The following is a 54,817-nucleotide window of genomic DNA, read 5'->3' as shown; positions in this document are numbered from 1 at the left end:
GAAGCCGGGCCAGTAGACGTCGCAGAAGTGCAGCTCCGAGTAGGCGGCCTGCCACAGCAGGAAACCGGACAGGCGCTGCTCGCCACTGGTGCGGATGACCAGGTCGGGGTCGGGCTGACCCCGGGTGTAGAGGTGCTCGGCGATCAGGTCGGCGGTCAGCCGCTGGGCGATGTCGCCGACCGTGTGGCCGGCCGCCGTCTCGGACTCCAGCAGCGAACGGACCGCGTTCACGATCTCGTCACGGCCGTCGTAGCCGATCGCGATCGTGACGTGGAACCCGGCGCCGGAATCGCGGGTCGCCTCCTCGGCCAGCTTCAACGCGTGCCGGGTCGAGTCCGGGAGCACGTCGAGGCGACCGGCGACATGCACCTGCCAGCGCCCGTCCGGACGGCTCAGGCGGGCGGCGACCACCTCCTCGATCATCCGCATCAGGTTGCCGACCTCGACGGCGTCACGCTTGGTCATGTTGTCGACCGAGGCGACGAAGACCGTCACGTGCGGGATCCCGATCTCCAGACACCAGCTCAGCACCTCGTCAAGGTGCTCCGCGCCGTAGCGGTGACCGATCCGCGGGTCGTCGAAACCCCGCTGCCGCGCCCACCGGCGATTACCGTCCATCACCATCGCTACGTGGCGTGGCAGCGTCGCGCCGGCGAGCCGGGTACGGAGCCGGCGGGCATAAAGGGCGTAGGCGGCGGCTCTGACAGTCCTCATCATGGCCGGATCCCATCATCGGGAACGCGGTGCGACGCCCGGGTGCACGGAATCTCCACGAAGGCGGCACAGGAGATTCACACGGCAACCGCTGATCGTCCTCTGACCCGGACGGCGGGGGCCCGGTGCTGAGATCGGTGACTCAGAGCGTGCCCCGGCGGGCGGTCCACATGGCACGAGTCATCTCGTACTCCACCTCGCCGGCCTCGGCGCCCGGCAGCGGGTCGTCCCAGAGGGGGTGGAAAGTCCGGACATAACGCATGCCGATGCTCTCCATGACGCCGCGCGAACCGGTGTTGACCGCCATGGTCTGCGCGAACACCCGGCTCTGCCCCACCGTCTCGAACGCGTGCCGCAACAGCGCCCGGGATGCCTCGGTGGCCAGGCCCTGCCGCCAGTAACGCCGGGCCAGGCGGTAGCCGAGCTCGGCGACGGTCGGGTCGTCCGGCTGGTCGTCGCCGTGCGCCGGGGGCAGCATCATCAGGCCGACGAACTCGGCGCCGGCCTCGGTCTCCGGGGCGGACGACCCGCGGCGGCCGCCGTCGGTGCCGAACGCCATCCAGTAGCCGAGGCCGTCGACCTTGCCGCCGAGCGCCATCCGCTCGGCGTGAGAGCCGACGACCTCGTCGCGGGTGCGAGCCCGGCCCCAGAGATGGCGGAGCACCTCCGGGTCGGCGTCCAGCTCCACCTCCAGGTCGAAGTGGTGGTCCTGGAGGGGGACCAGGAGCAGGCGTTCGGTGCGCAACGTCGGTTGACCCATCCGGTCACCCAAACACACGATCGCCCCGGGAGCGATCACATTTGCCGCCGCGAGGGCCGACCGGAGCGATCACATTCGCTGCCGTGACGGCCGACCGGGAGGGATCACATTTGCTGCCGTGAGGTCTTGCGGGTTCGGGGCAATCGTGGGCGCCGGGCGGGAGCAGTGAGGAAGTGGGCGCGGCGCGAGGAGGGCGCGGCGGCTGGAGGTGAGGAAGCCGGGTGTAGGGCGACGGGGACTCGTGGGCCGGGGAGAGCGTCGATGCGGTGGGAGGACGACACAGTGGGATGAGGCGAGGGGTGGGCGCGGCGCTATGAGGACGGGGTGGGAGGGGTGAGGGGGTGGGCGCGGGGCTAGGAGGGCGCGGTGGGGGCGGTTAGGCTGTCGGCATGGAACAGGACACCAGTTCGAAGCTGAGCGTCGAGGACATCCACGCGCGGATGGGGCTGGCGGTCACCGACGAGGGCAAGGCGCGGGCCCGGCAGCGGCGGCGGCGGGCCGAGCGGGCCCGGGACGCCGACGGGCGCGCGGCGTTCCTCGCCGGGCTGCGGTCGCGACCCGCGTGACGCAGGGGCGCGACGCGAAGCTGGTCCTCGACACGTCGGCGATCACCGCGTGGCTGCGCGGTTCGGTCGCGGTCGGGGAGACCCTGGCCGAGGTGAACGACGAGGGCGGCGCGGTGATCATCCCGCTGTGGTGCCTGGTCGAGGCCGGCCACGACACCGCGATGATCGAGCGCGAGCGGCTGGACCTGCTGATCGCGCACCCGGCGACGTTGCTGATCACCGACGACGCCGACGACTGGGACGCGCTGGTGGCGTTGCGGTCGCTGACCGGGCGGCCGGACTGTGCCTCGGCGGCGATGCTGGCCCTGGACCTCGGGGTGGACGTGATGACGGCCGACGCCCGGTGGTACAAGGGTGTGGCCGACGGGCGCATCGTCCTGCAGATCGAGGAGTAGGACGGCGTTCGGCCCAGCGGCGCGCGAGGCGCGGCTCCGGCGCAGGCGACCCGTCCGGTGGATGGACCGGACGGGTCGGGCTGATCGGCTGGGTCCCGGCGGACTCGACGGGTCAGGCGGGCCCGGGTGGGTGGAACGGGTCAGGCGGGCCGGCGGGTGGAACGGGTCAGGACGGCCAGGCGACGCTCAGGTAGTGGGTTTCCTGGAACTCGCGGAGGCCGTCGCGGGCGCCCTCGCGGCCCAGCCCGCTCTGTTTGACGCCGCCGAACGGGGCGGACGGGTCCGAGACCAGGCCGCGGTTCACGCCGACCATGCCGGCCTCGATCGACTCGCCGAGGCGGATCGCACGGGCCAGATCACCCGAGAAGACGTACGCGGCCAGGCCGTATTCGGTGGCGTTGACCTGGGCCAGCATGGTGTCCTCGTCGGTCCAGGAGACGATCGGCGCGACCGGGCCGAAGATCTCGTCCTGCAGGATCGCGGCGTCCGGGGCCACGTCGGCCAGCACCGTCGGCGGGTAGAAGTGGCCGGGCAGCGACGGCGCCTGCGCCTGGTGGGCGATGCGGGCGCCGGCCGCGACCGCCTCGTCGACGGCCCGGGTCACTCGGCGCAGCGCCGGGGCGCTGATCAGCGGGCCGATGTCGGCACCGTCGGTGGCGGCACCGACGGAAAGTTTCTCCACCGCGGCGCCGAAGCGGGCGACGAAGTCCTCCGTCACCGCGGCGTGGACGTAGAACCGGTTCGCCGCGGTGCAGGCCTGACCACCGTTGCGGAACTTGGCGATCATCGCGCCGGCGACCGCGGCGTCCAGGTCGGCGTCGTCGGTGACGATGAACGGCGCGTTGCCGCCCAGCTCCATCGACGAGTTCACCACCCGGTCGGCGGCGTGCCGCAGCAGGACCCGGCCGACCGCGGTCGAGCCGGTGAAAGAGATCTTCCGTACGCGCTGGTCGTCGAGCCAGGCGCCGACGACTGCGGAGGCGTCCGTCGTGGTGACGACGGTGACGACATTCTCCGGCAGGCCGGCCTCGGTGAGCAGGCGGGTGATCGCCAGCGCGGTCAGCGGGGTCTCGGCGGCCGGTTTCACCACGACGGTGCAGCCGGCGGCCAGGGCCGGGCCGATCTTGCGGGTGATCATCGCGGCCGGGAAGTTCCACGGCGTGATCAGCGCGGCCACGCCGACCGGGCGGTGCGAGACGAGGGTGCGGGCGCCACCGGCCGGTGCCTCGCCGTATTCGCCGCCGGGACGGACGGCTTCCTCGGCGAACCAGCGGAAGAACTCTGCCGCGTAGGTCACCTCCGAGACCGCGTCCGCGAGGGACTTTCCGTTCTCCTGGGCGATCAGAGCGGAAAGTGGCGTCCGGTCGCGGAGCATCAGCTCGAACGCGCGGTGCAGGATCTCCGAGCGGCGGCGCGGGACGGTGCGGGACCACGCCGGGAACGCCTGGTGCGCGGCGTCCACCGCGGCCCGGGCCGCGGCGACGTCCTGGTCCGGCACCTCGCCGACCGGGGTCAGCGACGCGGGGTCGACCACCACGATGGTGCTCATCGAATCCCCTGAGTGGAAGCCGTGTCCGCGGGCGCGAAGCGGTGGCCGGCGTTGCTGGGAGAAGCGGCGGCGGGGACGTCGCCCGCGTCGTCCAGAAGGTCGGAGACGGTCAGGGGCGGCAGGAGACGAAGGGCATCGGGCAGCTCGGTGTCCAGTCGGCGTTTCTGTTCGAGGCTCACGCCGAGGAGTGTGTTCACCTGCGACTATGCTCGTCCAGTTCCTGTTGGGCTGAACTGGCATGCCGGGGAGGCATACGTGGAGTTGCGGCTCCTGCGGTACTTCGTCGCTGTCGCGGAAACCGGCACGGTCAGCGCCGCCGCGGCCGCGCTGCACCTGACCCAGCCGTCGCTGTCCCGTCAGATCCGGCAGTTCGAGCGGTCCCTCGGCGTGGCGCTCTTCGACCGCACCGGCGGCCGGCTGGAACTTTCGACCGTCGGGCGGTCGCTGCTGCCATCGGCCCGGGACGTGCTCGGCCGCGTCGACGCGCTGCGGGTGGCGGCGATGGTGGCCGCGTCCGGCCGGCTGGAGCGGCTGACGATCGGGGCACCGACGGTGACGCTGACCGACGTGGTGTCGCCGTTCATCGCCACTCTCGCGCCGGAGGACCCGACCGCCGACGTGCTCGGCGCCGACGGGCGGTCACCGGTGGAGACGTTGCGGCTCGGGGCCGACCTGGCGATCGGAACCGTCCGGGCGCCTGATCCGTTCCGGTCACAGGCCCTCGCCGTGCTGCCGGTCTGGGCCTACCTGAACGCCGAGCACCCGTGGGCCGGGCGGGGGTCGGTGCCGCTGGCCGAACTCCTGACCGAGACTCTGATCGTGCAGCCGGTGGCGTTCACCGCGCGGCAGTCCCTGGAGGCGGCGGTGACGGCGGCGGGGGCGACGTACTCGTCGGCGATCGAGGCGGCCAACGGGACGGTCGCCCAGGCTCTGGCCGCCGCGGGCCGGGGGATCGCGGTCGCGTCCGACGACCCGCGGTTCGGCCTGGTGCCGCTGGGTGTCGACGTGGGTGGGCGCCGGCTCAGCATCCGCCTCGTGGCGGTCTGGGACTCCGGGCACGCCGCCGCGCCGACCCTGGAAAGCTTCGCCGAGCGGTTGGGTGCTTTCGTCCGGGACCGCTATCAGGCCCCGGCCGACTGATCTACGACGGCCTTCTCAGCCGGCGAGCGCGGAGATCAGGTCGGCCGGTGGGGTGCTCGACGGGCGGTCGCTGACCTGGCCGTCGCCGATCTCGACGAGGCGCCAGCGGCCGTCGGAGTGCCGGGCCAGGTCGGCGGTGATGAACGGCAGGCCCAGCGACGTGATCACCGGCGTCAGGAAACCCGGGTCGAGGCCGGCCGGCGGCAGGTCGGCGGGCGTGTCGGGGTGCGCGGTGATCAGGCGGCACTCGCCGCCGATCCACCAGGTGCGCGCCTCGGCGCCGGTGAGCGGCTCGAACCGGCGCAGCACGAACCCGCCGGTGAACTCGTCGTCGCGCAGTTCGCGGAAGCGGCTCGCGACCTTCCAGGCCGCGTCGGGATCGGACACCGAGGGGATGTACGCCGCCTCGTGCCAGTAGTGCTTCATCGACTTCGTGTAGTCGCGCAGCACCGCCGGGCCGTCGCCGAGCGAGGCGCACGCCGCCGCGAAGTCCGCCGCCGAGTCCCCGGCGGTCCAGACCGTCGGTGGGGTGTGCGGGACCGCGGCCGCATACCACCCCGGCAGCTCGTGGGCCTGGCGGTAGGCGCCGGCGCCGGTGCGCAGCGTGACGTCGCGCCCGGCGAGGGCGGCGGCCAGCGCCGCGTACTGCGAAGCGCGCAGCATCCACCCGCGGTAGACGGCGTCGGAGCCGGCCGGCACCCGGGCGACGGCTGCCTCCGCCGAACCGCCGCCGGTCAGCGCGTCGTGATCGATCACCGCGACGCCGGCACCCACCGCACGGGCGGCCTCGGCCTCGGCGGCGAAGTGCTCGTCGGGCCGTCGCGGCCGCAGCACGTCCCCGGGAACCAGCAGCAACATGCCGAGAATGCTAGGCGGCACCGGCCGATCGCGGCGCAACCAGGCGCCGGCCCGATCCCGGCCGAGGTCCGCCGCGGTCGAGCGGCGGCCTGACAGCGACCGAGGTCCGCCGCGGTCGGCCGGCCGGGGACCGTCTACGGCCCGGCGACCACCCGGTTGCGCCCGGCCCGTTTCGCCTCGTACAGCGCCTCGTCGGCCAGTTTCGTCAACTGCTCCGGCGACGCCGCCCCGGCCGGGTTCGCCGAGGTCACCCCGATGCTCACGGTCACGATCCCGTCGTCGGCGAGTTCGTGCGGCTCCCGCAGGCGGGACACTGCCCGGCACGCCCGTTCGGCCACCATCATGGCGTTCTCCTCGTTGGCGCCGGGCATGACGATGCAGAACTCCTCACCGCCGTACCGCGCGACGAGGTCGGTGACCCGGACGCTGTCGCGCAGCGCCTCGGCGACCAGTCGCAGGCAGTTGTCGCCGCCCTGGTGACCGTAGTGGTCGTTGTACTTCTTGAACTGGTCGATGTCGACCATGGCGACACCGATCGGCTCCCGCGAGCGCATCGACCGCAGCCACTCGGCGTCGAGGAACGTGGTGAGTTTGCGCCGGTTCGGCAGCCCGGTCAGCGGGTCGGTGACGGTGAGCAGTTCGAGGCGCCGGTTCGCCTCGGCCAGGGCCTCGGTGCGTTCGGCCACCTTGCGCTCCAGCGACGCGTACACCTGCGCGTTCTCGAGGGAGACGGTGAGCTGCCCGGCGATGAGCTGGACGGCGTCGAGGCGCCCGGCCGAGAACGCGCGCCGGTTGAGCCGGTTCTCCAGCACCAGCATCGCCCGCGGCCGGCCCTGGCTGATCACCGGCACGACCAGCAGCGAGCAGTGGTCGAGCCCGGCCAGGTACGGGTCCCGCGACACCCGCGCGTCCAGGGTCACGTCGTCGACGAGCAGCGGTTCGCGGGTGCGTTCGGCGTACCGGACGGCGGTCAGCGGCACCCCGTCCTCGCCGTCGAAGACCCACCCGTCGACGGCCGGGTCCCAGAGCACCACCTGCACGTCGGTCGCCCCGGTCATCGCCTTGAGCACGTGCTGCACCCGCAGCCGCAGGCTCGGCAGGTCGGTCTCGGAGCTGAGCACCCGGGCCGCTTCGAGGACCGCCATCAGGTCGATCACCTCGGTGGACAGGTTGACGCTGTGCCGGCTGTCGAGGGTCGCGGCCCGGGGCGTGGCGGCACCGGCCAGTCCGGAGCCGAGCGACGGGTAGGCGCGTTTGAGCTCGTGCACCTTGCCGGTCGCGCCCCACCGGGCGTAGCCCTGGAGGGCTTCGGCGAGGAGCCGGTCGCCGACGTGTTCCAGGCCGCCGGCCAGGTAGAACAGCGCGGCCCGTTCGGCGATCAGCGGTGCGTGCCAGGACCCGCGGGTGACCGACGCGTCCTGCAGCGCGCTGTCGTAGGCGACCGCGGCGGCCCGGAAGTCGCCGAGCACCACGGCGCGGGTCGCCTCGGCGAACCGGTGCAGGTGCCGGAAGTTGCCCGGCTGGTCGAGGGCGCGGGCGGCCAGGAAGTCCCGGCTCTGATCCAGTTCGGTCAGCGCGGCCTCCCGCTCGGCGCCCTCGGAGCGCCGCGCCCGCACCGCCGCGCCGAGCACCGCCAACATGTGCGCCGGCGCGTGGAGGTACGCGCCGGGGATCGTCGGCAGCAGCGCGACCGCGGCTGCACTGTGCCGGTCCAGGGCGTCGTCATCGCCGGAGATCGCCGCCGCAAGAGCCTGGGCCGTCGCGAAGAACGTGCTGGCCGCGTCGTCACCGGCCAGATCCGGCTGCTCGCCGATCGAGTCGTCCTCACCGCGCAGCAGCCGCACCAGGCGCTGAGCGGCGACGAACGTCGAGGTCTCGTACTGCGCGCCGATCCGCTGCCCGAACGCCTCACCGGCCTCGGCCTCGCGGGCGAACGCGTCCAGGTGCGCCGCGCTGCCCAGCGTCTGCGGCACCGACACGAAGTACGTGTAGAACGCGCTGCGCAGGTCACCGCCGCGCAGCAGCCCGTCCCGCGCCTGGTGCGCGAGCCGCACGCCGTTCTCCAGGGGCTCGAACCACGGCACCCCGGCGAGCGCGTGCAGGAACTTGACCTGCGACACCTCCGGCTCGTAGCCGTGCTTCTCGCCGGCCGTGATGATCACCCGCAGCGCGTCGTAGGCGGCCCGGTACTCACCCCCGCTGGCGATGGTGATGATGCCGAGGTTGCCGATCGTGCCGGCCAGCGCCGCGCTGATGCCGTGCCCGGCCCAGATCCGGGCGCCCTGCGCGACCAGCCACGCCATCATCTGCTGGTCGGCGAAGAACGCCGCCGGAATCATCCGGTTGAGCAGATGGGCGACGGCGAGAAGCCGTTCGTCGGCCAGTTCCGGATGATTCTCGTCGTCGCCGTGATGGGCCAGCCAGGCGTAGAAGGCCGCCAATCCGCTGCCGATTTCCGGCCCCATTCTCTCCGGCTCGGGAAGGTCGATCCCGAGCGCGCCGAGAAGGTCGATCCCGAGCGCCAGGGCCTCGGCGAGCAGGTGCCGGTTGGTGAGCGCGCCGACCTGCTCGGCGACCGGTCCGGCGAACCAGATCGGGTCGTGGTCACCCTGGCTCAGCTCGGCGAACTCACGGTCGGCGGCCTCGAACCGGCCCAGGGCGCAGAGCGCCGAGTGCCATTCCGCGCGCGTGTCGTCGTACGCCGCGTCGGTCTTCGACAAAAGGCGGAGCGAGGCCGCGAGATAGAGCTCGGCCCCCGCATGGTTGGCGACGAGCCGCGCGGCATTCGCGGCTCGCCGCATCAGGGCCGTCGCGGTCCGCTCCTCGCCTTCGAGAACGATTTCCGGTACGGCCATGGCCGCGCTCGCCGCGAGATATTGCGGCGCCGCCGCGAGCGCGTGCGCCGGATCCGCCGCGAGGCGCCGCGCCAGCGTGAGGCTGAGCCGGGCCCGCTCGTCCGCGGCGAGACGCCCGAAGGCGGCCTGGTGGACCCGGTCGTGCCGGATCCGCACCACGTCCGGGCCGATCGTGACCAGCCCGTCGTCGGCGGCCGGGCGCAGCGCGGCGAGGATCTCCTCGGCGTCGCGCGCGGACGCCACCCGCAGCTGGTCGAGGTCGACCTCGCCGCCGAGCCCGGCCATCACGTCGAGCATCTCGCGGGCCTCGGCCGGCAGCGCCGCGATCCGCGCGCCGAGCAGGGCGAGGACGTCACCGTGGCCGACGAACCGGCGTACCGTCGCCTCGTCCCACTGCCATCCGGAACCCTCCGGGACCAGGGCGCCCTCCCGGCGCAGCGCGTTGATCAGCTCGACCGTGTCGAACGGGTTGCCGCCGGTCCGCTCGGCCAGCACCGCGGCCAGTGGCGCCGCCTCGGTGACCGGCAGCCGCAGCATCTGCGCGACCAGCTGCGGCAGTTCGTCGCGGCCGAGGTTGGCCAGGCGGATCTCGCGGGCCTCGCCGCGGTCGCGGTGCAGCCGGTCGAGCAGCGCGGTCAGCGGGTGCGTCTCGTCGACCTCCTCCTCGCGGTAGGCGCCGAGCACCAGCAGCCCAGGCAGGTCGGGCTGGTCGAGCACGTCGTCGAGGAACTGGAACGCCGCCCCGGCCGCCCACTGCAGGTCGTCGATGAAGAAGACCACCGGGCTGGTGCCGCTCACGACCGTCCGCAGCAGTGCCTGCACCGCCAGCCGCAGCCGGGCGAACAGCGCCCGCGGATCCTCGGTCAGCGGCTCCTCCCCGGCCTCGCCGAGCAGCGCGCGAAAGGGCGTGTTCATGGTCGCGACCAGGGCGGTGTTGGGCCCGAGGGCCGCGCGCAGCCGGGTGCGCAGCTCCGCCACCACCTCATCGGGTTCGGCGAGCAGCTGAGAACCGAGAAGATCGAAGGCCTGCCGTACGGCGTCGCCGCCCACGTCGCGCCGGAACTGGTCGAACTTCCCGGAGACGAACCGTCCGCCGGCCGCCTCCACGGCCGGCCGCAACCGGTCGACCAGCGACGTCTTGCCGACCCCGGCGGGACCGGTGATCAGGGCGAGGACGCTGTGCCCGGCGGTTGCCTCGCCGAGCAGCCGGTGCAGCGCCGCGAGGGGCTCGTCACGGCCGATCAGGGTGGCCGGCGGGGCCAGCCGCAGCGGGAAGTCACGGCTGCCCAGCGTCGTCAGGCTGCCCAGCCGCAGCAGCGTCAGGTCGTGCGCGAGCCCTTCGGCGCTCTGGTACCGCCGGTCCGGTTCCTTCTCCAGCAGCCGCATGACGATCCGCGACAGCAGGGCCGGGACCTGCGGGTTCACGTCCGCCGGCGGCGTCGGCACGGTGGCCATGTGGTCGTGGACCAGGCTCAGCGGGTCCCGGTCCCGGCCGAACGGCGGCGCCCCGGTGGCCAGTTCGTAGAGGGTCGCGCCGAGCGCGTACAGGTCGGCGCGGTGGTCTACCGGCCGGCCGGTGCGCCCGGTCTGCTCCGGCGCCAGGTAGGGCAGGGTGCCGGCGAGCCCGTCCTCGGGCACCTGCGAGTGGTGATCCTGAACGGTCAGCGCGGCCAGCTCGAAGTCGATCAGCGTGGGCTCGCCGGACTCGGTGACCAGGATGTTCGCCGGGCTGACGTCCCGGTGGATCACCCCGTGCCGGTGCACGGCGGCGAGCACCACGGCCAGCCGGTGCGCGAGGTCCACCAGCCGGTCCGCGGGCCATGGGCCGGGCCGGCCGGCGAGGGTCCGGGCGGGCGCGTCGTGCAGCAGCAGCACCCCGTCGCCGTCCCCGGCCAGCTGCGGTGTGCCCGGCACCCCGGCCAGGCGCCGCAGCGCGGTGAGTTCGTCGCGCAGTCGTTCCGGCGCGCCCGGCCCGAGCGGCTGTTTGCTGACGGTCCAGCTGCCGTCGGCCGCGCGGACCCGGGTCACCCGGGTGCGCTCGCTGTCGTAGAGCAGCTCTTCCAGGCGGTCTGACGTCACGTTCTCAACGATCGGCAGCCGCGTGGGATTCGTTACACCGAATCCGGAATCCTCAGATCTTCCCGGAACGTCCCGCCCCGGCCCGCGAGGGGTGACAGGCCGGTTGCATCCGTCCGGTACCCTTCGCCGCGCTGCTGAACGCATCGACGACGGGGGATTCGGGTGGTTGCACGCAGGCAAGCCCTGCTGGGTCTGGTGGTGGTGCTCTCGGCCGGCGGCTGCTCGTCGTCCGACGACACCGTCACGACGCCGGGCCTGGCCGACCGCGACACGGTGCTCACCACCGTCAAACCGGCCCGGCAGGACCTGAGCAACACCATCAGCCTGAACGGCAAGGTGGCGATCAACCCGGTCTTCGGGATCGTCGCGCCGGCCGACGGCGAGCTGCGCTGGGTCAGCCGCACCCTGCCCAAGGAGGCCGACGACACCCCGGTCTGGGTGGCCAGCGTCTGGCACGACGGAATTCCGCGGCGTGTGGAGATCCCGGCCGGATCGATCTTCGCCGGGCGGCTCATGGCGGACCACGCCACGGTCACCAAGGGGATGCCGATCGTCTCGGCGACCCATGCGGGGTACGGGATCACGGCCGACGTCGACAGCGCCCAGGCGTACCGGATCTCGGGGGCCGTGCAGCAGGTGAAGGCGCAGATCAAGAACGGTCCCGGGCCGTTCAGGTGCACCGCCCTGGGCACGATCGCCGCCCTGCCCGCCGGGACGGTCCCCGTGCCGGTCACCACGACGCCCCCGACCCCGGCCGCCTCCGGTGCGCCACAGCCGGTCGAGACCGGCGACCCCGGTGCGGGCTCGTCCGGCTCCGAGCCGACCGGCCTGCGCCTGGTCTGCGTGCCCCCGGCCGGTGTCAAGCTGATCAACGGCGCCGACGTGACGATCGAACTGGTCACCGACAAGGCCACCGGCGTCCTGGTGCTGCCGGTCGAGGCGGTCGCCGGCTCGCAGGGCAAGGGCAAGGTCGACCTGGTCGTCGGCGACGATCAGACCCGCAAGACGATCGACGTGACCCTCGGCATCTCCGACGGCAAGGTCATCGAGATCAAGAAGGGGCTCAAGGGCGACGAGACGATCGCCGTCCCCGGCCCGAACCTGCCGGCCCCGGAATCGACGCAGTGACCGAGCTGATCGGCCTCACCGGGATCACCAAGGTCCTCAAGGGGCAGAAGGAGCCGCGCACCATCCTCGACGGGGTCGGCCTGACCGTCCGGGCCGGGGAGAGCGTGGCGATCGTCGGACGCTCCGGCTCCGGCAAGAGCACCCTGCTCAGCGTGCTCGGGCTCTTCGACCGGCCGGACTCCGGGACCTACCTGCTGGACGGCCGCGACATCAGCCGGCTCCCCGAGCGGCACGCGGCGAAACTGCGCAGCTCGCACTTCGGTTTCGTGTTCCAGCGGTTCTTCCTGCTCAAACACCTCACCGCCGCGCAGAACGTGGCGATGGCGCTGATCAACGGACAGGGCTGGCAGCCCCGCCGGGAACGCCGGGCCCGGGTGATGCAGGCCCTCGAACAGGTCGGCATCGCACACCTGGCGAAGAACCGGCCGACGAAGATGTCCGGCGGCGAGCAGCAGCGCGTGGCCATCGCCCGCGCGCTGGTGCGCGACCCGCGGATCCTGCTGGCCGACGAGCCGACCGGCGCCCTCGACACCGAGACCGGCTCGATCGTCATCGACGCGCTGCAGTCGGCGACCACCCGCGGGTGCGCGCTGGTGCTGGTCACTCACGACCGGGACCACGCCGCGCGGATGGGCCGGATCCTCGACCTGCAGGCCGGGGTGCTCTCCGAACGGGCGTCGGCGCTGTCCCTGGGCGGCCCCACGGCCCCGCTCCCGCACCTCGGAGGGCCGGCGGCGTGATGCGACTCTCCGGGCGGCTGCGCTCCGCCATGATCATCGGCGGTCAGGGCATCCGCGCCCGCAAACTGCGCACCCTGCTCTCCATGGTGAGCCTCTTCCTCGGCGTGCTCGCCGTGGTCGTCGTCCAGGCCGGTGCCGGCATCGCCGAGCGGCTGCAACTCTCCGACCTGGAACTGCAGGCCGGCAAGGACGGCACCAAAGCCCTCTACCTGCCCCCGGTCGCCGGGGCCGGTCAGGCCGTCGTCGACGTCATGAAGGGCCGCGGCGACGCGGTCGGCATGTTCGGGACCAACGCGGTCATCGGCGAGCCCGGCGTGCGCGCGGTCAACGAGGGCGGCTCGCCCTTCGACCAGGACTGGGGCGGCTCGGCGCAGATCTGCGACAACTCGGGTAAGTGCCACGACCCGAACGCCGGCAAACCGCAGGGGCAGGCCATCGAACTGCGGCTCACGGCACTCACCGGGGACGTGCGCGCGTTCCGGCCGTACCAGCAGAAATCGGGTTCGTGGCTGGACTTCGGCACGACGCCGATGCTCGCGCCCCGGATCGTCCTCAACGAGGAGGCGGCCAAGGGTTTCGAGCGCTATCACGTGCCCGCCGAGATGCGCGTGAACGGGTCCACCGCCGACCTGACGCCCCAGATCGTGGGGGTGGTCAAGGACGGAAATTCCCAACCCCAGGCCTACGTACGTCTCGACGAGCTCACCAACTGGATCCCGCTGAGCAAGCTGACCGACCCGAACAGCGGTTTCTCCGACACGCAGGTGCTGATGGCGGGAGTCACCCCGGTCGAGCCGGTGCTGATCGCCAAGCTCAAAGGGCTCGGGGCCGCCGACGTCACCGTGGAGACGATCAACTCCCGCAAGGAGATGAAGGACGAGCTCAACCTGCTCCGGATGATCTTCCTCGCGATGGCCGGGCTGGTCCTCGTGATCGGCGCGGCCGGCGTCCTCAACGTCGGCCTGGCCACGGTCGGCGAACGGGTCGAGGAGTTCGCGCTGCGGCGGGCGGTCGGCACGCCCCGGGCCGTGCTGGCCGGCATCGTGCTGGCCGAGACGCTGCTGACCGGACTGTTCACCGCCGCGGCGGCGATCGGGGTGAGCGTGGCCGCGCTCAAGGCGGCGACGATCTTCCTCGGGCCGTCCCAGCCGTTCCTGCAGGGGGTGGAGTTCCCCTGGTCGGCCGGGGTCTCCGGGGTGATCGCGGGGCTGGTGGCGGGAATCCTCGGCGGGTTCATCCCGGCGATCCGGGCCGCCGGGATCCCGATCGCCACCGTGATGCGCGCCTGATCACCCGGTCGTCCGCGGGGCCACCCGGCGCCCGCGGACGATGACGGCCCGCGGCTTGTCCAACTGGCCGAGGTCGGTGCGCGGGTCCGCCCCGAACACGACCGCGTCGGCCGGGGCGCCGTCCACCAGACCGGGCAGGCCCAGGTAGGACCGGGCCGCCCAGGACGCGGCGGCGATCGCCCGATGCGGGGACACGCCGGCAGCGACCATCGCGCGGACCTCGTTCGCGATCCCGCCGAGTGGCCGGGTGTCGGTTCCGGCCAGGACCGTCACCCCGGCCTCGACCGCGGCGGCGGTGAGGCGGCCGTGCGCGCTCGCCCCCGGAACCTGCCAATGGGTCCGCGCACGCTCCGGATCGGCCAGGATCGTCGCCAGATGACCCGTGATCGCGGACAGGGTCGGGGTCAGCGCGGTGCCCTGCTCGGCCATCCGGGCCAGCAACTCCGGGTCCAGCCCCATGCCGTGCTCGATCGAGTCGACCCCGGCCTCGACCGCGACCCGGCCACCCTCGGCGTGCTGCGAGTGGACCGCGAGGCGCCCGCCGGCCGCGTGCACCCGGGCGACCGCCTCCCGCAGCACCTCCACCGGCACCACCTGGTCGCCGGGTTTCCAGTCGACGACGATCTTCGCCCAGCCCGTACGGGCGGCCTGCTCGGCCGCGACCGCGGGCAGCTCGGCCGGGTCGGGGCGGCGTCCCCAGCCCGGCATGAACTGACCCTGCTGGGCGAGCCACGGGCCGGCGTGGACCGCGCGCGGGCTCTCCGCCGACGTGCCGAACCAGTCCGGCGGGTCACCCGCGAGGCCCGGCGCGCGGATCAGCGTCACGCCCGACTCCAGGTGCAGCCGCAGGTCGTCCCGGAGCACGCCCTCGTCCAGGGGACGGCCCGGCTCCTCGGCGCCCGGGTGGGTGTGCGCGTCGACCAGCCCGGGCAGGATCCAGCCCTCGGCGACGAGTTCGGCCCCGGCCACCGGGTCCGTGGTCCAGCGGTCGCCGTCGGCGTAGAGATCGACGGGCTCGCCGTCCGGAAGAGCGACACCTCGGACCCTCAGCACAGCCATCCGGTGAGACTAGGCGATGACCTTCGCCCAGCGTTGCACCGTGTGGAAGCCCTCGGCCGGGCCGGCCCAGAAATAGCCGTAGACGGGCGTGTCACCCAGGACCGGGCCGACCTCGGTGAGCAGCGCCCGGGCGGTCTCGCGGTCCTGGTCGGACAGGTACGCGGCCAGCGCCAGCCAGTGCCGGGCGGTGACTCCCCGACCGGTCAGGCGGTGGTGCTGACCGGCGCGCCACTTCGCCGCACAGCAGGTGATCTCGGCGGCGACCTCCGGGCGACGGAAGTACGCCTTGGCCGCGGGCAGGGCCGGGAACTCCCGCAGAGCGAACTCGAAATGCGCCAGCAGCGGCAGCAGCACCGTCGGCGAGCCGGTCGGAGCAGCGGCCGCGGCACCGCGGGCGGCGGTGAACATCTCGTCGTGGGTGCCGTACCACTTCGCGCACGCGAAACTCACCGCGGCCAGATGCGCCTCGAAGTGGTGCGGATCCCGGCGCAACGCCTCCCGCAGCGACCGGGCGAAGTCGCCGGCCTGGCGGTACCCGTCCGCGAACATCGCGTTCATGCTGTTCACCAGCGGGTGGGCGTCGTCCGGGTTGAGGTCGGCGGCCCGCCGGGACGCGTGGACGGCCAACCCGGCGTCCTGATCCAGCAGGGTGCGGGCGCGCAGGATCGCCACCGCCGGGTCGTCCGGCACCGCGGCCTCCCAGGCGAGCAGCCAGCGCGGATCCTGCGCGGCGGCCGCGGCCAGCACCGACAGGCGGCGGGCGCGGACCTCCCAGTCCCGGCCGGTGGCCGCGATCAGGCGGTGGACCGCGGTCCAGTCACCGGCCAGCGCCCGGTCGCGGGCGGCCCGCAACTCCAGGTCGGCCTCGGCGGGGTCGGTGTCCGGGGCGTTGGCCTTGCGGAAGAGTCCGAGCATCGTCGCTCCTATGCGGTCAGAGGCAGGTCGCCGCCGGTGTCGGCGCCGCCCGGAACCAGGGTCAGGTGAAAGCTGCTCGCGACGGCCGTGGCGTCCACGGCGAACACGATCCGCCGCTCGCCCCGGGCACCCGGCGCGACCGTGCTGACCACCCAGCCGGTGCCGGCGACGGAGTACGTGCGGGTCGCGGCGGCGGGGCCGGTGCGGGTGCCGGGGGAGGGGTCGGTGCGGGCCGCCCATACGCCGATGCCGGCGTCGGCCGTCGAGACGCCGGCGACGGCGACGACAGTCGTCCAGCGGCGGCGGGGCGGGGCGTTCATGGCCGGGACCATCGGCACCGGCACCGCTGACCTGAGACCGAACGGCAACCGGAGGCATACCGGGAATCACGGCCGGGGCGCTTCACCCATGCGATTGCTCAGGTCATCCGGATGATTGTTCGCGACGGTGCCACAACGAGGAACTGGACACCCGGAGCCGGAGTCCTGGCCGGTTCCGCTCCCTGCGGCGACGTCGTCACCGCCGGCCGGGCAGCGTGAAAATGGTCTCGCCGGCCGGGAAACGAATCGTCAGACGACGGGCCTCCGGCGGCGGAACGGGCCGGAAATCCCAGTGCATCCGCCACGGGGTCTCGGGGCCGCCCCCGCTGCCGCCGGTCCTCCGGTACTCGGTGCCGGCATCGTCGGTGACCGTGATCGGGACGTGAGGGAAGGTTGTCGCCCCCGGTGACGTCGGCGGCTGCCGATCCGGTCCGGTGCTTTCCGCCCAGGCCGTCACAGCGGCGCGATAGCCCTCGGTGGTCGCCCTGGTCCGGGGCGTGTCCTCGGCGTCGAGCGTGACCTCGACGTGGTTGGCGATGCTGACCCGGACCAGCAGCGCCCGCACGCCGCCGATCTCGGCGGCCACGACCGGCGCCGGCAGCGGCAGCCGGACGCGTGGCACCCGCTCGACGGTGATCAGGTAAACATGGTCCGGGTCGTCCTCGTGGAAGTCGACGTGCAAGGCGGCGGACCCGTCCACCAGCCGATCGTGGTCGAGGCGGGTCATGCTGCGGTGCGCGACCGTGCGGCGCCGCGGCCGCTCGAACAGCGCGTCGAGCGCCTCCTGGAAGTTCATCCCGTCCTCCACGATCCGGTCGGCTCCGCCGCGAGCACCGTATCGCGCCCCTTCCGGACATCGGCCGCTGTCCATAGATTCGGGGAATGAACCCGCTCGAGGTGCTGACGCTGGACGACCTGCGCCGGCGGACCAGCCTGAAATGGAACTCACACCCCGGGGACGTCCTGCCGCTCTGGGTGGCGGAGATGGACGTACCGCTCGCCCCGGCGGTCCGCGACGTGCTGCACCGGGCGGTCGCGGCCGGCGACACCGGCTATCCCTGCGGTCACGGGTACGCCGAAGCCCTGTCCCGCTTCGCCCGGCAACGCTGGAACTGGCCCGGCCCGGCAACCGGCCGGACCGCCGTGGTGTCCGACGTCATGACAGGCATCGTCGAAGCGTTACGCCTGGTCACCGAGCCGGGCAGCACCGTGGTCGTCTGCTCCCCGGTCTACCCGCCGTTCTACGCGTTCGTCACGCACGCCGGGCGCCGCGTGATCGAGGCCCGGCTCGGCGCCGACGGGCGGCTCGACCTGGACACCCTGGAAGCGGCGCTGCGGACGCGTCCGCAGGCGCTGCTGCTGTGCAACCCGCACAACCCGACCGGTGCCGTGCACACCCGCGACGAACTCACCGCGGTCGCCGCGCTCGCCCGGCGGCACGGGGTGCGGGTCATCTCGGACGAGATCCACGCGCCGCTGGTGCTGCCCGGGGCGGTCTTCACGCCGTACCTCGGCATCCCCGGGTCGGAGGACGCTTTCGCGATCTTCTCCGCGTCGAAGGGCTGGAACCTCGCCGGGCTCAAAGCCGCGGTGCTGGTGGCCGGGCCGGACGCCGCCGCTGACCTGGCGCGGTTGCCGGAGGAGGTCGGTCACGGGCCGAGCCATCTCGGGGTGCTCGCGCACACGGCCGCGCTCGCCGGCGGCGGCGCCTGGCTCGACGACCTGATCGCCGGCCTGGACCGCAACCGTGACCTGCTCACGGCCCTGGTCGCCGAACACCTGCCCGGGCTCCCGCTGATCCGGCCGGAGGCCACCTACCTGGCCTGGCTGGACTGCCGGCCGCTGGGCATCCCGGTCGCTGACGGCCCGGGCGTGGTGTCCGAGCTGGACGGTCCGGCCCGGATGTTCCTGGAACGCGCGCGGGTCGCACTCAGCTCGGGCCACGTGTTCGGGACGGGCGGCGCGGGCTTCGTCCGCCTGAACTTCGCGACGTCCTCCACGATCCTGCGCGAGGCCGTCCGGCGCATGGCCGCCGCGATTTGATCCCGATCGGCGTCGAGGAGCGACAACCCGAGCAGCAGCCCGGCGTCGACGTCGGAACCGACCCCGGCGCCCGCGATCAGAATCCGCCGTGCGTCGCTCAGGGCCTCGAAGAACGGCAGCCGCCACCGGAGGTCCTGAGCGCGGTGACCGCCGTCGCCGCATCCGGTCGACCGGCCTGCCCGGTGGTGGCGTGAGCGGAAGGAACCGGCCTGCGCGCCGGCCGCCGTCATCGATCGACTACATTTTCCCGTACGACGTGAGGGTGCGCACCGCCTGCAGCGTCACGATGCCGCGCCACTCCAGCAGCGACGCCTGGCTCGGCGGCTCCCACGGGACCGGCCAGCCGCCGTCCTCCTGCTGGTCGGCGGCGAGCTGCTCCAGGTGGGCGTCGAGCTGAGCTTCGTCGAGAAGGTTCCGCCACGGCGAGTCGGCCAGGGGTGCCACGGTGAGCGGGGTCAGGCCGTACTCCCCGGGTTTGGGCATCGTCTGGAACAGCGGGGACGTGGTGATCCGGGCGAGGACCGCCGGGGCGGCCCGGGACGCGCGGTCGCGGTCCGGGACGTACGCGAGGAAGGTCAGCACCTCGTTGAGCCCGTGCGTCTCGTCGGAGAGTTTCCCCGACTCGATCGTCTCCCACAGGTACTCGGTGGCGGCGTCCCGCCACGGGTGCGGAAAGTCCAGCCGGTGCAGCAGCCCGGCCAGCCCGGCGGTCGGGTTCACCCCGGGTTCGTAGGTCCAGCCGGTCCAGTGCGCCGCCCGCGGATACCCCTCGATCACCGGGAACGCCAGCGGCACCGCGCCGCCCGTGCTGACCCCGGTCAGGTAATCGCAGGCCGGCCCGAGCAGCTCCCGCGAACCGATCGCGGCCAGGGCCTGGAACGCGACCTCGACGTCGACGGGCAGGCTCGCCGGGCAGCGTTTGTCCGGTTCCAGACCGTGCCCGAAGCCGCCGTCGGCGTTCCGGTAGCCCCGCAGCACGTCGACCACCCCCTGCGGCGGTCCGTCGCGGAAGAGCACCTCGAACAGGCGGCGCTCCAGCAGCCGGCCTTCGGCCTGAAGAAACTTCTCTGCGGTACGGAGGTCAGCGCTCATGCCCCGATGCTATTGGCGCTTTCCGTCGTACATCTTGTAAGAATCGGCCATGGGATACGTCGAGTCGGCACCGCCGGACGGCTTGCGCGACGCCGTCGCCTGCCTCTGGCGCAGCACCGTCACCGGCGAGCGCACCGGCGATGCCATGCCGATCCTGCCCGACGGTTGCGTGGACCTGATCTGGCAGAGCGGGCGCGGCGCGTTCCTGGCCGGCCCGGACACCGGCCCGGTGGCGGACACCGGTCCGGTGACGAACGCCGGCCCCGGTGGGCGGCACGTCGTCGTCGGGGTGCGGTTGCGAGCCGGCGCCGGTGGGACCGTGCTCGGGATGCCGCTGACCCCGCTGCAGAACCTGCGCCCCGACCTGGCCGACCTGGGTCTTCGCGCGGAGCTGCCGGGTGAGCTGGCGCCGGGGGAGGCGCTGCGCCGACTGGTGACACTGACCGGGCGGCTCGTCGAGGAGCGGCCCGCGGATCAGGTCATGCTGGCCGCCGCGCGGCTCCTGCGGGATCCCGGGCTGCGCGTTCCCGAGCTCGGTGACCGGCTCGGGGTCAGCGACCGGCAGTTGCGGCGGCGGTTCGGTGCGGCGGTCGGGTACGGGCCGAAGACGCTGCAGCGGGTCTACCGGTTCCGCCGGTTCCTGAGCATGGCGGGGCAGGGGAGCCTGGCCGAGTTGGCGGTGCGGGCCGGGTACACCGACCAGGCGCACCTGACCCGGGAGACCGCCGAGTTCGCCGGGATGACCCCCGGCGAACTCGTCCGGCGCAGAAGACCCGGGCGTGAGCCCGCTGCACCGCCCGGCCCCGGCTGAGTCGTGGATCAGCAGTAGCCGGAAGGGCACTCGCCGCTGGCGAGCAACTCGTACTGCTTGCAGGCCGGGCAGATCGGCTGGTCCGGTCGCGGCGCCGGACGGGTCGACCTGGTCGTCGCCTTGGCTGCCTTCGGGGCGGCCGGCGCACGGGTCGCGGCGGTGCGCGGCGTCTTCGGCGGGCCGGACTTGCGCAGCTCGACTGCCTGGACCGCGGCGGCCAGGATCGCGTCGTAGTTCGTGTCGATCAGGCCGGCGTCGACCGACACGAACGGCACCGGATCGTCCGGGTCGATCACCGTCGCGCCGTAGATCGTGCCCGCCACCTCGTCGGCCTGGTTCCGCGCGACCGCGATGTCGACACCACCGGGGTGGATGTTGACCGCGATGTTGCGCGCGCCCTGCGGCCGGATCTGGATGCTGCGGCCTGCCGGTTTCACGTCGACGCTGGTGTTCGCCCGCAGCTCCAGGAGCAGCCGCGCCACCGAGGGCGCCGCTCCGACGCCGTCGTCGTCGGAACCGGTGTCGTGCACGTCCATCTCGAAGCCCTTCCGCTGTCCACGGCGACCGGGTGACCAGCGATCCCCGCCGCCCGTGAGCCGTCGAGGCACGAGCCTACCCGGCGGGGTGATCGCCGTTTGATCCTCCCGGACCGCGGCGCCCTCCGGGCCGGATCACTCCGACAGGACCCCGCGCACGCAGGGCCGGCCGGCGCGACCGGGCACCCCAGGTCAGCCGGGCCGGCCCCGCCCACGTGCGTCACGCCGGCGTCGCCCGCCCTGACCTGCGCCGATGTCGCCCGCCCTGAGCTGCGCCGGCGTCGCCCGCCCTGAGCTGCGCCGGCGATCCCGGCATGCGGACCGCGTCCACGCCGCCGGTCCCTGTCCTGCGCGCCGGGCAGCGCGTCCGGTCCCGGTCATCCGGCTGGATCGCGGCCGGGACCCGTGGACGTGCCGGCCGAGCGGCCCCGGCCGGGCGCCGGCGGTGTTTCGTGCCGTTTGTTGCACCCCTGATCGCCGGCCGAGCAGCGCGGGCCGACCGCCGGCGGTGTTTCGTGTTGTTATTGCGCATCGACGAGCATTGTTGCTGGGAGCGCTCCCATGTAACGATGTCGTGAACTGCCTTCCGTTCTCGAAGGAGCGCTCCCCCATGCATGTCCGTAAATGGCTGGCCGGCGCCGTGGCGCTCGCCGCCGCGGCGGCCACGGCCGCAGTCCTCACCACGCAACCCGCGAACGCCGCCGCCGGCGGGACCGGGACCGGTTACCTGCACACCAACGGCAACAAGATCGTCGACAGCACGGGCGCCACCGTCCGGCTGACCGGCATCAACTGGTTCGGCATGGAGACCGACAACAAGACGTTCCACGGGCTGTGGTCCAGCAACCCGTGGAAGAGCCAGCTCGACACGATGGCCTCGCTCGGCTACAATACGCTGCGGGTGCCGTTCTCCGACGACGCGCTCAAGGCCGGGGCGACCGCGACCGGCATCAACGACTTCGTCAACCCGGACCTGGTCGGGCTGTCGCCGCTGGCGATCCTGGACAAGGTCGTCGCCTACGCCGGCACCAAGGGGATGCGGATCATCCTCGACCGGCACCGGCCGACTGCCGCCGGTCAGACGGCCCTGTGGTACACCACCGCCGTACCGGAAAGCACGTGGATCTCCGATTGGAAGATGCTGGCCCAGCACTATGCCGGCAACAGCACCGTCATCGGCGCCGACCTGCACAACGAACCGCACGCCGAGGGCACCAACCCGGCCGCGACGGGGGCGTGCTGGGGCTGTGGTGACACCACCCGCGACTGGCGGCTCGCGGCGGAACGGGCCGGGAACGCGATCCTCGCCGTACAGCCGAATTGGTTGATCTTCGTCGAGGGTGTCAGCTGCCCGAGCGGTGGCCTGTCCAACGTCTGGGACGGCGACACCAGCAACGACGAGGACTGCGGCTGGTGGGGCGGCAACCTTTCCAAGGCCGGAGATTTCCCGGTACGCCTCGACGTGGCCAACCGCGTGGTCTACTCGCCCCACGAGTACGCGACGTCGGTCTACCACCAGGCGTGGTTCGACGACCCGTCCTACCCGGCGAACATGCCGGCCATCTGGGACCACTACTTCGGCTACCTGTACAAGCAGAACATCGCGCCGATCATGATGGGCGAGTTCGGCACGACGCTCGCCAGCAACGTCGACAAGGTGTGGCTGCAGGAGCTGATGAAATACACTGGCACCGGCGTGAACGGGATGTCGTTCACCTACTGGTCGTGGAACCCGAACTCCGGGGACACCGGCGGCATCGCCAACGACGACTGGACCACGATCAACCAGGCGAAGCAGGCCATCCTGCAGCCGTACCTGATCCCGCCCGTCGGCGGCGGCACCACCGGCCCGTCCCCGTCCACCTCGGCCAGTTCGTCCAGCGGTCCCGCGCCGACCGGCGCCTGCAAGATCACCTACACGCAGGACAACGCGTGGCAGGGCGGCTTCCAGGGTCAGGTCAAGATCCAGAACACCGGTGGCGCCGCGGTCAACCCGTGGCAGATCACCTGGACCTGGCCGTCCGGCGTGACGCTGGTCAACGGCTGGAACGCGACGGTCACCCAATCCGGTACGACGGTCACCGCGGCGGCGCCGAGCTACTCCTCGGCACTCGCGGCGGGGGCTTCGGTCACGGTCGGATTCACCGCCAACGGTACGGCCTCGGCCCCGGCCGCCGTGAAACTCAGCGGCGTGGCGTGCTCATGAGACGCCTCCTGCCCGTCCTCACCGCGGTGGCCGTGGCCGGCGCCGCCGTGAGCATCGCCGGTCTCGGGCCGGCGCACGCCGCGGCGGCCACCTGCGCCGTCGCGTGGACCGCGAACAGCTGGAACACCGGATTCACCGCCGACGTCAAGGTCACCAACCTCGGTACGGCGGTGACCTCCTGGACCCTGGGCTGGACGTTCCCCGGGAATCAACGGGTGACGTCGGCCTGGAACGCGACGGTCACCCAGTCCGGGGCGGCGGCCACCGCCACCAGCGTCGGCTGGAACGGTCCCCTGGCGACGGGCGCGTCGGCGAGTTTCGGCTTCCAGGGCACCTACTCGGGGACGAACGCCGCGCCGACCGCCTTCACCTTCAACGGGGTGTCCTGTGGCGGTGACGTGACGCCGTCCCCGTCGGGCAGCGCCTCGACGTCGCCGTCCCCGTCGGTGTCGGCATCGGCATCGGCATCACCGTCGGCATCGGCGTCGACGCCGCCCGCACCTCAAGGCGGGGACGGATTCGAGTCGCAGACCGGCACCGTCCCCACCGGATCGTGGACGGTGACCAGCCCGGACTGCTCCGGCGCCGGCACCGCCACCATCGACCGGACGGTCGCACACACCGGCACCACGTCGCTGCGGATCAACGGTGCGGCGGGCTACTGCAACCATGTCTTCGCCCGCAACACCGCCCTGGTCAGCGCCGTCAGCGGCACCTGGTACGTCCGCTACTGGGTCCGGCACACCACCGCCCTCCCGGCCGCGCACGTGGCCGCCGTCGCCATGACGGACGCCAACGACGGCGGAAAGGATCTGCGTTTCGGCGGCCAGAACGGTGCCCTGCAGTTCAACCGGGCCTCCGACGACGCCACCCTGCCCGAGCAGAGCCCGGCCGGCGTGGCGCTGTCGAAGCCGCTGCCGGTCGACACCTGGAACTGCGTCGAGTTCAAGGTCGACGGCACCGGCGGCACGATCGAGACCTGGCTCAACGGCACCTCGGTGCCCGGCCTGATCGAGGACGGCACCCCGACGCACGACATCGACAGCCAGTGGCTCAACCGCACGTGGCGCCCGGCCCTGACCGACCTGAAGCTGGGCTGGGAGAGCTACGGCGACGGCGCCGACACCCTCTGGTACGACGACGTCGCGGTCAGCAACACCCGCAACGGCTGCTAGGAACCCGCGCGCCGGCTCGACGTGGCTGTCGAGCCGGCGCGTAGGCCGTTCAGCGCTGTGACGACGGCCTCCGCCGCGCCCAACGGCACGAGATGATCGACGCCGAGAAGACGCAGGAGACGGCAGCCGGGGGATCCGCCGCGCCGCCTCGACACAGGCCGGGCCGACCGGCGGCCGATCCTGATCCCCGACCGGCAGCACCGACGGCACGGCGACCTCCTCCCGCCGTGACCACGCGTCGCCGCCCCTCCGCAGCCGGCCTTGTTCTGATCCTCGCGTCGGAGCACGCAGCGGCAGCGCGCTGTGCGGCCGTGCCAGGCCGGTGCCAGGGCCGTGCCAGGGCGCGGCGCCAGTCTCGTCCCATGAACGTCACCATCATCGGTGCCGGCCTCGCCGGTCTCACCCTGGCTCGCGTCCTGCACCTCCACGGCATCGCGTCCGTCGTCCACGAGGCCGAACCGTCCCCGGCGGCCCGCGGGCAGGGCGGCATGCTCGACATCCACGACTACAACGGGCAGCTCGCGGTCGCCGCGGCCGACCTGATGGACGAGTTCCGCGCGCTGGCGATCGAGGGTCGTCAGGCGTTCCGGCTGGCCGCTCCGGACGGGACGGTCCTGTTCGACAAGGCCGACGACGGCACGGGAGGCCGGCCCGAGGTGCAGCGCGGCGAGCTGCGGCAGATGCTGCTGGACTCGCTGCCGCCGGGCACGGTCCGGTGGGGCCGCAAGGTGACCGGCGCCCGGTCGCTGGGCGACGGACGCCACGAGGTCACGTTCGCCGACGGCTCGGCCGAGGTCACCGATCTGCTGGTCGGGGCGGACGGCGCCTGGTCGCGGGTCCGGCCGCTGCTGTCGGCCGCGACACCGGAGTACACCGGCGAGTCGTTCGTGGAGACCTACCTGTACGACGCCGACGAGCGTCACCCGGCCGCCGCGGCGATCGTCGGCGGCGGGACCCTGGCCGCGGCCGAGGGGGACCGGGCCGTCAACGCGCACCGGGAGCGCGGGTCGACCCTGCACACGTACGTGGTCCTGCCCCGCCCGCTGGACTGGTTCGCGGCGATCGACTTCACCGACTTCGACGAGGTCACGTCCCGGATCGCGGCGGAGTTCGAGGGCTGGGCGCCGGCGCTGACCTCGCTGATCACGGCCAGTGACACCCAGCCGGTGCTGCGCCCCATCTTCGCGCTGCCGGCCGGGCACCGCTGGGAGCGTACGCCCGGGGTGACGCTGATCGGTGACGCCGCGCACCTGGCCGCCCCGGACGGTGAGGGCGCCAACAACGCGATGCTCGACGGCGCCGATCTCGGGGAGGCCCTGGCCGCGCACCTGGGTGACGTGGAGGCGGCGCTGACCGATTTCGAGGAGCTGATGTTCGAGCGGGCCGCGACGCCGTCGGACGGCGCCGAGTTCTTGGAGCAGATCTTCGGCCCGGACGGTCCGCCCGAGCACCTGGCGGAGATCTTCGAGCCGTGAGTCGTGGGGCCGGGCGGGTGCCCGGCCCCGACTTCGGCCGATCAGACGGCGGTGCAGCTCACCGCCGGGACCGGGTTGCTGCCGGTCCACGAGCCGAGGAAGCCGAACGACGTGCTGGCGGACGCGGCGAGACTGCCGTTGTAGCCCACGTTCTCCGCCGTGACGTTCGCGCCGCTGCTGGTCACGGTGGCGCTCCAGGCGTTGCTGACAACCTGACCATTGGCGTACGCCCAGGTCACCGTCCACCCGGAGATCGCCGCGCTACCGGCGGTCACCTTGACCTCGCCCTGGAATCCGCCCGGCCACTGACCGGTGACCGTGTACGCCGCCGAGCAGCCCTTGCTGCCGGTCGACGGTGACGACGACGGCGACGCGGACGAGGGCCCGGCCGACGAGGGCGCCGGACCGGACGGCGACGACGTTCCGGTGCCGAAGATCGTCGCCTGCTTCGACGTGGCGGTGATGCCGTTCGCGCCGTCGAAGAGCCGGTGGTACCAGGTGGTCTTCTGGTTGACGTCGAAGTTGAGGACCAGGTCGAGGATCGGGTCGGTGTTGCCCGACCAGGACCAGCCGATGTACCCGATGTCCCGTTTCACGGCCTCGGCCAGCACGGTCTGGTCGTCGACCTGGCTGGAGTCGTACTGCCAGCCGAACTCGCCGATGATCAGCGGCCACCCCTTGGCCTTGAAGGCATCGAGGTACGACGTGATCGTGGCCGCCTGCGCGTACACCGAGTACATGTGGATCGACAGCACGGTGTTCTTCTGCGTGTCCGCGTCGAGCACCGCCTGCCCGTTGTCGCGCATCACGTTCTGCCAGTCCTGACCCCAGTTCGGGGCGTCGATGACGAGCAGGTGCTGGAAGCCGTTGTCCCGCATCTTCTTGACCGCGGCGACGGTCGCGGCCGTCCACTGGCTGGGGTTGGTGTTGCCGATCGGCTCGTTGCCGATGTTGATGGCGACGTAGTCCTCCTGGCCCTGCAGGACGCTCTTCAGGCTGATCCAGTAGTTGGCCGCCTGGTCCAGCGTGTACGCCGCGCTGTCCTCGCCGTACCCGGTGGTGTCGTGGTCCTCGAGGATGCAGATCAGCTTGTTGGCCTTGCAGAGGGAGATGACGCCGGCGACGTCGGAGGCGCTGTTGGCCGTCCACCGGCCGCCGCTGAGCACGACCCGGACGGTGTTCGCGCCGGTCGCCTTGATGTTGGCGAACGAGCTGGTCTGACTGGTGTACCAGGTGTGCGCGTGGTTGACGCCGCGCATGACGAACTTCGCGCCGTTGGCCTCATAGATGTCGGTGCCGACGACGTGCAGCCCGGTGGCCGCGTACGCCGGGCTGCCGAGCGCGAGCACCGCGCCGGTCGCGGCGAGCAGGGCGGCACAGAGCGCGACGAGGACTCTTCGCATGGTCTGCCTCCCCTTCCTGGGGATTGATGGGGGTCAGTCGGGAGCGCTCCCACCAGAGTCCAGATGTTTCTTCATTTGGTCAAGATAGTCACGCCGGGTTTCGAAACTTCCGCCCGGACGGTCACCTGGGAGGATCGGCAGTCATGTGGATCCCCTCCGACACCGAGGTCCGGCAGCTGCACGAGCGGTCCGCGCCGACCGCCGAGGCCTTCGACACGGTCTGGACGCACTGCGTGATCGTCTGCCGCATCGCCGAGCAGCTCCTCGACCGGCTCGCCCTCGACGCGAACCGGGACCTGGTCCGCGCCGGCTGCCTGCTGCACGACATCGGGGTCTACCGCCTCTACGGCCACGACGGTTCTCCGGACCTCGCGAACTACATCCGGCACGGGCTGCTCGGCCACGAACTGCTGCAGGCCGAGGGCTACCCGGACTACCTGTGCCGGTTCTGCTCCTGCCACACCGGCGTCGGCGTGACCCGCGCCGACATCCTCGACCAGAGCCTGCCGCTGCCGCCCGGCGACTATGTGCCCGGGACCGGCGAGGAGCAGCTCGTCATGTACGCCGACAAGTTCCACAGCAAGAAGACCCCGCCGGTCTTCGTCTCCGCCGCGACCTACACGACGAGCGTCGCCCGCTTCGGCCCGGACAAAGCCGCTCGCTTCACCGAGCTGGTCGCGACCTACGGCGAGCCGGACCTGTCCACGCTGGTCAGCGAGTACGGCCAGCAGCTGATCTGAGCCCTGTTGCGCGGCCGGAGAGCGACGCGGATCAGTCACCGCCAGGCATGTCGGCGAGAACCGGAGCGAGGCAGATCAGTGCGGTCGAGGTCGCCGACCGGTTGGCGGTGGCGCCGTCGACCGCGTTCCAGATCCTGCACTGCCTGTCCGGGTACGGGCTGGTCCGCCGGATCGACGGTGACCTGATCCGGTGGGAGGTGGTCCGGTGACCGCCCCGACCAGCACTGAGTTCACCGGCAAGTGCGTCGTCTGCCCCGCCCCGGTCATCTGGCTGGGCGGCGTGTCGTGGCGGCACCTCGGCCGCGCCGGTGGTTCCCGCACCCCGCCGGCCCCGACCAGCAGACCCGCGAGCAGGCCGAAGCGCCGGCCGGCACGGCACACTGACCACACCCGCAAAGGAGCACCATGGTTGACAACGACCTCACCCGCATGGCCTTCCTGGCCGTTGACGCTGACCTCAGCAAGATGCTTCACGACAGGCCTGAAGTCACCGGCCGCGTATCCAGCGGCCCCGAGAGCCGGTTCGTGCACGCCCAGATTCGAAGCATGGTGACCGCCCTGCAGGACCCCGGACACCTCTACCACATCGCCGTCGAGCTCGGCGGAGTGTTTGATCTGAGCGCCGGCGCCGACGGATACCGCGATCACATTCGTTCCCGCGTCGGCGCAAAGAAGAACGCCTGATGGCCGACGTCAAGCTCACCCCGGCCCGGGCCGAGGTGCTCCGCGGTGTCGCAGCGGGCCAAGTCGTCCGGTGGGGCAGCATGGACACCTCCGCTCCCGACGTTGACCGGTGGACGTGGAGTCCTGGCGCAGCCCGCAAAGTGAACCGCGAGATGGCGGCCCTGCACGATGCCGGACTGGTCAGGTATGAGCGTGAGGCCGGAAGGCTGCACGCGTTGTGGCAGCTCACCGAGGCCGGCGAGAAGTGGCTGGCCGAGAACGAGGAGAACGCCTGATGACCTACGTGGTCCGAGCTGATCTACCGAGGCGAGATCGCGTCCGTCGGGGAGTTCTTGGACCTGAGGTCAATTGAGCCGTCTCGAACGGTTCCCGCGAGACGTTGATGTTCGAAGCCACCCCCGCCGTGCTTGCCTGCCGCGGCGGGGGTGGCTCTCCGGTTATCCGTTGACCTTGTCGCGCCAGGCGAGGGCCTCGCGGAGTTCGCCCAGGTCCGGGTCGGGGCCGCCGACACCGACGGTGAACAGGCGGGCGCCCAGCTCGTGCATGCGGTCGCGGCTGTCCGGCTTGCCGGCGACCGAGACCTCGATCTCGGACGGGTCGCGGCCGATCCCCTCGCAGTGACCGCGCAGAACGCCGAGCTTGTGCTCCAGGGTCTCGGCGTCGGCGAAGCTGTGCCAGATGGTGGCGTGCTTGGCGACCAGGCGCAGGGTCTTCTTCTCTCCGCCGCCACCGATCAGAACCGGGATCTTGCGGGTCGGCGGCGGGTTCAGCTTGCCCCAGCGGGACTCGATCCGCGGCAGCGCGCTGGCCAGGTCGTCGAGGCGGCCGCCTGCGGTGCCGAACTCGTAGCCGTACTCGGTGTAGTCGCGTTCGAACCAGCCGGAGCCGATCCCGAGGATCAGGCGGCCGTCCGAGATGTGGTCGACGGTGCGGGCCATGTCGGCGAGCAGCTCCGGATTGCGGTAGCTGTTGCAGGAGACCAGAGCGCCGATCTCCACGCGCGACGTGGACTCCGCCCAGGCGGCCAGCATCGTCCAGCACTCGAAGTGCAGGCCGTCCGGCTCGCCGTACAGCGGGAAGAAGTGATCCCAGTTGAACAGGACATCCACTCCGAGGTCCTCGGCCTCGGAGGCGGTGCGACGGATGGTGGCGTAGTCCATGTGCTGCGGCTGGAGTTGCAGTCCGATGCGAACGGGCCTGTCGGTCATGAGACGACCTTACGGCGAACGACGGCCACGGGCGCGGCGACCGGGGCAAGCCGGGCCGATCGCGTGATCACCGCCCGTCGGTCCAGTCGGTGGAGGCGCTCAGCTTGTCGTTTAACCTCGCGGCCCCACCCCGACGGCGCTGCGGATAAGGTCGCTGCGTCATGAAGAGTGACTACGGTGCGTGCCGCCGAGCGCACCGGCGCGGCCAGCGATGGAACCCAACGCGCGTTATCTGCGGCAGTTGAGTGCTCGCGGCGGAGCCGAAGGCTTCAAATGTTCGCGTTGTAGCGGTAGCGGACTTCAGCCAAGGGGAAACCACGTGATTCGTCGATCTTCGACGATCCGTCAGCACGCCAACCGCCGGCTTCGTAGAACCGCCGAGCGCGTCCGTTGGTTTCGAGCGCCCATAGCACTATCTCGCGGTAGCCGGCCTCCTGGAGCCGTTGCAGACCGGCCTTCATGAGAAGTCGGCCGGCACCGTGTCCCCAGTATTCCGGTAACACGTAGATGGCTTTTATCTCACCGACCAGCCGTGGATCCGTGTCCGGGTCTCGGCTCGGGCAAACATTGACGAATCCGACCACGCCGTCAGCTTCGTGTTCCAGTACAAGGGTGCCCGCGGGTGGGTTGTCCGACCCGAGCCATCGTAGCCATCCGTCCCGGCGTTGAGATGGATCGAGGTGATCCAGGTAGTCCTGGGGAACTTCCCCGCGATACGTCTCCTGCCAGGTGCGAACATGTACGACGGCGAGCGCCTGAGCATCATCCATCGTCGCCGATCTAATGATCATGCTGGGCATCCTGCCACGAACCTCCGTCAGGCTGGGCCGCCTGCATCCCGATACGTACCTACAGCCGCAACGTGCCAGCTGACAGACTTGACGCGCGCACCCTCGGAGCGGCAGGAAAGTGCGTCAGGCCTGCGACATCAGCAAACTTGGCTCATTCGCCTGCCGTTCGGTCGCGGCGTCATTCTTGGTAATACTGCACGACGCAGAACTCGTTGCTTTCCGGGTCGGCCATTACCAGCACCGCGCCTTCCGGGTAGTCGTGCCGTTCGCCGGTCCACCGACCGCCCAGCAGCCCGATCCGGTCCACCACTTCATCGGCGTCAGCGACAGCTATGTCCAAATGCAGGCGCACCTTACCGACCTTAGGCTCGGACACCGGCTGGAACGTCAGCACCGGCCCGGCTTCGGTGACGGTAACTCGCCGCCAGCCGGGCAAAGGCTCCGTCACTCGACCGCCGAGCACGGCAGACCAGAAGTTAGCCAGCTTCTGTGGGTCGTGGCAGTCGATCGTGACGCCGGCAAGCCGGCCCAATGTCCCCGTCATGTTCCCAACGTAGCCATGACACACCAAACAAAACCCTCATCGGGGCAATACTCACATCGGCAGATCTGTGTACTCGGCGGGCCCGTCCCCGAGCCGACTTCGGCGGAGTTGTCCGAACCGATCCGGCGCCGGTGGCGCGGCTGACAATGGTGACCATGGTGGAAGCCGGTGATTGGGCCGTTGAACTCCCGCGACCGCTGCTCCTCCATCCCGGCGAACATGTCCGGATCGTCGGTTCATCGCTATTCGTCCGGCAGCCGGACGGCGAGGTGGCGCGACACGAGGGGGACGGCCCTTGGCTTTGCCGTTGAATCCCGCATCCAGGCTTGATCAACGTCCGGATATGCAGCCGGGCGGCACGGACGAATGGCGGACAAGCAGCTCATCTCTCATGCGCATTCCGGACGCTGAGCTGATCGGTACGATGCGCCGGTGCAGCGGATCGATCGTTGTCACGCGTCAGGCCGCGTCGTTCGTCTCGTCCGATGCAGGCTGTGGTCGTGTATGCCCTGTCTCGACCGCGGCGGCGACTCGGTCCCCGAGTGTGAAGCGCGGGTGCTCGGTAAGGTCTCGAGCGTGGACGTTGTCGTGGTCGGTGCCGGGATCGCCGGGCTGTCGTGTGCGCGCGCATTGGCGGACGCTGGGGTCAGGGTGCGTGTCGTCGAACGCGGCCGGGTCGTCGGCGGCCGGTTGGCCAGCAAGCGCTACGACGGCCGGTATGCCGACATCGGGGCCGCGTACCTCGTCGCCGACGACCCGGACTTCGCCGCACAGGTCGCCGGTTGGCAGGCCGCCGGACTCGCCCGGCCGTGGACCGAGTCCTTCCGGGTTTACCCGGGCGGCCGGGATGCCACCGGCCCGGTCCGCTGGGCGGCTCCCGGCGGCCTGCGATCGCTGGCCGCCGACCTCGCCGCCGGGCTCGACGTACGTCTGTCAACCCCGCTCGACGCAGTACCGGCGGACGCCGACGCGGTGGTGCTCGCCATGCCCGGCCCGCAGGCTCTGCGGCTGGCCCCGCCGCCGGGGATCGCGACGGCCGGGGCCGCGCAGACCTGGCATCCGGTGATCGTGGCCGTCCTGCGTTACCCGTTGCGCGAGTGGGACGATCTGCGGGGCGCCTTCGTCAACGACCATCCCGTGCTGGCTACCGTCTGCGACGACGGCGACCGGCGCGGCGACGGCGCCCCGGTCCTGGTCGCCCACTCGACCGCAGAGCTGGCCGCCCGGCACCTGAATTCCCCCGAGGCGGCCGGGCCGATCCTCGCCGGGGCCGTCGGCGAGTTGCTCGGTCTCTCGGCAAAGCCGGAGGTGAGCGTGCACCGCTGGACGTTTGCCCAGCCCGAGCCCGGCGAGGCCCCGTATGCCGTGGACGGCCGGGTCTGGCTCTGCGGTGACGCGTTCGGCCGCCCACGGGTCCAAACCGCCTGGCTATCCGGCCGCTCCGTGGCACAAGCCCTACTCGGCTAACCCGGGCTCGCGGCTGCCTCGACGCCGTACCTGCCGGCGCCCGACCGGGCGAACCCGAAACTACCGGGGCCAGGGGCCCCATTGCGTGGGTGGACAGCCCCCGGCCCCTCAACGCAGCGTACTGGCCCACCACAGCAACGGCCTCGGCCTGGCCTGACGATCCGCGGACTCCAGCGCAGCACGCAAGCCACCTCTACCGACCGCACTGAACTCTCCCGCAATTGAGAAGTGGTCGGCCGGCATCCGAACGTTCGACAGAACACGCGGAGAGCACTCCGGAAGCGAGGGGAGGTCACGGGAGCAAAAGCAGTAAAGAGGTCACGCTGTACGGCGCTGTTGAGCTGCACAGACGTGCTCTTCGGCGCTGTTGAGCGCTTCATGGAGCACTCCTGTGTGAACGTAGTTCGCCCAAGTCGCTGACCAGCCAAAACGCAAATTAAGCCTGGTCTGACGACGCTACCCGACGTCACTGAACGCTGTTCGACGCCGTCCGCCGCTATCTGTGACCACCCCGCCAGCTCCCTGCCGATCACCCGGTTTGGGGAGCAGCGCCGCACGACCCCGCCAGAAACGCCAAATTCATCGCCCCGGTGCTCCCTGCAGCCCACATATGCCAGTGAGCAGCACAAACACACTCGCCTGGAGTAATTCCGCTGCTCCCCCAACCGCAGCAACTCGGCCATATCCGAAGGCTGGCCAAACCGGAGAGGGCTGCTCCCCGCAGAACCTCGGCAAAACACCCGCCGGGGAGCAAGCCCGGGAGCACACAACCGCCTGACGACAGCCCGAACAGGGCGTCCTTACTACCGCGTCGCTCCCTCATCATTAGGACAGCCAAGAGACTCGTAGTAACAGAAAGTAGTCGGATGGATTGCTAGGGTGAAGCCGACAGGTTCATCGAGTGGAGCGCTCACCTCGGCCGCAGTATCGCTCCGTTCGGAGATCTCGGTGCCAGGACGTGTTCCTGGAGTTGGCTGGGCATTGATGAACGGCAGGAGATCTACCTCGTCTCCGATTGGCTGGGGACATTTGGACGAATGCCCCGGGCGATGGACGGCCTGGTTCTCGGGTACATGCCGCGAGAACTCGACTGATTGTGTGCGCCTTCATCACTGCGCGTTAGAACGCCCTCATCTGCCGCGGACCGCTCGCTATGCAGCGTCACGCCTATGGACGCTGACCGGTTCTTCGGTGGTCTCGGGCGAGGCCGTCTTCGCGGCTGTCCTGCCGTTGTGGACGCGCGCGGCTGGGTGGATCTCGATTGGGAGGCCGGTGGGGTCTTGTGGTCCGACTTCGCCGACAAGTTCGGATTCCGTGCCGGTACCAGCTCGAAGGACTGGCCGGCGATTGCTGAGCCGGCACCGTCGGTCGTGTGGGACCTGTCACCTATCTTCGCTGGCGCCTACCCTGGCGGCTTCCTTGCTGGCGCTTCCGCCGTAGCTGGTCTGGTTCTCGGGACGCTGCAGGACTGCACCGACTGGTACGAGACCGTGGTGTTTCACGACTGGGTGCATCCATCAGGTCTGTTCCGACCGCACGCCGTGGACGAGCCGCAGGAGGTCTCGGGCTGGGATACCGGTGGACTGTTTCCGAACGGGGACTACACCATCTTCGTCGGACGCGATCACGCATTCGGGATCCTCGGGCACCCGTGGGAGCAGAGCCTGTGCGTATTCGGTGACCCCGCCGTCGATGCCTTTGCGGCACGCAATCACGGCGTTCTCGAGAAGATCCTTCGTCAACGTGACCGGTAATAGGGTTGCGGCAAGATCGGCCGACGGCTGGGCTCCGAGTTTCAGGATCACGCAAAGGAGATCAGAAGAACGCCGCGCTCATCTGCCGCGATGCGCGCGCCAGTCGCGCTCTACTGATAGCTCAGCGTGAGCGACGGATCGTAATCCGGAAAAGTGTCGGTCATCGCTCGCGCGGCAACCTCCGGTCGGCGCAGCAGATTCGTGGCGATCTGCGAGGGCGACTTCCTCGTCCCGGACCAGCTCTTGCGCCGCCACGACCTTCTCCTGCACGGTAGTTGACACCGCGGCGAGCAGAACACCGCCGACAACGACCGATCCAGACCCGCCACCCACTCGACGCCGCACTGCGGACACGCCACCCGGTGCTTCTGCCTCGCCGCAGCGATCCGGGCACGGCTGCGCCGGACCGTACGCCAATGCCGAGCTCGGCACGCCGGCGAGCAGAACACCATCGGCATCCGGGCCGCCGCCGGCAGCCGGTCACCGCAGACCGGTCACCGCCGCGATGGCTTCTGACCCCGACTCCCAGCGGCGCCGGTCGGCTGCGGAACCGGCGACAACCAGCCCCGAGCGCCACGCTTCGCACCGCTCATCCCGCGAGCGTAAAACCGGCTCTAAGTCGATCTTGGAGTAGCGAGACAGGCACTCAGCTCCTCCTGCGGCTCGGCCTGGGCTAGCCGCTCGCACAGAACGGCGCTTTCCGGCACCTCCCGTTCTGCACCCTTAAACGGTGGAAACCCCCCAGAAGGACCCGAGGCTTGGACGGCACCCGCAGCATCTGGATTGGCGTGGACAGACTGCCGGCTTCCTGCTCGGCGTAGTCGCCCTGGGCGTAACCATCAACCTGCTCTCCGACCACGGCCTACCTGTGCTCACCACGTTCACCGGCCTCGGCGCCGTGTTCGGTACTGCGAACTGGCTGCACCGCTTCCCCGGTTCGGCGCTGCAACGCACCGCCCGGACCTTGCTGTGGGCTCTCGCCGCCGGCTGTACGGTCACCGCCGCGACGCTGCAGGGACGCTGGTCCGTCGCTTTCACCGTCGCCGCTGTCACTCTGCTGGCCGTCACGGTCCTGCTCGCCGCCGACCTGTACACCGCCGGTCTGCTTCTGAGTGGCGCGACGGTCGTCGGACTCGGTGCCGTGTTCGCGGTGTGGGGCGTGGTGAAGCTGGGCGACGGTGACCTGCTGCCCGGTGTACAGGGCGTCGCCAGCGGCGTCGCCTTCGCGGTATGGGGCATCGCGAACCTCTGTGAGAACACCATTCTGTCGGGAATCGCGCAGGTAGGGATCGCGGCGGCGAGTGCCGTCGCCGGTGTAACCAAGCTGATCGACGGCGACGCATTGTCGGGAGTGGGGACCCTCGGTCTTGGTGTCGCGGTCGCCTTATGGGGCGCGGCGAAGTTGCTCAACAAAGACGTGTTATCTGGAATGGGGTTTCTCGCGGCCGGCGCCGGGCTCGTCGTCTGGGGCATGGCCGAGCTGAAAATCGGCGAGGTGCTGTCGGGGGTTGCGAGAATCGGGTTCGGCACCGGATTCGCATTGCTGGGATTGGCCGAGCTGCGAAACAGAAGCGAGCTGATCTCGTTGGCTGCGCTTGGATGCGGCCTTGTTGCGTGGGGCGTGCTGGAGTTGCGCAGGGGTGACCCCCTGTCTGGAGCGGCGGGGATCGGGGGCGGCGCTGCCTGTGCCGTGCTGTGGATTGCAGGGTTTCGGAACAGTTTCGTGCTGATAGGGGCGGCATTTCTCGTCTTCGGTGCCGCGGCCGCCATGTTCGGAATGGGTAGTTTACGTGGCGGTGAGGTGCTACTCGGAACGGCGAGTGTGGGGTCTGGCGTGGCCATCACTCTTGTAGCAGTGGCGATCCTCCGTGACGGCACCGCCCTGCAGCGATTGAAGGGCTGGTGGGTGAAGTTCACAGCTGACCAGCGACTTGCGTCGCACACGTCCGAGCCTGACATTGCTCCCGCCGTGTCGGCGACGGGCCACCCTGACAGTCCTGTCGAACCGGCTGATCCGCAGGGATCCGCTGAGTGAGCCGCGCGCTATGAGGCTGCAGCCGTAACCGGACGTCCGGTCCTCTTCAGCGCCCTCGGGTGGGCCGCTCAGGTGCTTGGCCCGGCCGCGGGTTCCTGGAATGTGCCGAGGCGTCCATCGTGGGTGTTAGTCGGCCGCGACACGGTCCTGCGACGGGTGACAGCGTCGCTCGCATCCAGGACGAACAGTGTGGTCGGGGGAGTGGTGTGATTGTCGCTTCGTTCCCACTCGGCGATGAAAAGGAGGACCCGCACGTGGGGTGCCCTCAGCTCGGTGAAGGCGCTGACGAGGAACCTCCGGTACAGCAGGTTGATCGACGCGGTCGGCGTTCGGCCGTCAGTCGCATATCAGGTCGTCGAGCAGCGCCATTCCGCGATCCATGATGGGGCCTGCCTCGACCAGGTCGGTGGTCAGGTAGAAGACCGCCGGGCGGTGGCCGTCGGGGGCGACCGCTTCCATTTTCACTGGTGGCGTGGCGCCTCGGGTCTGCTTCCGGCCGGTCAGAGCTCGTCGCATCGGGTGCGGGCATCCTGGATCCGCGGTCCGATGGATTCGATGGCCATCACCGTCGCGTACTGGTAGGCGGTTTTCGAGGCCTGCGCCAGGTTCTCGTAGTGGGAGTCCTCCTCACCGGCCGCGGTGGCCAGCGAAACAGCGGCACCGAACCGGCTGGTGGTTGCGACGTCTGACAAGGTCTCCTGCGTCCAGGTGGTCGGGAGCCGGTCCAGGAGCGCGCACGCGGCTTCGGCGTCAGCGTCGGCCGCGGAATCGCCGCCGCCCAGCGCGGAACCGGCCGCCCACAAGACACCGACCATCAGAGCGCCGAGGAGGACGCCGCTGATGCCGGTCAGGACGAGCGGCAGCAAGCCGGTGCGATGATGGCGGGGCCCTCCGGCGAGGGTGTGTCCCTGGTGGCCGGTCCAGCCGGGTTGCGGTCCCCAGCCGGGCGTGGCGGGTGCCGGAGAGAACGCGGGCTGATTCTGGCCGGGCATGACCGGTGGGTAGTCGGCGTTGCCCGGGAACGCGGATGGACCCTGCGGCGTGGCGGAGCTTGCGGAGAAGGTGTGGGGCGCGACCGATGGCGGCACTTGATCGGCGCTGGTCATGGGATTTGCCGCGTTCGGTGCGCCGGTCGACGGCGGCTCGGAGAATGCGGTGCCGGGCCGGGGAGAGACGGCGTGGACGGAATCGGCCGAGGGCGAGATGTGGCCGGGGCCGGTGGGGGACGACTGGTGCGCCGGGGTGGTGGGTGTGGGCGTGCCGGGATGAGTGGTCTCGGACTCTTGCGGCGGCTGGGGCGTCGTCATACCGATGCAGTCTTCCATGCGCGTGGCCGGTCGTGAATGGACCGTGATCGAGGGTGGAGGCGATCAGGTCCGTTCGCGCGCGAAGTACGTCCGGGCTCAGCTCGCCGCCGTCAGCACTTTGGTCGCGGTCACACTCTCCAGGGTCGGCCGCGGGCCGGCAGCGTGGTGCCGCCGGCTCCGCGGTTGCTGTCGGGACCTTGATTCTCGGCAGTCCCGTTGGGCGCAGGCTTACTGCGGCGGGCTGTAGAGCTGCAGGTCGTTGCCTTCGCTGTCCTTGAACGCGGCGATGCGCCCCCACGAGTGGTCGCTGATCCCGCCGGCGAAGGTGACTCCGGCTTCGGTGAGGCGCCGCACTTCCTCGTCCAGATCCGAGTCCGGGGTGAACGTGATGACGGCTCCGCCGCCGGAGTGCGCGGAGGCATGCTCCCGGGCGTTCAGCCCGATGGTCAGGGTGCCGGCGTCGATCTCACTCCAGTCGTCGCCGCGGTCTTTGATCGTCAGACCGAGAGTTTTGTCGTAGAACGTGAGCGCACGCGACATGTCGTCGACGGGTACCCAGACCGTTGCCACTGATTTTGCCATTTCCGAAGACCTTTCTCCTGGACAAATGGGCGCCCGCGGGAAGCGTGGCGGGGCCGGACCTCGGCGGCGACAGGGTCAGCACGGTCAACCGCGTCACCGCCGCATTGCGTCAGCAGCGAGGTACCCCGGAGACGGCGTCTCAACCGGCTGCGTCGGTTCCTGCGTCGTTCGAAGGGCGACGCGGCGGGAGCTGCGCTCGGCGAGCCGGTTCAGCGTTCGCGGCGTGCCGGTGTGACCATTCACGCCGACCCCGCGGATTCGCCCGGCTTCTTACGGGTACGAGCCGACCGGCACCCGTCACACCCCCGAAGGAGCACCGCATGCCCAAGCCGTTGACCGAGCAGGTGGTGGTGGTCGTCGGTGCCTCCTCCGGGATCGGCCGCGCCACGGCACTCGCACTCGCCGCCCGTGGCGCCCGGGTGGTCTGCGCGGCACGTGGCACCGAAGCCCTCGGCACCGTCGTCGAGCAGATCGAGCAGGCCGGCGGGCAGGCGCTGGCGGTGGCCACCGATGTGGCGGACCCGTCGGCGGTGCAGGCTCTCGCCGATGCCGCCGAGCGCTGGTACGGCCGTATCGACACATGGGTGAATCTGGCCTCGATCGGTGTCTGGGGGCGGGTGGAGGACATCACTGACGCAGAGTTCGAACGGGTCTTGAGGGTCAACTTCCTGGGTTCGGTGTACGGGGTGCGTGCCGCTCTGCCGGCTCTGCGCCGGGCGGGCGGGGGCGGGATCATCGCGGTCTCCTCGGCGGAGGGAGTGCGCTCCGTGCCGTTGCAGGCGCCGTACACGGCGAGCAAGTTCGCGGTTCGCGCCTTGCAGGACGCGTTGCGCATGGAGCTGGCGCAGGAAGACGCCCGGATCTCGGTGACCACCGTACTGCCGGCGTCTGTCGACACCCCGTTCTTCGAGCACGCCCGGAGCCGGCTGGGCGGCCGGATGCCGAAGCCGCCTCCGCCGGTGTACGCGCCGGAGGTAGTGGCCGACACGATCGTGTTCGCTGCCGAGCACCCGCGGCGGGAGATACCGGTCGGCGCAGCCGCCGCGGCGTTCATGCTCAGCCAGCGGCTACTGCCGGCGTTGACCGACGCGGTGTTCTCCTTGCGCCGGGTCGGCGCCGGATCGCAGCGGGCGAACCGGCCGGACAACGGCGTCGACAACCTGGACGCCCCACTCGGCGGTCCGGGCCGGGTGCACGGCGCTCACCCGGGGCGGGTACTGCGACACAGCTTGTTCACCTGGCTCGTCGGCCGCCGCCGACGCCCCGGCGAACTGCTCACGGCCGCCGTCAGCAGAGTCGGACGGCAACGCCCGGCGAAGGAGCGCCATCCGGACCACAGCCTGCCGTCCGGTTGATCCCGGCCCACTCGCTGATCTTTGGCCACCGGACCTACGCCGAGGTGCCGGTCGGCGACGGGGCACGCGACAGCTTCGGGAGTATCCAAGATTTGCGAGCACCCTCGCTGACCTGAGGCAGGGGCACGTAGCGGCCGCAACGTGGCGCGGATCTCGCCGGTGGGACACGGGCTGTTCCAGGACCGCGAGATGCCACCCGGACGTGATGCGGCATCCGGCCCGTTAGGCCCACTGATCATGCGGGTATGACAGGCCCGAATCGACCGTCGTGCGCGAGGGGACAGGGCCGGCGACATGAGCAGTGGCAGTACGACGCACCCCCGTGCGGGCCTGGCCCGGCGCGACACCGAGTCACGAGAGCTCATGGACGATCCGGACTGTGACCCGGTTCGGCTCGAACGCACCTACCGGCAGTTCCGCACCGTCAACCACCTCGTCTCGGGCTGGCGACGCGTCTACCGGCAATGGATCCGGCCGCACCTGGACACCGACCGCCCCACGACGCTGCTGGACATCGGTTTCGGCGGCGGCGACATCGCGCGGGCTCTCACCCGGTGGGCGGCGCGAGACCGGCTGACGCTGCACACGGTAGCCATCGATCCCGACGAGAGAGCACTTCGACACGTACGCCGGTCACCGGCCGCCGGCGTCCGCTTCGAGCAGGCGTCGAGTGCGGACCTGGTGGCCCGTGGCGACCGGTACGACCTGGTGATCTCCAACCACCTCCTGCACCACCTCGAGCCCGACGGGCTCACCACCCTCCTGGCCGACAGTCAGGCACTGGCGCGCCGGCTCGTCATCCACAACGACCTGTCACGCGGGCGTGCGGGCTACGGCTTCTACGCCGTGGCCACCGTGCCGTTCGCGCGCGGCTCGTTCATCCATCAGGACGGGCTGCTCTCCATCCGGCGCAGCTACCGGCGCCCGGAGTTGCAAGCGGTCGTCCCGCCCGGCTGGCAGGTCGAACCGATGTTCCCGCAGCGCTTGCTGCTCACCCACGCGGCGGCGCGCTGATGAGCAAGCGCGCGCCGAGGACCCCACGCCTGATCACCGCCGCGACCGTGAGCTACCTGTGCAACGCCGCCTTCGGCGCTGCCGTCGCCAGCGGTGCGATCGACAACCGGCGCATCCGCTGGATCCACCATGCCCTGTACACGGTGACCTTCGCACTGACCATGAGCGCGCTCGCCGTCAGCGCCGTCGAGCGCCGAGCCGCAGGCCTGGCACTGCTGCCCGCGGCCGGCCCGCTCCTCGCGCTGCCCTATGCCGGCGGAAAACTGCGCCGGCACGCCGCCGTCGCAGGGTCGGCCGCTCCCGCGTACGCCATCGCCCTTGTCATCGTCTGGAGGAGACGCGGATGAACTTTCTCGATGTGGTGCGCCGCCGGCGGACCACCAACGGAGCGTTCCTGCCCGACCCGGTCTCCGACGAACACCAGCGCCTGCTGATGGAGGTCGCGGGACGCGCCCCGTCGCAGTTGAACAGCCAGCCGTGGCGGTTCGTGATCGTGGAGGACCGTGGCACGATCGAAACCATCGCCCGGATCAGCGGCGAGAGCATGACCGAGGCGATGTCCAACGGCACCTTCTTCGAGCGTTACAAGCCGTACTTCCGGTTCAGCAAGGACGAGATGGAACGCCGCCGCGACGGGATGCTGTTCGACCGTCTGCCCGCACCGCTGCGCCCCTTCACCAGCCAGGTGTTCACCTCCCGCGGCCAGAAGCTGATGAACGCCATGCGGGTGCCCCAGACCCTCGGCGAGGAGAACCGCAAACTGGTGGCCGGCTCACCGCTGCTGCTCGGCGTGATGCTGGACCGATCCGAGTACCGGCCCGGTGAGCTGTCCTCGTTCTACTCGGTGTTCAGCATGGGCGCGGCGATGGAGAACGTCTGGCTCACCACCGTCGAGCTCGGCATGGGCATCCAGTTCATCTCCTTCCCGATGGAGGTTCCGGGGCGCTGGGACGAGATCGTCCGGCTGCTCGAGGTGCCCGACGACCTCGAGCTGATGGCCGTCTACCGCCTGGGTTACCTGCCCGAGAAGCAGCGGCGGCCACCCATCGACTGGACGAGCTCGCAGCGCAAGCTGCCGTCGCAGTACGTTTTCCGCGGCACCTGTGCCACCCCACAGGAGGGGTGGGACCAAGCGCCGACGGGCGCGCCGTGACGGTGAACCTGAGCTTCCGGGTTCCGGCTGCCGGTTGGGCAGCTGAGTTCAGCCGAGCTTGGGCCGTGCCGTCCGGAACACCTCGATGCCGACCTTCTTGCTGAAGGCATCGCTGGTATCCGCCAGCCACACGACGACACTGAACATGCCGCCGGCTACCTCGACGCCGACGACACGGTCGCCCTCACCCGGGCTGTAGTAGGCGCGCAAACCGTCGAGCTTGAACACCTGCGCCCCGCCCGGCTCGAATTTCTCACCGGGAGTGAAATCCACACTGACGCGTTCCTTGGCGCTCCCGAACTGATACTCACAGCCGATCATGCCGTCCTGGCGCAGCGTGACCGTGTACTTCCGGCCGGCGCCACGGGTGACCGCCGCGCTGACCTCATCGCTGTCCAGGAAGCGGCACTGCGAGCGGGCCGCCGCCGCAGAGGCGTGGGCGGCGACGACCGTCGGGTTCTCGCCGAGGCACAGCAGCACATCGTCCGTGCTCGGCTCGTTCCCGAGGTTGCGCTGGGTCCGGGCGAGCTGGGACTCCCAGTTGATCGCGTACGACCTGGCCGACCCCGGCACGTCGCCGCATCCCTCGCCGACGGGCACGCTGGTCTTGCGTTTGAGGACGACGTATTCCGCCTGAGGGTCGGCGCAGTCGTGCCGCAAGGCGGTACGCGGGTCCGGCAGGATGACACAATCGCCGGCTTCAGCGACGTTGATCGCCGTGCTGGGGTCGGCGTCGACGTCTCCGAGACAGATGACCCGGTCGCCGGAGACGAGGGTGTCGCTCGCCCCGGGCACGTCCCAGCAGGCATGCTCGTTGCTCGCCCGGTCCGACCCGACGACCTTGTCATAGACGCCGGCCGCGCCGCAGTCGGCCTTTTCGTAGGGCGCGTCATCCTTGCCGGTGTACGTCAGGCAGTCCCCGGCCCGCAGACCGCCCAGGTGGTCGCCCCCACCGAGGCGCCATCTCGCCGCCACGGTCCCTGTTGCGACCAGAGCCACCGTCAGTGCGCCGATGATCCACGTAGCCTTCCGTCTCCCCGTCATGGGCGGAGATCCTGCCACGCGGCCGGCACCGCCGAATCGAGGTGGTCGGCTGGCCCCGCCGAGGCCGCCGATCCGATCCCCGGCGGGACGGTGCAGCGGACGTACCAGATCGGGATCTTGATCGTGAAGCCGGGCGATCACCCGGGGCACGTCCCCTGCGCTGCTCGACCAGCGGGCCGGCGTTGTCCGCCTCATCACGGGTGGGCATCACGACGGTCGCCGCGGGTGGTGATGCCGGCCGGGTAGGCGAGACCAGAGTTCCTTGCTGCTCGTCGTGGTCGTCCCGGTCACCGGGGCGGTGTCTTCTGCGCGATCGCGAGCCGGGTCCGATACTGCTTGGTGATCGCTCCGCCGTACACCTCGTCGATCAGGTGAGCGATGCAGGTGAACAGGCCGTCGCGGGCCTGCGGTGCCATGGCTCGATTGCCGGAGTAGGTCATGAGCAGGTTCAGGTACTCGGGCGCCGTGTAGGTCTGTTGCCATTCGTAGCGCCGGAAGGTGACTGGCCCGAATCGTCCCGATCGATCGAACTCCGCCGCCTCCTCGGGGGTTTCGTCACCGGTCGTCAGCCGCATGCCGGGCGGAGTCGTGGGATCGGCACGTTCGTAGCAGCGTTGTGCGTCGGCGAAGAAGGCGTTCGTCCCCCCGGCGATGTGGTGCGTCGAGACGACGGCGAGAGATCCACCTGGCCGCAGCAGGTCAGCGGCCTTGACCATGCGCACTTCGGGGTCCAGCCAGTGGAACGCGGTCGCGCAGACAACCGCGTCGAAAGGTCCGTCCGGGGGCTGCCAGTCCTCGAAGGCCGCCGCGACGACGGTGACCTGCGGGAACTGGGCGAGGTTGCGCCGGGCGACGGCGGCCATGTCGGGACTGAGGTCCATCGCGACGACATGGCATCCCCGCCGGGCCAAGGGCAGGGTCGCTTGTCCGGTGCCGCACCCTATCTCCAGTACCCGGGCGTGCGGACCGAGATCGGCCAGTGCGGCGAGATCGGTGAACAGCTGCGGCGGATAGGTCGGACGGCATCGGTCGTAGAGTTCGGCGTCCTGGCCGAAGGTGGAGCGCAGTGTCTCCCGGTCGGTGTCGGTCATAGTCAGTGGTTACCCCTTCAGGGCGCGCGGGCCGGGCCGGAGCGGACACGTCTCCGGCGTCCGGGGGTGCTCGGGTGGTCTTTGCCGGACGGGCGGGAGTCCGTCGAGTACCACCGTGCAGTTCAACGGGTCCGGGAGAGTGGCGCAACGGCAACTTCACACCGGACGGGTCGCGGTGATCCCGCCGTCCACGGCGATCTCCGCGCCGTGGACGTAGCCGGACTGCGGCGAGAGCAGCCATGCCACCGCGTCGGCGACCTCCTCGGGCGTCCCGGGCCGACCGGCCGGGGTGGACGCGGTCATGTGCGCGATGACGTCGCCGTCGGAGGCGTTGATCGGGGTGCGCGTGGCGCCGGGGGAGACGGTGTTGACCCGGACCCCGCGCGGCCCGAACTCCGCCGCCCAGCTGCGGGCCAGTTGAATCTCGGCGGCTTTGGTCGCGGAGTACAACCCGACGAACGGGTGCCCGACGTGGGCCATCCACGACCCGATGACGACGATCGCCCCCTCACCACGTTCGGCCATGGCCGGGGCCAGAACGGCGGTCAGCACGTGCGGGGCCCGTACGTTGACCGCGAGGGTCGCCTCCAGGTCGGAATCGGTGAGGGTCACGGTGTCGACCGCCGGGCAGAGGGCGGCGTTGTGGACGACCGCGTCCAGCCGTCCGCCGGCGACGTCGGCGGCGTCGCGAGCGAACGCGCGCAGTGCCTCCGGCCGGGCGGTGAGGTCGGACGCGACGAAGACGGCCTGACCACCGCTGCTCCTGATGGTGTCGACGACGGCGGCGCCGCGGGCCCCGTCACGACCGGTGACCACGACCCCCCAGTTCCGGGCGGCCAGGGTGCGAGCGGTGGCGGCGCCGATGCCGCTGGTGGAGCCGGTGATCAGGACGGTGCGGGTCTGCTCGGTGAAGGTCATGCCACTACTCAACGTGCGGTGCGCGGTCGGCGCCAGGGCGTTTGCTGCCTGGTCACCGCGTGACCAGGCTCGCGGCCGGCACGTCTCCTAGGCTGAGGTGGTGCCTACTGATCGTGCGGCTCTCGGTGCCTTCCTGCGGTCGCGGCGGGACCGGCTCACGCCGGCCCAGGCCGGGATCGAGCCGTTCCCCGGGCCGCGGCGGGTGCCGGGTCTGCGTAAGGAGGAACTCGCGGTGCTGGCCGGGTTGAGCCCGGACCACTACAGCCGCCTGGAGCAGGGCCGCCAGCAGACCGTCACCGACGAGGTGGTGCGGGCACTGTCCCGGGCGTTGCAGTTGGACGAGATGGAGCAGGCTCACCTGCGGGACCTGGCCGCGCCGGCCGCGCGCCGCCGATGGAACGGCCCGGAGGTCGCCCAACGGCCCGATCCGGGGATGTTGCGCCTGATGGGGGCGCTCGACCACGTCCCGGTGCTGCTGCTGGGCCGGCATTCGCGGGTACTGGCCCGTAACGGGCTGCTGAGCGCGGTGCTCGGGACCCCGATGGAGCCGGGGTCCTCGTTCGCGCGGTGGCTGTTCCTGGATCCGCGGGCGCGGCAGCGGATCGTCAACTGGGCCGACTTCGCCGAGGCCGCGGTCGGGGCGCTGCGCTACGAGGCCGGGCGCCACCCGCACGACCGGCTGCTCAACGACCTGGTCGACGAGTTGTGCAACGGTGATCGCGAGGTGGCGCGCTGGTGGAAGGACCAGCGGGTCACCTTCCGCACATCGGTGCGCAAACAGATCACGCATCCGGCCGCGGGGCCGCTCAGCTTCGGTATCGAATCCGTCATCGGTCCGCACGACGCCGAGCAGCGCCTGGTCGTCTACACCGTCGAACCGGACTCGCCCACGGCACGGATGCTGCCGTTACTGGCCGGCTGGACGACGACGCACCACGATGCGAGGTGAGTCCGGCCACGCCGTCCCCGCGCCGCGTCCCCGCGGCGGGGTCAGAGGCCGTCGGCGACGGCGGCGGTCACCTGTAGCCAGGCGGTGCGGCTGGCGGGGGTCAGGGCGTCGTAGGCGATCGGTCCGCCGGCGACGAGAGCGGGGTCGTGCGGTACTTCGAGCACGGCGCGGGTCAGTTTGCCGAAGTGCCGGCGGAGCCGGTCCCGCAGTGCCGTGTCGGGGGTGCGTGCGGGTGCGGCCAGGACGGTGACGGAGTTCTCCACCAGGGTTTCGTGGCCGGTGGCGCGGAGAGCGTCGGCCAGCCAGGCCGCGCTTTGCGAGGTGTCCTCACGAATGGTGGAGACGATGACGAGTTGGTCCGCGGCGTCGATGGCCGCTCGCCAGTTGGAGGCGCGCATGTTGTTGCCGGTGTCGATGCACAGGATGCGGTAGAACCGGCTGAGCGTGTGGTGCATCCGCTTGAAGGCGTCGGCGTCGATGCTGGCCGCGCTGGCGGCGTCTTCGTCGGAGGCCAGCACGTCGAATTGCGCGTCGCCCTGGCTGCGCACGTAGTTGTCGAGGTCGCCGACGCGGGAGCTGCGGATCTCGTCGAACCGGTGCAGGTCACGCAGCAGGTCGACGGCTGTGTTGGTGTGTCGTGCCGGGGTGGCGCGCCAGCCGAGGGTGCCCCGGGTCTCGTTGTTGTCCCAGGCGAGGACGTAGCCGCCGCGGTGCGTGCCGAACGTGGCGGAGAGCAGCAGGGTGGCGGTTGTCTTGTGGGCGCCGCCCTTGGGGTTGACGACGACCACCGTCTTGGGGCCGCGCAGACTGCGTTGCACGGATTGGACGGCGAGACGGTGGCTCAGTTCCGCCGGGCCGGGGCCCGGGGCGATGAGGCCGCCGCTGACCCGTCCGAGCGCCGCCCGCCACCCGGTGCGGGCCGGTCCGGTCGGTGGGGCGGGCCGGTCCGCCAGCAGGTCGTCCAAGGTGGGCAGCGGTGCGGGATGGTGCGGGCGGGCGGGGACCGGCGGGGAACTGGAGGTCGGCGGTGCGGGCTCGCGGGTCGACGGTGCGCGTTCGGCGACCGATGGTGAGGGGCCGGTGGTCCACGGCGAGGGTGGCCGGGTGGTGGCTGCGGCCGGGTGGTCGGTCGCTGCCGAGTGGTTGCCGACCGCGGCGTTCGCGCCGTCCCGTGGCCAGGCCTGGTCTGCGGTTTCGGGCATGCTTCCTCCGTATCGAGAAGCGACGGTGTCGAGTTCCCTGCCGACCGCGTCGAGGCGGTGCCGCGACTGCGGTGCTGCGCGTTCCGCCCGGACAGGGATGTTCTCGCGCGCCATCACCGTCCCTTCCCACGCATCGACGATCTACTCTCGACTGCTGACAGTAGCGTGAGGATCATCTTCTGTAAGCCTGAACGCGTGGCCGGATGACCTGATCCCCGTCCCGCCCCGAACCGCCGATGGCCCGGCCGCACGTTCCGGGCCTTCGGCGGCTAGGCGACCCGGTCGGTGGCGGCCTCGGCCAGGGCGAGCAGCACGGAACGGCCCGGATCGTCGAGGCCGGTCGCGTGCAGGGCGGCCAGCGAGCGCTCCAGCAGCCGGCTGATCATCCGCTCGGTCGCGGCGAGGGCGCCCGTGTCGGTGATGATCTCGCGCAGCGTCGCGATGCCGGAAAGGTCCAGCTCCGGGTGCCCGAGCAAATCATTCAGGACCTTTTCCCGTACGTCGTCAGCCCGCTCGCAGGCCAGGGCGATCAGCACCGTGCGTTTGCCCTCCCGCAGGTCGTCCCCGGCGGGTTTGCCGGTGCGGGCGGGGTCGCCGAAGACCCCGAGCACGTCGTCGCGCAGCTGGAACGCCTCGCCGAGCGGCAGCCCGTACGCCGACAGGCCGTCGAGCAGGTCGTCGCCGGCCCCGGCGAGCAGGCCGCCGAGCAGCAGCGGATGTTCGACGGTGTACTTGGCGCTCTTGTAGTGCACGACCCGGCGGGCCCGCTCGACCGGGTCCCGGTGCCGCCCGCCGCGGGCCTGGTCCAGCAGGTCCAGGTACTGCCCGCCCATCAGCTGGATGCGCATGCGGTCGAAGACGCGGCGGCCGCGGGCGAGGGCGGCCGGGTCCAGGCCGCTGCCCGTGTAGAGCGCGTCGCTCCAGGTCAGGCACAGGTCCCCGGCGAGCACGGCGGCGGAGATCCCGAAGTGCCCGGCGCCCGGGCCCGGGCCGTGCAGGGCCGCGAACCGCCGGTGCACGGCGGGCGCGCCCCGGCGGGTGTCGGAGTCGTCCATGACGTCGTCATGGATCAGCGCGGCGGCCTGCAGGAACTCACACGCCGCGGCCGCGGTCACGATGCCCGGCCGGTCGGGGGCGCCGGCTGCCCGCCACCCCCAGTAGCAGAACGCGGCCCGCAGCCGCTTGCCGCCGGTCATCAGGTCGGCGACGTAGTCCACCAGCGGGGCGCAGTCGTCGCTGACCTCCTCCAGCACCTCGCGCTGCTGATCCAGGTACGTGGCGATCACGGTCCGGACCCGGTCGCGCAGGTTCTCGGTGTCGAGAAGCATCGGCGCGATCATCGGCGCCGGGTCAATCGGGCCGAGGCCAGCAGACCGATCAGAAGGAACCCGGCGGCCGTGAACGCGGTCCACCGCGTCGCCGTGGACAGTGCCTGCTCGGCGTCGCCGGCCACGGCGGCCGTCCGCGGGTCGGCCGCGAGCCCGGGGATCGCGGCCCCCGCACTGGTCTTGACCGCGGCGACCACGGCGGTGCGTTCCTGCGCGGGTACCCCCCGCTCGTCGAGGGCGCTGCTCAGGTGCCCGCCGAGCGTGCTGAACAGGACCGTTCCCAGCACGGCGATGCCCAGGGCCGAACCCAGTTGCCGGGTGGTGCTCTGCGTGCCGGAGGCCTGCCCGCTCACCTCCGGGGGCACGTCGGCCAGGACCACGCCGGTGATCTGTGCGGTGGCCAGGCCGACTCCCACGCCGTACACGAAAAGCAGGGGTGTGATCTGCCACCAGGGCGTGTCCGGTGCCACGACCAGGCCGAGGCCGGCGACGCCGGTGATCTCCAGGACGATGCCGAGCCGGACCGCGAAGATCGGCCCCCGGGCCGCGAGCACCGTCGTGGCCAGGCCGCTGGCGACGAAACTGCCGGCGGCGAGCGGCAGCAGGACCAGGCCGGTCTGGAAGGCGCTGTAGCCACGCACGTTCTGCAACCACAGCGGCAGCGCGAAGAGCAGCCCGAACTCGCCGAGGCTGACCACGCCGGCGACCAGGTTGCCGTTGCGGAACGACGGGACCGCGAACAGTCGCAGGTCGAGCAGGACGGGCCGGCCGGCCGCGTTGCGCCGCCGCTCCAGCACCAGGAACGCGACCAGCCCGGCGACGGCGAGCGCCAGGGCGATCGGGACCGGGGACAGCCCCGCCGTCCACGACAACCCGGCCACGTCGACCGGGCCGATCCGGTCCCACCAGCCGTAGCTGCGGCCCTCGATCAACGCGAAGACCAGGCAGGCCATCGTCAGTACGGACAGGACCGCCCCGCCCGCGTCGCTGCCGCGGCGGCTCTGCGGTTCGCGCGACTCGGGCAGCACCAGCGGCGCGGCCACCACCAGCAGCACGCCCAGGGGAATGTTGATGCCGAACGCCCAGCGCCATGAGAACTCGGTGGTGAGCCAGCCGCCCAGCAGCGGACCGAGCGCCGCGGTGCCGCCGATGGTGGAGCCCCAGACGGCGAACGCGATGCCCCGCTCGCGCCCGGTGAACGTGGCGTTCAGCAGGGACAGCGACGTGGGCAGGATCATCGCGCCACCGATGCCCTGCACGAGCCGGCAGGCGATCAGCAGCGGCGGATGCGGGGCCAGCGCGCAGCCGATGCTGCCGAGCACGAAGACGGCGACGCCCGCGGTGAACAGCCGGCGCCGCCCGGTGCGGTCCGCGGCCCGGCCCGCGACCAGCAGCAGCGCGGCCAGCACCAGCGTGTACGACTCCTGGATCCACTGCGCGTCGCTGGAGGTGGCGCCGATGCCGTTGACGATCGACGGTACGGCCACGTTGACGATGGTCGCGTCCACGATGATCATCGCGACCCCGAGGCTGACCACGAGCAGGCCCAGCCAGCGGCGTCGGGTATTTGTCTCTGCCGTCATGAATCTTGTTATACGTGTAGTTAGAAAAACTTGCTACCTGAAGGGCTTATGATTTCGTCGTGACCAGTCGCGAACGCCATCAGCCCAGCGCGCTGGCCCAGGCCGTCCGGGACCTGCTGCAGGCCAACAGTGAGGCGACACACACCCTGGCCGACCGGCTCGGGGTCGGCGTCACCGACGCGGTCGCGCTCGACCACCTGCTCAGCAGCAACGACGGGCTCGGGCCGACCGAGCTGGGCCAGCGGCTGCGGATCCGCTCGGCATCGGCGACCACCCTCGTCGACAGGCTGCACGCCTCCGGGCACGCCCAGCGCGTGCCGCACCCGTCCGACCGGCGGCGGCAGACGGTGGTGGCGACCGACACGGCGTACGAGCAGGTGCTCGTCGCCCTGAAGCCTCTGCTGGACCGCATCGAGGAGGCGGTCGCGCGGCTCAGCCCCGATCAGGCCGAGGTCACGGCCGCGTTCCTGCGCGAGGTCACCGCCGCGATGCACGACTACGCGAGCGGCCCGCCGGACTGACCCGCTGACCCGCTGACCCGCTGACCCGCTGACCCGCTGACCCGCTGACCCGCTGACCCGCTGACCTCAAGTCGCGGGCTGCCGCGCCGATCAGACACGGCATGCGGGTTTTGCGGCCGGCGCGCCGGCGGGCGCCGGAGAACATGCGGCACCTCGGCCCGCGCCGGCGCGGCGCGGTGTGGCTGATGGTGGCGGCGTCGCTGGTCGTCCCGGCCGGCAGCGCGGCGGCCATCACGCGGCTGCAGCAGAACGCGGCGCACCGCGCCGAACTGCGGGTCTCGCTGGGCGACATGGAGGTCGCCGCGTGGCAGCAGGACTCGCTGCGCACCCGCGCGATGCTGGCCAAGGGCCTGCCGTCCGGCCTGGCGCAGATGCGCGACCGGGCGGACGCGACGGTCGACGCCATCGGCGCCGACTTCGCGCGGCGCAACCCGGGCGACGCTCCGGCCCGGGCCGTGCAGGAGGCGTTCCGCACCTATGACGCCGCCGTCGACCGGGAGTTCGACCTGCTCGCCGACGGTGACCTGCTGGCCGCCGAACGGGTCGGCGAGTACCAGGCCGACCCTACCTTCCGGGCCCTGCTGACGGCGCTGGACACCGCCTCGGGGCACTATGCCCGGCAGGAGCGGGACAGCAGCCGGCAGGCGCGGACCGGCACGGTGCTGATCCTGGCGCTGGCCGCGTGCATCATCACCGGCCTGCTCGCCCAGGCCCACCGGATCCGCAGCCGGGCGTTGCGCCGGGCCACCCACCAGGCCGGGCACGACGCGCTGACCGGGCTGCCCAACCGCGTCGGGCTGCGCGACACCATGGCCGCCACGATCGGCGGCGAGGCCGGCGCCGCCCTGGTGCTGATCGACCTGGACCGGTTCAAGGAGGTCAACGACACGCTCGGGCACCATGTCGGCGACCAGCTGCTGATCCAGGCGGCCCGGCGGATGCGGGACACGCTGCGCGAGGGCGAGACGGTCGCGCGGCTCGGCGGGGACGAGTTCGCGGTCCTGCTGCCCGGGGTGACCGGCGCCGACGACGCCGCCGCGGTCGCGGCCCGGCTGCACGAGGCCTTGCGGGAACCGTTCGACCTGGACGGGCTGAGCCTGACCGTGGCCGGCAGCATCGGCGCGGCCCTGTACCCGCAGCACGGCAGCACCCCCGACCAGCTGCTGCAACGCGCCGACATCGCGATGTACACGGCGAAGGCCCGGCGCACCGGCTACGCGATGTTCGACGAGAGCCAGGACAGCACCGATCCGCGCAAACTCATCCTCGCCGCGGACCTGCGCCGTGGCATCGAGGCGGGGCAGCTGCTGCTGCACTACCAGCCCAAGGTCGACGCCCGGACCGGCGCCGTGCTGGGCGCCGAGGCGCTGGTCCGCTGGCACCATCCCGGGTACGGCCTGATCCCGCCCGACGACTTCATCCCGCTCGCCGAGCACACCGGACTGATCACGCCGCTGACCCGGTTCGTGCTCGCCGCCGCCCTGCGGCAGTGCCGTTCATGGCGCGACGCCGGTCACGAACTCGGTGTGGCCGTCAACGTCTCCGCCCATGGGTTGCTCGATCTGGGCCTGCCCGCCGAGATCGCCGCGCTGCTGGAGCGGTGGCGGGTGCCGGCCGGGCTGCTGACCGTCGAGATCACCGAGACGGCGATCATGACCGACCCGGAGCGGGCGTTGCGGGTCGTCCGGGAACTGCACACCCTGGGCGTACGGCTGTCGATCGACGACTTCGGCACCGGCTACTCGTCCCTGGCGTACCTGAAGAACCTGCCCGTCCAGGAGCTGAAGATCGACCGCTCGTTCGTCAGCGGGATGACCGCGAACGATCGGGACGCGGTGATCGTGCGGTCGACGGTCGACCTCGGTCACAACCTCGGCCTGCGGGTGGTCGCCGAAGGGGTCGAGGACGACGCGACCTGGCGGCAGCTCGACGCGGCGGGCTGCGACATCCTGCAGGGCTACCACATCTCACGGCCGGTCACCGCCGGTGACTTCACCGCCTGGCTCGCCGCCCGGAGACCTCAGGCATCGGCAGTACGGCCGTAAGGCCGCTCAGCGGCGCTCCACGTCCCGGGCGAACGCCCTGATCGTGGTGCTGAACGCGGCCCGCCCGGCGAGCGCGACCAGCGGCCCGGTGTGCCGGGTGATCCGGTGCGGGGTGACGGTCACGTCCTCGGTCCAGGCGACCCGGCAGCGCCGGCCGGGCAGCGGCGTCACCGTGAACAGGGCCCGCCCGCGCACCACCCGCCCGGACTTCTCCACCGCGCACCGTCCCGGGGTGTCGCCGGGATCGTCCCCGGACGGCGGCTCCCAGTCGACCACGGTCATCGGGTCGTCGAAGGCCAGCGGCCCCGCACCCGTGCGGGCCACGAACTGCGCCCCGACCCCGCCGGGGGACGGGGTGAGGACCCGGACCGTGGTCAGCGGCACCCAGTCGCCGTGCCGGGGCCAGTCGACGAGGACGGCCCAGGCGGCAGTGGCCGGGGCCGCGATCTCCCTGGCGACGGTGAAACGGGCCATCAGCACACCTCCGGTTGACGCGACTCGTCAGCAAGAGTAGGCCGTCCGGGGAAAGTTGCGTCGATTTGCATGTCGTTTCGTTCGGGAGGGAACATGGTGCCCGGCGAAGGATCAGCAGTACCAGAGCAGGACGGTGACGTGCTCGATGAGTACCTTGACGGCTCACTTCGATCTTCCGCTGGACGGCTCGGCGCCCCGGTGGGCGCGCAGCGCGGTCACGGCGGTGCTCGGCGGGTGGGGATTGCGCGACCGGGCGTGGCTCGACGACGCCGCGGCGGTGATCAGCGAACTCGTCACCAACGCGGTGAAGCACGGCGGCGGTGAGGTCGTCGTCGGCGTCGAGGCGTACGGCGATCAGGTCGTCGTCTCGGTGGCGGACGGCTCCTCGGTCGTCCCGCGGCGGCGCGAACCGGACGGCACCGGCGGGCTCGGGCTGCGGATCATCGAGGCGCTGACCGTCCGGTGGTACGTCGAGCCGCACGAGGGCGGTAAACGCGTCCGGGCCGAGCTGCCGGTGTGCCCGGGCGACCCGGTGGCCGCCGGTGGCACGAGCCGGACGTCATGAACCGGGGCGCTGCGCCTCGAAGTGCTCCTTCATCGACGGGTAGTAGTCGTCGAAGCTCGGCATCGCAGTTCCGTCCCGTGAGGCGACCAGGGCGTCCAGGTAGAACTCCCACCCCGGCCCGACCTCGCCGATCCCGTCGGTGCTGGTCAGCCGTTGGGTGAACCGCAGCTCGGTCACGCCCGCGGTCTCGGTCAGCACCAGCTCCAGATGCCACCGGTCACCCTCCTCACCGGCCGACACCGCCAGCCGCGTCGGCGCCTCGCACGCGTCGACCGTCATGTCGAACCACGGTTTGCCCTCCTCCTGCACCATCTGCACCTTGATCGTCCGGCCCGGTCCGGCGTCGCCCTCCCACGGGCCGAACCAGCGGGCCGTCCGGTCCGGCTCGGTCAGGCTCGCCCAGACGTCGCCGATCGGCGCCCGGAACGTCCTGGTCAGCACCAGGTCCTCGCCGAACAGCCGTCCGGTGGGTGTCAGGCTCATGCGCTCTCCCTCTCCTCTGCGTGCGCCCGCCGCGCGGTCGCCCTCGTCGTCCCGGCCTGCGCCGGCGCCGCTGTTCCGCTTCGCTCGGGGTGCGGGCGGCTCGCGGGCTCATCGGCGGCTTCGCTCCGCTGACGCTCCCGGCGGGTGCGGTGGACCTCGGTCTCCAGTGCGTCGAGGCGGTGCTGCCATCCGGTCGGCGCGGTCAGCCGCCCCAGCCACCCGGCGAGCTCCTCGATCGGTGCGGTGACCAGCTCATATACTCGCCGCCGCCCGTCCGCGGTGTCCCGGACCAGCCCCGCCTCCCGCAGCACCCGCAGGTGTCGGCTGACCGCGGGCCGGCTGATGGCGAACCGTTCCGCGATCTGCCCGGCCGTCAGCCGCTCGTCCCGCAGCATCAGCAGGATCTCCCGCCGGACCGGGTCCGCCACCGCCCCCGCCACCTCGTCCACCCCAGAAGCGTAACCACCTTGTTACGCGTTAGGCAAGCACCCCGGTCACGTGTCGGCGCGCCGCCCGCAGCGCACGTCCCCCTCCCGGCCGGCGGCCCGGTCCGCGGCGTTCAGGGATGTCGCCGGGGGCTTGTCGCATCCCCGGGTGCCGGCCGGGGCCGCGGGTCGCGTGCCTCGCGGGAGTGGTCAGCCGGCTCGCGTCAGGGGTGGCGGCGGGCAGGGTTACGGCGGGGCCGGGTGGGGTGAAGGGGTTCGGGGTGAGCGGCACCACCCACGGAGGCCGCCCTGGAGGGCTGGGCGTTCTGGGCGCCCCGCGCCCTGCCCGGCCCGGAAGGGTCCCCGCTACTTATAGATAATTTGTTGTACGACCGCTGCCCGGCCAGGCTTGGTCGAGGTGATCGGTAGGGACGCTCAGGCCCCCGC

The 54,817-nt window shown here is 71.3% G+C and carries 54 protein-coding genes (1 of these 54 cut by a window edge); 26 read left to right on the top strand and 28 right to left on the bottom strand.

Annotation, left to right across the window (positions count from 1 at the left end; all coding sequences use genetic code 11):
• Together uppS and ACH442_RS36160 are read right to left on the bottom strand one after the other, a co-directional pair.
• Positions 1 to 714, bottom strand: partial view of a polyprenyl diphosphate synthase gene (gene uppS, locus ACH442_RS36165; protein ID WP_396342682.1) — the 5' portion only. Its footprint begins 66 nt before the window's first position; only the first 714 of its 780 coding nucleotides appear in the window; it begins with the start codon at positions 712 to 714; its stop codon lies off the left edge, out of view.
• Between the two features lie 142 nt (positions 715 to 856).
• The gene (locus ACH442_RS36160; protein WP_396342584.1) at positions 857 to 1,474 is read right to left on the bottom strand and encodes a GNAT family N-acetyltransferase; all 618 of its coding nucleotides are present in this window, start codon (positions 1,472 to 1,474) and stop codon (positions 857 to 859) included.
• A 389-nt stretch (positions 1,475 to 1,863) separates the two neighbouring features.
• Here ACH442_RS36160 and ACH442_RS36155 point away from each other — a divergent pair, with 389 nt between their 5' ends.
• Both ACH442_RS36155 and ACH442_RS36150 read left to right on the top strand, forming a co-directional pair.
• Entirely contained in the window at positions 1,864 to 2,040 is a 177-nt protein-coding gene (locus ACH442_RS36155; protein WP_396342583.1) for a hypothetical protein, read from the top strand.
• The gene (locus ACH442_RS36150) at positions 2,037 to 2,435 is read left to right on the top strand and encodes a hypothetical protein (protein WP_396342582.1); all 399 of its coding nucleotides are present in this window, start codon (positions 2,037 to 2,039) and stop codon (positions 2,433 to 2,435) included. Before ACH442_RS36155 ends, ACH442_RS36150 begins: the two co-directional genes overlap by 4 nt.
• Positions 2,436 to 2,601: 166 nt before the next feature.
• Here ACH442_RS36150 and ACH442_RS36145 read toward each other — a convergent pair whose 3' ends face one another.
• A complete protein-coding gene (locus ACH442_RS36145; protein WP_396342581.1) occupies positions 2,602 to 3,984 on the bottom strand; it encodes an NAD-dependent succinate-semialdehyde dehydrogenase in 1,383 nt (460 codons plus the stop codon).
• Positions 3,981 to 4,163 carry a hypothetical protein gene (locus tag ACH442_RS36140; protein WP_396342580.1) on the bottom strand — a complete coding sequence of 61 codons (183 nt, stop codon included), beginning with the start codon at positions 4,161 to 4,163 and terminating at the stop codon, positions 3,981 to 3,983. The genes ACH442_RS36145 and ACH442_RS36140 overlap by 4 nt, the downstream gene beginning before the upstream one ends.
• Before the next feature lie 76 nt (positions 4,164 to 4,239).
• Between ACH442_RS36140 and ACH442_RS36135 the strand changes: the two genes are divergently transcribed.
• On the top strand, positions 4,240 to 5,124 hold the full coding sequence (locus ACH442_RS36135; RefSeq protein ID WP_396342579.1) for a LysR family transcriptional regulator: 885 nt from the start codon (positions 4,240 to 4,242) through the stop codon (positions 5,122 to 5,124).
• 15 nt (positions 5,125 to 5,139) lie between these two features.
• Here ACH442_RS36135 and ACH442_RS36130 read toward each other — a convergent pair whose 3' ends face one another.
• Both ACH442_RS36130 and ACH442_RS36125 read right to left on the bottom strand, forming a co-directional pair.
• Positions 5,140 to 5,982 (bottom strand): ATP-grasp domain-containing protein, encoded by an 843-nt coding sequence (locus ACH442_RS36130; RefSeq protein ID WP_396342578.1) that lies wholly within the window; start codon positions 5,980 to 5,982, stop codon positions 5,140 to 5,142.
• A gap of 134 nt (positions 5,983 to 6,116) precedes the next feature.
• A complete protein-coding gene (locus tag ACH442_RS36125; protein ID WP_396342577.1) occupies positions 6,117 to 10,916 on the bottom strand; it encodes a diguanylate cyclase in 4,800 nt (1,599 codons plus the stop codon).
• A gap of 162 nt (positions 10,917 to 11,078) precedes the next feature.
• Between ACH442_RS36125 and ACH442_RS36120 the strand changes: the two genes are divergently transcribed.
• The 3 genes from ACH442_RS36120 to ACH442_RS36110 are packed head-to-tail and all read left to right on the top strand — an operon-like array spanning position 11,079 to position 14,073.
• Positions 11,079 to 12,044, top strand: a complete 966-nt coding sequence (locus ACH442_RS36120; RefSeq protein WP_396342576.1) for an efflux RND transporter periplasmic adaptor subunit — start codon at positions 11,079 to 11,081, stop codon at positions 12,042 to 12,044.
• Positions 12,041 to 12,784 carry an ABC transporter ATP-binding protein gene (locus ACH442_RS36115; RefSeq protein ID WP_396342575.1) on the top strand — a complete coding sequence of 248 codons (744 nt, stop codon included), beginning with the start codon at positions 12,041 to 12,043 and terminating at the stop codon, positions 12,782 to 12,784. Before ACH442_RS36120 ends, ACH442_RS36115 begins: the two co-directional genes overlap by 4 nt.
• Complete coding sequence (locus ACH442_RS36110) at positions 12,784 to 14,073, top strand: ABC transporter permease (RefSeq protein ID WP_396342681.1); 1,290 nt, start codon at positions 12,784 to 12,786, stop codon at positions 14,071 to 14,073. The genes ACH442_RS36115 and ACH442_RS36110 overlap by 1 nt, the downstream gene beginning before the upstream one ends.
• Here the strand turns inward: ACH442_RS36110 and ACH442_RS36105 are convergent, their stop codons facing one another.
• The 4 genes from ACH442_RS36105 to ACH442_RS36090 form a co-directional block, all read right to left on the bottom strand.
• Positions 14,074 to 15,132 carry an amidohydrolase family protein gene (locus ACH442_RS36105; protein ID WP_396342574.1) on the bottom strand — a complete coding sequence of 353 codons (1,059 nt, stop codon included), beginning with the start codon at positions 15,130 to 15,132 and terminating at the stop codon, positions 14,074 to 14,076.
• Between the two features lie 9 nt (positions 15,133 to 15,141).
• Positions 15,142 to 16,047, bottom strand: a complete 906-nt coding sequence (locus tag ACH442_RS36100; RefSeq protein ID WP_396342573.1) for a hypothetical protein — start codon at positions 16,045 to 16,047, stop codon at positions 15,142 to 15,144.
• An 8-nt stretch (positions 16,048 to 16,055) separates the two neighbouring features.
• On the bottom strand, positions 16,056 to 16,367 hold the full coding sequence (locus ACH442_RS36095; protein ID WP_396342572.1) for a hypothetical protein: 312 nt from the start codon (positions 16,365 to 16,367) through the stop codon (positions 16,056 to 16,058).
• Positions 16,368 to 16,563: 196 nt separating this feature from the next.
• Positions 16,564 to 17,163, bottom strand: a complete 600-nt coding sequence (locus ACH442_RS36090; protein WP_396342571.1) for a hypothetical protein — start codon at positions 17,161 to 17,163, stop codon at positions 16,564 to 16,566.
• 86 nt (positions 17,164 to 17,249) lie between these two features.
• On the opposite strand from ACH442_RS36090, the gene ACH442_RS36085 reads away from it, so the two are divergent.
• Positions 17,250 to 18,410, top strand: a complete 1,161-nt coding sequence (locus tag ACH442_RS36085; RefSeq protein WP_396342570.1) for a MalY/PatB family protein — start codon at positions 17,250 to 17,252, stop codon at positions 18,408 to 18,410.
• 237 nt (positions 18,411 to 18,647) lie between these two features.
• Here ACH442_RS36085 and ACH442_RS36080 read toward each other — a convergent pair whose 3' ends face one another.
• On the bottom strand, positions 18,648 to 19,502 hold the full coding sequence (locus tag ACH442_RS36080; RefSeq protein WP_396342569.1) for a hypothetical protein: 855 nt from the start codon (positions 19,500 to 19,502) through the stop codon (positions 18,648 to 18,650).
• Between the two features lie 49 nt (positions 19,503 to 19,551).
• On the opposite strand from ACH442_RS36080, the gene ACH442_RS36075 reads away from it, so the two are divergent.
• Positions 19,552 to 20,313 (top strand): helix-turn-helix domain-containing protein, encoded by a 762-nt coding sequence (locus ACH442_RS36075; protein WP_396342568.1) that lies wholly within the window; start codon positions 19,552 to 19,554, stop codon positions 20,311 to 20,313.
• A gap of 8 nt (positions 20,314 to 20,321) precedes the next feature.
• On the opposite strand, the gene ACH442_RS36070 is transcribed toward ACH442_RS36075, so the two are convergent.
• Positions 20,322 to 20,849, bottom strand: coding sequence for a hypothetical protein (locus ACH442_RS36070; protein ID WP_396342567.1), 528 nt, complete (start codon positions 20,847 to 20,849; stop codon positions 20,322 to 20,324).
• 610 nt (positions 20,850 to 21,459) lie between these two features.
• Between ACH442_RS36070 and ACH442_RS36065 the strand changes: the two genes are divergently transcribed.
• From ACH442_RS36065 to ACH442_RS36055, 3 genes are all read left to right on the top strand, one after another.
• Positions 21,460 to 23,055: a cellulase family glycosylhydrolase gene (locus ACH442_RS36065; RefSeq protein WP_396342566.1), complete on the top strand. Its 1,596-nt coding sequence runs from the start codon at positions 21,460 to 21,462 to the stop codon at positions 23,053 to 23,055.
• Positions 23,052 to 24,230 carry a cellulose-binding domain-containing protein gene (locus ACH442_RS36060; RefSeq protein WP_396342565.1) on the top strand — a complete coding sequence of 393 codons (1,179 nt, stop codon included), beginning with the start codon at positions 23,052 to 23,054 and terminating at the stop codon, positions 24,228 to 24,230. Before ACH442_RS36065 ends, ACH442_RS36060 begins: the two co-directional genes overlap by 4 nt.
• A gap of 362 nt (positions 24,231 to 24,592) precedes the next feature.
• Positions 24,593 to 25,705, top strand: coding sequence for an FAD-dependent oxidoreductase (locus ACH442_RS36055; protein ID WP_396342563.1), 1,113 nt, complete (start codon positions 24,593 to 24,595; stop codon positions 25,703 to 25,705).
• A gap of 41 nt (positions 25,706 to 25,746) precedes the next feature.
• On the opposite strand, the gene ACH442_RS36050 is transcribed toward ACH442_RS36055, so the two are convergent.
• On the bottom strand, positions 25,747 to 27,108 hold the full coding sequence (locus ACH442_RS36050; protein WP_396342562.1) for a cellulase family glycosylhydrolase: 1,362 nt from the start codon (positions 27,106 to 27,108) through the stop codon (positions 25,747 to 25,749).
• 143 nt (positions 27,109 to 27,251) lie between these two features.
• On the opposite strand from ACH442_RS36050, the gene ACH442_RS36045 reads away from it, so the two are divergent.
• The 4 genes from ACH442_RS36045 (at position 27,252) to ACH442_RS36030 (ending at position 28,807) form a co-directional block, all read left to right on the top strand.
• Positions 27,252 to 27,848 carry an HD domain-containing protein gene (locus ACH442_RS36045; protein WP_396342560.1) on the top strand — a complete coding sequence of 199 codons (597 nt, stop codon included), beginning with the start codon at positions 27,252 to 27,254 and terminating at the stop codon, positions 27,846 to 27,848.
• 47 nt (positions 27,849 to 27,895) lie between these two features.
• Complete coding sequence (locus ACH442_RS36040; protein ID WP_396342559.1) at positions 27,896 to 28,057, top strand: helix-turn-helix domain-containing protein; 162 nt, start codon at positions 27,896 to 27,898, stop codon at positions 28,055 to 28,057.
• A 196-nt stretch (positions 28,058 to 28,253) separates the two neighbouring features.
• Entirely contained in the window at positions 28,254 to 28,532 is a 279-nt protein-coding gene (locus tag ACH442_RS36035) for a hypothetical protein (protein WP_396342558.1), read from the top strand.
• A complete protein-coding gene (locus tag ACH442_RS36030) occupies positions 28,532 to 28,807 on the top strand; it encodes a hypothetical protein (protein ID WP_396342557.1) in 276 nt (91 codons plus the stop codon). The genes ACH442_RS36035 and ACH442_RS36030 overlap by 1 nt, the downstream gene beginning before the upstream one ends.
• A gap of 162 nt (positions 28,808 to 28,969) precedes the next feature.
• On the opposite strand, the gene ACH442_RS36025 is transcribed toward ACH442_RS36030, so the two are convergent.
• The 3 genes from ACH442_RS36025 to ACH442_RS36015 form a co-directional block, all read right to left on the bottom strand.
• Positions 28,970 to 29,740, bottom strand: a complete 771-nt coding sequence (locus tag ACH442_RS36025; protein ID WP_396342556.1) for an LLM class F420-dependent oxidoreductase — start codon at positions 29,738 to 29,740, stop codon at positions 28,970 to 28,972.
• Positions 29,741 to 30,009: 269 nt separating this feature from the next.
• Positions 30,010 to 30,531, bottom strand: coding sequence for a GNAT family N-acetyltransferase (locus tag ACH442_RS36020; RefSeq protein WP_396342555.1), 522 nt, complete (start codon positions 30,529 to 30,531; stop codon positions 30,010 to 30,012).
• Between the two features lie 178 nt (positions 30,532 to 30,709).
• Positions 30,710 to 31,075 (bottom strand): VOC family protein, encoded by a 366-nt coding sequence (locus ACH442_RS36015; RefSeq protein ID WP_396342554.1) that lies wholly within the window; start codon positions 31,073 to 31,075, stop codon positions 30,710 to 30,712.
• 576 nt (positions 31,076 to 31,651) lie between these two features.
• Here ACH442_RS36015 and ACH442_RS36010 point away from each other — a divergent pair.
• The 3 genes from ACH442_RS36010 to ACH442_RS36000 all read left to right on the top strand — a co-directional run bounded on the left by ACH442_RS36010 (position 31,652) and on the right by ACH442_RS36000 (position 36,331).
• Complete coding sequence (locus tag ACH442_RS36010) at positions 31,652 to 32,542, top strand: NAD(P)/FAD-dependent oxidoreductase (RefSeq protein WP_396342553.1); 891 nt, start codon at positions 31,652 to 31,654, stop codon at positions 32,540 to 32,542.
• A 1,169-nt stretch (positions 32,543 to 33,711) separates the two neighbouring features.
• On the top strand, positions 33,712 to 34,296 hold the full coding sequence (locus ACH442_RS36005) for a DUF2716 domain-containing protein (RefSeq protein ID WP_396342552.1): 585 nt from the start codon (positions 33,712 to 33,714) through the stop codon (positions 34,294 to 34,296).
• A gap of 730 nt (positions 34,297 to 35,026) precedes the next feature.
• The gene (locus ACH442_RS36000; protein ID WP_396342551.1) at positions 35,027 to 36,331 is read left to right on the top strand and encodes a hypothetical protein; all 1,305 of its coding nucleotides are present in this window, start codon (positions 35,027 to 35,029) and stop codon (positions 36,329 to 36,331) included.
• 336 nt (positions 36,332 to 36,667) lie between these two features.
• Here the strand turns inward: ACH442_RS36000 and ACH442_RS35995 are convergent, their stop codons facing one another.
• The 3 genes from ACH442_RS35995 to ACH442_RS35985 all read right to left on the bottom strand — a co-directional run bounded on the left by ACH442_RS35995 (position 36,668) and on the right by ACH442_RS35985 (position 38,220).
• Positions 36,668 to 36,847 carry a hypothetical protein gene (locus ACH442_RS35995; protein ID WP_396342550.1) on the bottom strand — a complete coding sequence of 60 codons (180 nt, stop codon included), beginning with the start codon at positions 36,845 to 36,847 and terminating at the stop codon, positions 36,668 to 36,670.
• Positions 36,832 to 37,437, bottom strand: a complete 606-nt coding sequence (locus ACH442_RS35990; RefSeq protein WP_396342549.1) for a hypothetical protein — start codon at positions 37,435 to 37,437, stop codon at positions 36,832 to 36,834. Before ACH442_RS35990 ends, ACH442_RS35995 begins: the two co-directional genes overlap by 16 nt.
• 429 nt (positions 37,438 to 37,866) lie before the next feature.
• Positions 37,867 to 38,220, bottom strand: a complete 354-nt coding sequence (locus ACH442_RS35985; protein WP_396342548.1) for a VOC family protein — start codon at positions 38,218 to 38,220, stop codon at positions 37,867 to 37,869.
• Between the two features lie 320 nt (positions 38,221 to 38,540).
• On the opposite strand from ACH442_RS35985, the gene ACH442_RS35980 reads away from it, so the two are divergent.
• From ACH442_RS35980 to ACH442_RS35965, 4 genes are all read left to right on the top strand, one after another.
• A complete protein-coding gene (locus ACH442_RS35980; protein ID WP_396342547.1) occupies positions 38,541 to 39,575 on the top strand; it encodes an SDR family oxidoreductase in 1,035 nt (344 codons plus the stop codon).
• A gap of 294 nt (positions 39,576 to 39,869) precedes the next feature.
• The gene (locus ACH442_RS35975) at positions 39,870 to 40,589 is read left to right on the top strand and encodes a class I SAM-dependent methyltransferase (RefSeq protein ID WP_396342546.1); all 720 of its coding nucleotides are present in this window, start codon (positions 39,870 to 39,872) and stop codon (positions 40,587 to 40,589) included.
• Entirely contained in the window at positions 40,589 to 40,936 is a 348-nt protein-coding gene (locus ACH442_RS35970; RefSeq protein WP_396342545.1) for a hypothetical protein, read from the top strand. Before ACH442_RS35975 ends, ACH442_RS35970 begins: the two co-directional genes overlap by 1 nt.
• The gene (locus ACH442_RS35965; protein WP_396342544.1) at positions 40,933 to 41,742 is read left to right on the top strand and encodes a nitroreductase family protein; all 810 of its coding nucleotides are present in this window, start codon (positions 40,933 to 40,935) and stop codon (positions 41,740 to 41,742) included. The genes ACH442_RS35970 and ACH442_RS35965 overlap by 4 nt, the downstream gene beginning before the upstream one ends.
• A 48-nt stretch (positions 41,743 to 41,790) precedes the next feature.
• Here the strand turns inward: ACH442_RS35965 and ACH442_RS35960 are convergent, their stop codons facing one another.
• The 3 genes from ACH442_RS35960 to ACH442_RS35950 form a co-directional block, all read right to left on the bottom strand.
• On the bottom strand, positions 41,791 to 42,786 hold the full coding sequence (locus ACH442_RS35960) for a hypothetical protein (protein WP_396342543.1): 996 nt from the start codon (positions 42,784 to 42,786) through the stop codon (positions 41,791 to 41,793).
• Positions 42,787 to 43,073: 287 nt separating this feature from the next.
• Positions 43,074 to 43,877, bottom strand: coding sequence for a class I SAM-dependent methyltransferase (locus ACH442_RS35955; RefSeq protein ID WP_396342542.1), 804 nt, complete (start codon positions 43,875 to 43,877; stop codon positions 43,074 to 43,076).
• 156 nt (positions 43,878 to 44,033) lie between these two features.
• Positions 44,034 to 44,795 (bottom strand): SDR family NAD(P)-dependent oxidoreductase, encoded by a 762-nt coding sequence (locus tag ACH442_RS35950; RefSeq protein WP_396342541.1) that lies wholly within the window; start codon positions 44,793 to 44,795, stop codon positions 44,034 to 44,036.
• A 100-nt stretch (positions 44,796 to 44,895) separates the two neighbouring features.
• On the opposite strand from ACH442_RS35950, the gene ACH442_RS35945 reads away from it, so the two are divergent.
• The gene (locus ACH442_RS35945; RefSeq protein ID WP_396342540.1) at positions 44,896 to 45,744 is read left to right on the top strand and encodes a helix-turn-helix transcriptional regulator; all 849 of its coding nucleotides are present in this window, start codon (positions 44,896 to 44,898) and stop codon (positions 45,742 to 45,744) included.
• Positions 45,745 to 45,785: 41 nt separating this feature from the next.
• On the opposite strand, the gene ACH442_RS35940 is transcribed toward ACH442_RS35945, so the two are convergent.
• The 3 genes from ACH442_RS35940 to ACH442_RS35930 all read right to left on the bottom strand — a co-directional run bounded on the left by ACH442_RS35940 (position 45,786) and on the right by ACH442_RS35930 (position 49,857).
• Positions 45,786 to 46,946, bottom strand: a complete 1,161-nt coding sequence (locus tag ACH442_RS35940; RefSeq protein ID WP_396342539.1) for a MinD/ParA family protein — start codon at positions 46,944 to 46,946, stop codon at positions 45,786 to 45,788.
• 269 nt (positions 46,947 to 47,215) lie between these two features.
• Positions 47,216 to 48,274 (bottom strand): polyprenyl synthetase family protein, encoded by a 1,059-nt coding sequence (locus tag ACH442_RS35935; protein WP_396342538.1) that lies wholly within the window; start codon positions 48,272 to 48,274, stop codon positions 47,216 to 47,218.
• Positions 48,275 to 48,282: 8 nt separating this feature from the next.
• Positions 48,283 to 49,857 carry a DHA2 family efflux MFS transporter permease subunit gene (locus ACH442_RS35930; protein ID WP_396342537.1) on the bottom strand — a complete coding sequence of 525 codons (1,575 nt, stop codon included), beginning with the start codon at positions 49,855 to 49,857 and terminating at the stop codon, positions 48,283 to 48,285.
• Between the two features lie 59 nt (positions 49,858 to 49,916).
• On the opposite strand from ACH442_RS35930, the gene ACH442_RS35925 reads away from it, so the two are divergent.
• Positions 49,917 to 50,378: a MarR family winged helix-turn-helix transcriptional regulator gene (locus ACH442_RS35925; RefSeq protein WP_396342536.1), complete on the top strand. Its 462-nt coding sequence runs from the start codon at positions 49,917 to 49,919 to the stop codon at positions 50,376 to 50,378.
• A 101-nt stretch (positions 50,379 to 50,479) separates the two neighbouring features.
• Positions 50,480 to 52,423, top strand: a complete 1,944-nt coding sequence (locus ACH442_RS35920) for a putative bifunctional diguanylate cyclase/phosphodiesterase (protein WP_396342535.1) — start codon at positions 50,480 to 50,482, stop codon at positions 52,421 to 52,423.
• 6 nt (positions 52,424 to 52,429) lie between these two features.
• Here ACH442_RS35920 and ACH442_RS35915 read toward each other — a convergent pair whose 3' ends face one another.
• Entirely contained in the window at positions 52,430 to 52,897 is a 468-nt protein-coding gene (locus tag ACH442_RS35915; RefSeq protein WP_396342534.1) for an SRPBCC family protein, read from the bottom strand.
• 145 nt (positions 52,898 to 53,042) lie between these two features.
• Between ACH442_RS35915 and ACH442_RS35910 the strand changes: the two genes are divergently transcribed.
• Complete coding sequence (locus tag ACH442_RS35910; protein WP_396342532.1) at positions 53,043 to 53,462, top strand: ATP-binding protein; 420 nt, start codon at positions 53,043 to 53,045, stop codon at positions 53,460 to 53,462.
• Here the strand turns inward: ACH442_RS35910 and ACH442_RS35905 are convergent.
• Positions 53,457 to 53,945: an SRPBCC family protein gene (locus ACH442_RS35905; protein WP_396342531.1), complete on the bottom strand. Its 489-nt coding sequence runs from the start codon at positions 53,943 to 53,945 to the stop codon at positions 53,457 to 53,459. The two genes, ACH442_RS35910 and ACH442_RS35905, sit on opposite strands and share 6 nt — an antisense overlap.
• The gene (locus tag ACH442_RS35900; protein WP_396342530.1) at positions 53,942 to 54,394 is read right to left on the bottom strand and encodes a metalloregulator ArsR/SmtB family transcription factor; all 453 of its coding nucleotides are present in this window, start codon (positions 54,392 to 54,394) and stop codon (positions 53,942 to 53,944) included. Before ACH442_RS35900 ends, ACH442_RS35905 begins: the two co-directional genes overlap by 4 nt.
• Positions 54,395 to 54,817: the final 423 nt, after the last annotated feature.

The organism is Actinoplanes sp. NPDC020271 (assembly GCF_044388125.1).
GTDB lineage: Bacteria > Actinomycetota > Actinomycetes > Mycobacteriales > Micromonosporaceae > Actinoplanes.
This window is presented reverse-complemented; position numbering and strand designations above follow the sequence as displayed.

Bases quoted from the DNA above. Each gene is read 5' to 3' on its own strand.
- ACH442_RS36160 (WP_396342584.1), bottom strand. From the start codon at position 1,474: ATGGGTCAACCGACGTTGCGCACCGAACGCCTGCTCCTGGTCCCCCTC.
- ACH442_RS36155 (WP_396342583.1), top strand. From the start codon at position 1,864: ATGGAACAGGACACCAGTTCGAAGCTGAGCGTCGAGGACATCCACGCG.
- ACH442_RS36145 (WP_396342581.1), bottom strand. From the start codon at position 3,984: ATGAGCACCATCGTGGTGGTCGACCCCGCGTCGCTGACCCCGGTCGGC.
- ACH442_RS36130 (WP_396342578.1), bottom strand. From the start codon at position 5,982: ATGTTGCTGCTGGTTCCCGGGGACGTGCTGCGGCCGCGACGGCCCGAC.
- ACH442_RS36110 (WP_396342681.1), top strand. From the start codon at position 12,784: ATGCGACTCTCCGGGCGGCTGCGCTCCGCCATGATCATCGGCGGTCAG.
- ACH442_RS36105 (WP_396342574.1), bottom strand. From the start codon at position 15,132: ATGGCTGTGCTGAGGGTCCGAGGTGTCGCTCTTCCGGACGGCGAGCCC.
- ACH442_RS36100 (WP_396342573.1), bottom strand. From the start codon at position 16,047: ATGCTCGGACTCTTCCGCAAGGCCAACGCCCCGGACACCGACCCCGCC.
- ACH442_RS36095 (WP_396342572.1), bottom strand. From the start codon at position 16,367: ATGAACGCCCCGCCCCGCCGCCGCTGGACGACTGTCGTCGCCGTCGCC.
- ACH442_RS36090 (WP_396342571.1), bottom strand. From the start codon at position 17,163: ATGAACTTCCAGGAGGCGCTCGACGCGCTGTTCGAGCGGCCGCGGCGC.
- ACH442_RS36085 (WP_396342570.1), top strand. From the start codon at position 17,250: ATGAACCCGCTCGAGGTGCTGACGCTGGACGACCTGCGCCGGCGGACC.
- ACH442_RS36080 (WP_396342569.1), bottom strand. From the start codon at position 19,502: ATGAGCGCTGACCTCCGTACCGCAGAGAAGTTTCTTCAGGCCGAAGGC.
- ACH442_RS36075 (WP_396342568.1), top strand. From the start codon at position 19,552: ATGGGATACGTCGAGTCGGCACCGCCGGACGGCTTGCGCGACGCCGTC.
- ACH442_RS36070 (WP_396342567.1), bottom strand. From the start codon at position 20,849: ATGGACGTGCACGACACCGGTTCCGACGACGACGGCGTCGGAGCGGCG.
- ACH442_RS36065 (WP_396342566.1), top strand. From the start codon at position 21,460: ATGCATGTCCGTAAATGGCTGGCCGGCGCCGTGGCGCTCGCCGCCGCG.
- ACH442_RS36060 (WP_396342565.1), top strand. From the start codon at position 23,052: ATGAGACGCCTCCTGCCCGTCCTCACCGCGGTGGCCGTGGCCGGCGCC.
- ACH442_RS36055 (WP_396342563.1), top strand. From the start codon at position 24,593: ATGAACGTCACCATCATCGGTGCCGGCCTCGCCGGTCTCACCCTGGCT.
- ACH442_RS36050 (WP_396342562.1), bottom strand. From the start codon at position 27,108: ATGCGAAGAGTCCTCGTCGCGCTCTGTGCCGCCCTGCTCGCCGCGACC.
- ACH442_RS36045 (WP_396342560.1), top strand. From the start codon at position 27,252: ATGTGGATCCCCTCCGACACCGAGGTCCGGCAGCTGCACGAGCGGTCC.
- ACH442_RS36040 (WP_396342559.1), top strand. From the start codon at position 27,896: ATGTCGGCGAGAACCGGAGCGAGGCAGATCAGTGCGGTCGAGGTCGCC.
- ACH442_RS36035 (WP_396342558.1), top strand. From the start codon at position 28,254: ATGGTTGACAACGACCTCACCCGCATGGCCTTCCTGGCCGTTGACGCT.
- ACH442_RS36030 (WP_396342557.1), top strand. From the start codon at position 28,532: ATGGCCGACGTCAAGCTCACCCCGGCCCGGGCCGAGGTGCTCCGCGGT.
- ACH442_RS36025 (WP_396342556.1), bottom strand. From the start codon at position 29,740: ATGACCGACAGGCCCGTTCGCATCGGACTGCAACTCCAGCCGCAGCAC.
- ACH442_RS36020 (WP_396342555.1), bottom strand. From the start codon at position 30,531: ATGATCATTAGATCGGCGACGATGGATGATGCTCAGGCGCTCGCCGTC.
- ACH442_RS36015 (WP_396342554.1), bottom strand. From the start codon at position 31,075: ATGACGGGGACATTGGGCCGGCTTGCCGGCGTCACGATCGACTGCCAC.
- ACH442_RS36005 (WP_396342552.1), top strand. From the start codon at position 33,712: ATGGACGCTGACCGGTTCTTCGGTGGTCTCGGGCGAGGCCGTCTTCGC.
- ACH442_RS35995 (WP_396342550.1), bottom strand. From the start codon at position 36,847: ATGCGACGAGCTCTGACCGGCCGGAAGCAGACCCGAGGCGCCACGCCA.
- ACH442_RS35990 (WP_396342549.1), bottom strand. From the start codon at position 37,437: ATGACCAGCGCCGATCAAGTGCCGCCATCGGTCGCGCCCCACACCTTC.
- ACH442_RS35985 (WP_396342548.1), bottom strand. From the start codon at position 38,220: ATGGCAAAATCAGTGGCAACGGTCTGGGTACCCGTCGACGACATGTCG.
- ACH442_RS35980 (WP_396342547.1), top strand. From the start codon at position 38,541: ATGCCCAAGCCGTTGACCGAGCAGGTGGTGGTGGTCGTCGGTGCCTCC.
- ACH442_RS35975 (WP_396342546.1), top strand. From the start codon at position 39,870: ATGAGCAGTGGCAGTACGACGCACCCCCGTGCGGGCCTGGCCCGGCGC.
- ACH442_RS35970 (WP_396342545.1), top strand. From the start codon at position 40,589: ATGAGCAAGCGCGCGCCGAGGACCCCACGCCTGATCACCGCCGCGACC.
- ACH442_RS35965 (WP_396342544.1), top strand. From the start codon at position 40,933: ATGAACTTTCTCGATGTGGTGCGCCGCCGGCGGACCACCAACGGAGCG.
- ACH442_RS35960 (WP_396342543.1), bottom strand. From the start codon at position 42,786: ATGACGGGGAGACGGAAGGCTACGTGGATCATCGGCGCACTGACGGTG.
- ACH442_RS35955 (WP_396342542.1), bottom strand. From the start codon at position 43,877: ATGACCGACACCGACCGGGAGACACTGCGCTCCACCTTCGGCCAGGAC.
- ACH442_RS35950 (WP_396342541.1), bottom strand. From the start codon at position 44,795: ATGACCTTCACCGAGCAGACCCGCACCGTCCTGATCACCGGCTCCACC.
- ACH442_RS35940 (WP_396342539.1), bottom strand. From the start codon at position 46,946: ATGCCCGAAACCGCAGACCAGGCCTGGCCACGGGACGGCGCGAACGCC.
- ACH442_RS35935 (WP_396342538.1), bottom strand. From the start codon at position 48,274: ATGCTTCTCGACACCGAGAACCTGCGCGACCGGGTCCGGACCGTGATC.
- ACH442_RS35930 (WP_396342537.1), bottom strand. From the start codon at position 49,857: ATGACGGCAGAGACAAATACCCGACGCCGCTGGCTGGGCCTGCTCGTG.
- ACH442_RS35920 (WP_396342535.1), top strand. From the start codon at position 50,480: ATGCGGGTTTTGCGGCCGGCGCGCCGGCGGGCGCCGGAGAACATGCGG.
- ACH442_RS35915 (WP_396342534.1), bottom strand. From the start codon at position 52,897: ATGGCCCGTTTCACCGTCGCCAGGGAGATCGCGGCCCCGGCCACTGCC.
- ACH442_RS35910 (WP_396342532.1), top strand. From the start codon at position 53,043: ATGAGTACCTTGACGGCTCACTTCGATCTTCCGCTGGACGGCTCGGCG.
- ACH442_RS35905 (WP_396342531.1), bottom strand. From the start codon at position 53,945: ATGAGCCTGACACCCACCGGACGGCTGTTCGGCGAGGACCTGGTGCTG.